Annotated in this window: 40 protein-coding genes (1 of these 40 running past the window's edge); 15 read left to right on the top strand and 25 right to left on the bottom strand. The window is 45.9% G+C overall.

What is annotated here, in order from left to right:
- The coding region (locus EXU57_RS21155) for a T9SS type A sorting domain-containing protein (protein WP_133270261.1) at positions 1–2,148 on the top strand (2,148 nt) is incomplete at its 5' end.
- A gap of 460 nt (positions 2,149–2,608) precedes the next feature.
- The gene (gene mtgA, locus EXU57_RS21160) at positions 2,609–3,322 is read left to right on the top strand and encodes a monofunctional biosynthetic peptidoglycan transglycosylase (protein ID WP_133270262.1); all 714 of its coding nucleotides are present in this window, start codon (positions 2,609–2,611) and stop codon (positions 3,320–3,322) included.
- 3 nt (positions 3,323–3,325) lie between these two features.
- Here the strand turns inward: mtgA and EXU57_RS21165 are convergent, their stop codons facing one another.
- The 3 genes from EXU57_RS21165 to EXU57_RS21175 form a co-directional block, all read right to left on the bottom strand.
- Positions 3,326–3,889 (bottom strand): AAA family ATPase, encoded by a 564-nt coding sequence (locus EXU57_RS21165; RefSeq protein WP_133270263.1) that lies wholly within the window; start codon positions 3,887–3,889, stop codon positions 3,326–3,328.
- Positions 3,876–4,499: a nicotinamide riboside transporter PnuC gene (gene pnuC, locus EXU57_RS21170; RefSeq protein ID WP_165958230.1), complete on the bottom strand. Its 624-nt coding sequence runs from the start codon at positions 4,497–4,499 to the stop codon at positions 3,876–3,878. Before pnuC ends, EXU57_RS21165 begins: the two co-directional genes overlap by 14 nt.
- A gap of 427 nt (positions 4,500–4,926) precedes the next feature.
- Positions 4,927–5,667, bottom strand: coding sequence for a class I SAM-dependent methyltransferase (locus EXU57_RS21175; protein ID WP_133270265.1), 741 nt, complete (start codon positions 5,665–5,667; stop codon positions 4,927–4,929).
- Positions 5,668–5,962: 295 nt separating this feature from the next.
- Between EXU57_RS21175 and EXU57_RS21180 the strand changes: the two genes are divergently transcribed.
- Entirely contained in the window at positions 5,963–7,507 is a 1,545-nt protein-coding gene (locus EXU57_RS21180) for a bifunctional metallophosphatase/5'-nucleotidase (protein ID WP_133270266.1), read from the top strand.
- 116 nt (positions 7,508–7,623) lie between these two features.
- On the opposite strand, the gene EXU57_RS21185 is transcribed toward EXU57_RS21180, so the two are convergent.
- The 7 genes from EXU57_RS21185 to EXU57_RS21215 all read right to left on the bottom strand — a co-directional run bounded on the left by EXU57_RS21185 (position 7,624) and on the right by EXU57_RS21215 (position 16,687).
- Positions 7,624–9,738, bottom strand: a complete 2,115-nt coding sequence (locus EXU57_RS21185) for a gliding motility-associated C-terminal domain-containing protein (protein ID WP_165958231.1) — start codon at positions 9,736–9,738, stop codon at positions 7,624–7,626.
- 186 nt (positions 9,739–9,924) lie between these two features.
- The gene (locus EXU57_RS21190; protein WP_133270268.1) at positions 9,925–10,359 is read right to left on the bottom strand and encodes an SRPBCC family protein; all 435 of its coding nucleotides are present in this window, start codon (positions 10,357–10,359) and stop codon (positions 9,925–9,927) included.
- Between the two features lie 534 nt (positions 10,360–10,893).
- The gene (locus EXU57_RS21195) at positions 10,894–11,493 is read right to left on the bottom strand and encodes a NifU family protein (protein WP_133270269.1); all 600 of its coding nucleotides are present in this window, start codon (positions 11,491–11,493) and stop codon (positions 10,894–10,896) included.
- Between the two features lie 313 nt (positions 11,494–11,806).
- Positions 11,807–14,161, bottom strand: coding sequence for an ATP-dependent helicase (locus EXU57_RS21200; RefSeq protein WP_133270270.1), 2,355 nt, complete (start codon positions 14,159–14,161; stop codon positions 11,807–11,809).
- 393 nt (positions 14,162–14,554) lie between these two features.
- Positions 14,555–15,589, bottom strand: a complete 1,035-nt coding sequence (locus EXU57_RS21205; RefSeq protein ID WP_133270271.1) for an alpha/beta hydrolase — start codon at positions 15,587–15,589, stop codon at positions 14,555–14,557.
- A gap of 270 nt (positions 15,590–15,859) precedes the next feature.
- Entirely contained in the window at positions 15,860–16,306 is a 447-nt protein-coding gene (locus EXU57_RS21210; protein ID WP_133270272.1) for an SRPBCC domain-containing protein, read from the bottom strand.
- 36 nt (positions 16,307–16,342) lie between these two features.
- Positions 16,343–16,687 carry an ArsR/SmtB family transcription factor gene (locus EXU57_RS21215; RefSeq protein WP_133270273.1) on the bottom strand — a complete coding sequence of 115 codons (345 nt, stop codon included), beginning with the start codon at positions 16,685–16,687 and terminating at the stop codon, positions 16,343–16,345.
- 229 nt (positions 16,688–16,916) lie between these two features.
- Between EXU57_RS21215 and EXU57_RS21220 the strand changes: the two genes are divergently transcribed.
- The gene (locus EXU57_RS21220) at positions 16,917–18,269 is read left to right on the top strand and encodes a M16 family metallopeptidase (protein ID WP_133270274.1); all 1,353 of its coding nucleotides are present in this window, start codon (positions 16,917–16,919) and stop codon (positions 18,267–18,269) included.
- A gap of 23 nt (positions 18,270–18,292) precedes the next feature.
- Positions 18,293–19,843, top strand: coding sequence for a M16 family metallopeptidase (locus tag EXU57_RS21225; RefSeq protein ID WP_133270275.1), 1,551 nt, complete (start codon positions 18,293–18,295; stop codon positions 19,841–19,843).
- Between the two features lie 473 nt (positions 19,844–20,316).
- Here the strand turns inward: EXU57_RS21225 and EXU57_RS21230 are convergent, their stop codons facing one another.
- Together EXU57_RS21230 and EXU57_RS21235 are read right to left on the bottom strand one after the other, a co-directional pair.
- Positions 20,317–20,841: a hypothetical protein gene (locus EXU57_RS21230; protein WP_133270276.1), complete on the bottom strand. Its 525-nt coding sequence runs from the start codon at positions 20,839–20,841 to the stop codon at positions 20,317–20,319.
- A gap of 11 nt (positions 20,842–20,852) precedes the next feature.
- A complete protein-coding gene (locus EXU57_RS21235; protein ID WP_133270277.1) occupies positions 20,853–22,010 on the bottom strand; it encodes a zinc-dependent alcohol dehydrogenase in 1,158 nt (385 codons plus the stop codon).
- Between the two features lie 867 nt (positions 22,011–22,877).
- Between EXU57_RS21235 and EXU57_RS21240 the strand changes: the two genes are divergently transcribed.
- From EXU57_RS21240 to EXU57_RS21250, 3 genes are all read left to right on the top strand, one after another.
- The gene (locus tag EXU57_RS21240) at positions 22,878–23,066 is read left to right on the top strand and encodes a hypothetical protein (RefSeq protein WP_133270278.1); all 189 of its coding nucleotides are present in this window, start codon (positions 22,878–22,880) and stop codon (positions 23,064–23,066) included.
- A 107-nt stretch (positions 23,067–23,173) separates the two neighbouring features.
- A complete protein-coding gene (locus tag EXU57_RS21245) occupies positions 23,174–24,733 on the top strand; it encodes a protein adenylyltransferase SelO (protein WP_133270279.1) in 1,560 nt (519 codons plus the stop codon).
- A gap of 759 nt (positions 24,734–25,492) precedes the next feature.
- A complete protein-coding gene (locus EXU57_RS21250; protein ID WP_133270280.1) occupies positions 25,493–25,762 on the top strand; it encodes a hypothetical protein in 270 nt (89 codons plus the stop codon).
- Positions 25,763–25,987: 225 nt separating this feature from the next.
- On the opposite strand, the gene EXU57_RS21255 is transcribed toward EXU57_RS21250, so the two are convergent.
- The 7 genes from EXU57_RS21255 to EXU57_RS21285 all read right to left on the bottom strand — a co-directional run bounded on the left by EXU57_RS21255 (position 25,988) and on the right by EXU57_RS21285 (position 37,315).
- Positions 25,988–26,734 carry a hypothetical protein gene (locus tag EXU57_RS21255; RefSeq protein ID WP_133270281.1) on the bottom strand — a complete coding sequence of 249 codons (747 nt, stop codon included), beginning with the start codon at positions 26,732–26,734 and terminating at the stop codon, positions 25,988–25,990.
- A gap of 95 nt (positions 26,735–26,829) precedes the next feature.
- Complete coding sequence (locus tag EXU57_RS21260) at positions 26,830–28,338, bottom strand: helix-hairpin-helix domain-containing protein (protein ID WP_133270282.1); 1,509 nt, start codon at positions 28,336–28,338, stop codon at positions 26,830–26,832.
- A 209-nt stretch (positions 28,339–28,547) separates the two neighbouring features.
- Positions 28,548–29,951 carry a PP2C family serine/threonine-protein phosphatase gene (locus EXU57_RS21265; RefSeq protein ID WP_133270283.1) on the bottom strand — a complete coding sequence of 468 codons (1,404 nt, stop codon included), beginning with the start codon at positions 29,949–29,951 and terminating at the stop codon, positions 28,548–28,550.
- 146 nt (positions 29,952–30,097) lie between these two features.
- Entirely contained in the window at positions 30,098–30,736 is a 639-nt protein-coding gene (locus EXU57_RS21270; RefSeq protein ID WP_133270284.1) for a vWA domain-containing protein, read from the bottom strand.
- A gap of 370 nt (positions 30,737–31,106) precedes the next feature.
- Entirely contained in the window at positions 31,107–34,400 is a 3,294-nt protein-coding gene (locus EXU57_RS21275; RefSeq protein ID WP_133270285.1) for a S41 family peptidase, read from the bottom strand.
- 255 nt (positions 34,401–34,655) lie between these two features.
- Positions 34,656–36,314 (bottom strand): murein L,D-transpeptidase, encoded by a 1,659-nt coding sequence (locus EXU57_RS21280; RefSeq protein ID WP_133270286.1) that lies wholly within the window; start codon positions 36,312–36,314, stop codon positions 34,656–34,658.
- A 239-nt stretch (positions 36,315–36,553) separates the two neighbouring features.
- Positions 36,554–37,315, bottom strand: coding sequence for a TerB family tellurite resistance protein (locus EXU57_RS21285; protein ID WP_133270287.1), 762 nt, complete (start codon positions 37,313–37,315; stop codon positions 36,554–36,556).
- Positions 37,316–37,523: 208 nt separating this feature from the next.
- Between EXU57_RS21285 and EXU57_RS21290 the strand changes: the two genes are divergently transcribed.
- Positions 37,524–40,592 (top strand): sensor histidine kinase, encoded by a 3,069-nt coding sequence (locus EXU57_RS21290; RefSeq protein WP_133270288.1) that lies wholly within the window; start codon positions 37,524–37,526, stop codon positions 40,590–40,592.
- Between the two features lie 125 nt (positions 40,593–40,717).
- On the opposite strand, the gene EXU57_RS21295 is transcribed toward EXU57_RS21290, so the two are convergent.
- Both EXU57_RS21295 and EXU57_RS21300 read right to left on the bottom strand, forming a co-directional pair.
- Positions 40,718–41,341, bottom strand: a complete 624-nt coding sequence (locus tag EXU57_RS21295) for a LuxR C-terminal-related transcriptional regulator (RefSeq protein WP_133270289.1) — start codon at positions 41,339–41,341, stop codon at positions 40,718–40,720.
- A 207-nt stretch (positions 41,342–41,548) separates the two neighbouring features.
- Positions 41,549–44,575 (bottom strand): sensor histidine kinase, encoded by a 3,027-nt coding sequence (locus EXU57_RS21300; RefSeq protein ID WP_133270290.1) that lies wholly within the window; start codon positions 44,573–44,575, stop codon positions 41,549–41,551.
- A gap of 769 nt (positions 44,576–45,344) precedes the next feature.
- Here EXU57_RS21300 and EXU57_RS21305 point away from each other — a divergent pair.
- The gene (locus tag EXU57_RS21305) at positions 45,345–46,586 is read left to right on the top strand and encodes a multidrug effflux MFS transporter (protein WP_133270291.1); all 1,242 of its coding nucleotides are present in this window, start codon (positions 45,345–45,347) and stop codon (positions 46,584–46,586) included.
- 49 nt (positions 46,587–46,635) lie between these two features.
- Here EXU57_RS21305 and EXU57_RS21310 read toward each other — a convergent pair whose 3' ends face one another.
- The 3 genes from EXU57_RS21310 to EXU57_RS21320 form a co-directional block, all read right to left on the bottom strand.
- Positions 46,636–49,407, bottom strand: coding sequence for an outer membrane beta-barrel protein (locus EXU57_RS21310; RefSeq protein ID WP_133270292.1), 2,772 nt, complete (start codon positions 49,405–49,407; stop codon positions 46,636–46,638).
- Between the two features lie 651 nt (positions 49,408–50,058).
- Entirely contained in the window at positions 50,059–51,981 is a 1,923-nt protein-coding gene (locus tag EXU57_RS21315; RefSeq protein ID WP_133270293.1) for a right-handed parallel beta-helix repeat-containing protein, read from the bottom strand.
- Between the two features lie 239 nt (positions 51,982–52,220).
- Positions 52,221–53,006 (bottom strand): alpha/beta hydrolase, encoded by a 786-nt coding sequence (locus tag EXU57_RS21320; RefSeq protein ID WP_133270294.1) that lies wholly within the window; start codon positions 53,004–53,006, stop codon positions 52,221–52,223.
- Positions 53,007–53,394: 388 nt separating this feature from the next.
- On the opposite strand from EXU57_RS21320, the gene EXU57_RS21325 reads away from it, so the two are divergent.
- The 4 genes from EXU57_RS21325 to EXU57_RS21340 all read left to right on the top strand — a co-directional run bounded on the left by EXU57_RS21325 (position 53,395) and on the right by EXU57_RS21340 (position 56,794).
- Positions 53,395–54,357 carry an aldo/keto reductase gene (locus EXU57_RS21325; protein ID WP_133270295.1) on the top strand — a complete coding sequence of 321 codons (963 nt, stop codon included), beginning with the start codon at positions 53,395–53,397 and terminating at the stop codon, positions 54,355–54,357.
- 53 nt (positions 54,358–54,410) lie between these two features.
- Entirely contained in the window at positions 54,411–54,695 is a 285-nt protein-coding gene (locus EXU57_RS21330) for a DUF1905 domain-containing protein (protein ID WP_207955561.1), read from the top strand.
- A gap of 208 nt (positions 54,696–54,903) precedes the next feature.
- Positions 54,904–56,031: a glycoside hydrolase family 105 protein gene (locus EXU57_RS21335; protein WP_207955562.1), complete on the top strand. Its 1,128-nt coding sequence runs from the start codon at positions 54,904–54,906 to the stop codon at positions 56,029–56,031.
- A gap of 154 nt (positions 56,032–56,185) precedes the next feature.
- Entirely contained in the window at positions 56,186–56,794 is a 609-nt protein-coding gene (locus EXU57_RS21340; RefSeq protein ID WP_133270296.1) for a DinB family protein, read from the top strand.
- A gap of 194 nt (positions 56,795–56,988) precedes the next feature.
- Here EXU57_RS21340 and EXU57_RS21345 read toward each other — a convergent pair whose 3' ends face one another.
- A complete protein-coding gene (locus EXU57_RS21345) occupies positions 56,989–57,294 on the bottom strand; it encodes a hypothetical protein (RefSeq protein ID WP_133270297.1) in 306 nt (101 codons plus the stop codon).
- Positions 57,295–57,585: 291 nt separating this feature from the next.
- Between EXU57_RS21345 and EXU57_RS21350 the strand changes: the two genes are divergently transcribed.
- Positions 57,586–57,671, top strand: the 5' portion of a protein-coding gene (locus tag EXU57_RS21350) for a sensor histidine kinase (RefSeq protein ID WP_133270298.1). Its footprint extends 1,444 nt past the window's final position; only the first 86 of its 1,530 coding nucleotides appear in the window; it begins with the start codon at positions 57,586–57,588; its stop codon lies beyond the right edge, outside the window.

Raw genomic sequence — 57,671 nt, forward strand, 5'->3', positions numbered from 1 at the left:
GTTGCACGCTCGCTTACAAACCAAACTATACCTGCGGGAGCTTCAACTTATACTTTTGATGTTACCGTAAATGGCGACAATACTGTTGAGCCTAACGAAACATTCTTTGTGAATGTAACAGGTGTAACCGGGGCGGTTATAGCAGATGGCCAGGGTGTTGGTACGATCAGCAACGACGATGGTGTGAATTGCGACAATGATAATGTTCCGCCTGTAATCATCGCGAAAAATGCGACAGTTTATATTGGGCCAAATGGGGTTGCTTCAATTCAGCCTGCAGATGTGATCCAATCCTTAACCGATAACTGTGCACTTGATCCAACCAGCGTAACGGTTTCTCCGAATACCTTTAGCTGCGCAAACATTGCCGGCGGAAGCCCGGTAAATCACCAGGCCTACATCGCAAACACCAATACGGGTAACCAGGTATTTGCAGGTGAGCTTGGCATGGACTTCCAGGTAAAAAATGCCGGCGGTATTGTAATCAACCAGCTTGGTGCATTTGACCACCAGGGTGATGGTATTAAGGGACACATCAACGGTGCCATTAGGGTTGCGATTTTCGACAAGAAGACCATGAGTATTGTTCCGGGACTGGATGCTTTGGTATCCGGTACAGGTGATAGTTATATGAACAACTACCGTTTCAAAAACATCACTCCTGTAACCCTTCCTGCAGGCGACTACCTGATCGTTGCAAAAGGTTACAATATCTATGAACTGAATGGCAACGTGCTCATTGGTGCCGGAACAGTTTATCCGTTTGGTGATGCGGGTAACGGTGCAGTTACCTTTGGAAACAATGCTTATTATGGTGAGAACCAGTTTGAAGGCTTCAGGTATCCAACCAATACCTACTCACTTCAGAACCCTAACGTGGCGGCATACCTCGCAGGTTCATTTAATTACACATCCGGAGCATCATTCTCCAACATGGTAACCATTACCGCGAAGGATGCGAAAGGAAATGTTGCTACAGCTAATGCTCAGTTAACCGTTCTTGATACAATTGCACCGGTGATCATCACTAAGAATGTGACCGTGAGCCTGGATGCAAACGGTACGGCAACCATTCAGCCTGCTGATGTTATTCAGTCTGTAACCGACAACTGTTCAGTGAACACAGCAAGTTACACGGTATCGCCAAACACATTTACTTGTGCCAACTTTGACCAGGGAACTGCAAACACAACCCACCAGGCTTATGTGGCAAACACAAACATGGGTAACCAGGTGTTTGCTGGTGAGCTGGGTACTGATTTCCGGGTTAACGATCCAAAAGGAATTGTGATCACCCAGCTTGGTGCGTTTGATCACCAGGGTGATGGTATAAAAGGTCACTTTAATGGTGCAGTGCGCGTAGCAATTTTTGATAAACGCACCATGACAATCGTGCCCGGCCTCGATGCATTGATCTCCGGTACTGCGGACAATTACATGAACAACTTCCGGTTTAAAACGATCGCGCCTGTGACATTACCTGTTGGGGATTACCTGATTGTAGCAAAAGGTTACAACATTTATGAACTGAACGGAAATGTGCTGGTGAACCCTGGAACAGTATATCCATTTGGAGACTCTGCAAAAGGTGCAATCAGCTTTGGTCACATGGCTTTCTACGGCTCCAACGTGTTTGAAGGCTTTAGCTATCCAACCAATACCTACACACTTGAGAACCCTAACTCGGTTCCATACCTAGCTGGTAGCTTTAACTTCGATACAAAAGATGATACCGGAAACACCGTGATGGTAACTGCCACCGATATTTATGGCAATGTTGCCAAAGCTATGGCCAAGGTGTTCGTTTCAAACCCGCTTGGTGTATGTAATTCACAGGGGGTTCGTCCTCAGTTCAGCAGAACAGAACCATCAGTGCCTGCAATCGTTGTTGAGCAACTTAAAGTATATCCAAACCCAACGAATGGCGACTTTACCGTTCAGGTGTACGATTTGAAAGCTCCACAGGCAACTGTTCAAATTCTGAACAATAATGGCACAGTGATCGAACAAAAGTCCGTCGGCCTCACTGGTAAAACAGCTTCCCTGATGGTACGTTTCAACCTGCGCAGCCAACCTGCCGGAATGTACCTGGTCAAGTTGATTACAGCCGAAGGAGTAAGGACAACAAAATTTGTTTTAGCACACTAGTTTGATAAAACATACAACAGGAAGAGCTACCTAAATGGTGGCTTTTCCTGTTTGTACCCATCTGAGCCTGTCTCCAACACATTTGGCTTGAGCCATGAAATGATATCCTGAGGCATTTATCCAGGGACTGCGGAAGGGTTTGTTGTTTTGGATGCGCCAGGTTAGCGCGGAACAACTATGTGCAACGTTTTGCGAAGCACTGCATTAACCGGATGAGACCACAGCGTTTGACATTGTTGGACCCAAATTCAACAGCTGTGGTGTACGACCTGAATCTGCTGACAACTACCAATACGACTTTTTGTAGTCGAATAGCAGGTGCAGTTTACTGGCCACGGACGACATGACGCCATGCCCGTCAAAACTTCGCACGCCATAGGTGAATAAAACCAGTTTCAAGGCTCCTGAAATCACGCCTGATTTTAGCTGATACCCCTATCTTGCCGCATATTTACAACGTATGACCGTCAGGGACTTTTTTGGGAAAATCTTTCGTCTTGTTTTTAAGATCCTGCTCTGGGGTATTGTTACGTCTTTTATTTACCTGGTTATTTGCAAATGGATAATGCCGCCAGTTACGCTCACACAACTGGGTAGTGCCGTTAGCGGCTACGGTTTAAAAAGGGATTATGTCGACATGGAACAAATTTCCCCGTATGCGAAATTGGCCGCTATGGCAAGCGAGGACCAGTTGTTTCCCGATCATAATGGTTTTGACTGGAAGTCACTGGAAAAAAGCCTGAAGGGCAATCCACGCAAAAAGAATAAGGTTCGGGGTGCAGGTTCCAGTACCATTTCTCAGCAGGTTGCGAAAAACGTGTTTTTGTGGCAGGGAAGCGGGATTACGCGGTACATCCGGAAGCTTCCCGAAGTTTACTTCACTTTTATGATCGAGTGGATCTGGGGTAAGCGAAGGATATTAGAGGTTTACTTGAATATTGCCGAGATGGGACCCGGCATATTTGGAATCGAAGCGGCATCACAAGCGTATTTTAAAAAAGCGGCCGCGAATGTCAACAGGATTGAAGCAGCTATGATTATTGCCTGCCTTCCAAACCCCAAAAAATATACGGTAAAGCCAATGAGTTCCTGGGTTCGGTGGAAGCACAGGCACATCTTACGTCAAATGGTGAATATTGGTGACGACCCCGATGTTCAAAAGCTTATTCGCTAGGCGTTATATCGCTCCGAAAAGGCTATCGATTCCGTTGATTGCTGCCGCAGTTCTTTCGCTGTTATTTCCGGTAATGTGTATCCATGGTACCGGCTGGTTCTCCAGGATTCCAAGATAAAGACGATAAAGTTTGTCACGCGTCTCTGGATCAGGGTATTCGCGGAGTTCATCCTTTACCCAGGGCAGGTCGGTATTGCAAAGCAGGTACAGGTCGTATTTTCGTTGCATAATTTCTTCGAGAATAAACGGGTGGCATTTACCAAAAACGAATTCACACCAAACTTTCATCACATACATGTTGGTGTCGATAAAGAGAAAAGGTTTATGCCTGGCCGAAGTTTCTGTGCGTTCCTGTAGTTTACGTGTACAGTTGTCCTCTAACTCCACCTGGCCCTTCGCGATATCGAGGAGTTGATCATAGGTATAATTGGTTCCGTGTTTTAACAGGTATGCCCTGGCATATTCCTCACACCAGATGGTGTTGTAGTGATCCGCAAGGTGTTTGCAAAGGGTGCTTTTGCCGGTACTCTCCGGACCGATAACTACAATCTTTTTAATTGCTTGCATATGCCGCTTTTTTGTGCCAGGAGATTAGTCCGGGGATGGCGAGGACGAGTAAGATCATAAACTGAAAACTGGTAAACACGAACCCTTTTGTAAAGTATAATGGGATAGAGGCGATATCAGTTGCAATCCACCAGTACCAGCTTTCTACCTTCTTTTTTGCCATGAGCCACATACCCGTATAGGCAGTGGCCGAGGCAAATGCATCGGCAGCGGGTAAAGCCCCCGGCGCAAAGTCGGCTTTCAGATACGACAAAAGCATAAAGATGAGCAGGTAAAATCCGCCAAAAAACACCAGCTGGAGAACCCATTCCTTACCGGAACTATGTTTTATGATCAGCAGGTTGTTGTGATCCTGGTCCTTTTTTGACCAGAGCACCCATCCATAGATGTTCATGATGGTATAGTAGAAATTAACACTTGCCTCTCCGAACAGATTCCCGGTTAAACTTAGGTAGATGTAAATAGTTGTATTTACAAGGCCTGTAGGGTAAACCAATATATTTTCCTTTTTAGAAAACCAAACACTTGCTATGCCTGAGAGCACAGCTATAAACTCGAGTAAGGTAGTTTGTCTTAGACCTTCAAAAAAGCGTTGTGCTGTTTCACCCAAAGCAGCTGTTTTTGTAAAGATACCGGCGAGGGCTTAATCATCTGCAAACGTTGAATAAATGCGGGGTTTTTCGAAGGGTTAGTTAAGGCAAGAAAATCTTATCGCCCAGAGCTTCCGGACAATACCACACCCCGTTGAGGTTTGATAAAATACCCTTATGTAATTCGTTACACGATTCGAATTGCTTTGCCATTTAGCGTAAAAGTTCAGTTGCAAGCCTGAGTTGGCGCATAGCTTACCGAAGTGCGATTGTTGTTTTGGACAACTGTGGGCAGTAAAAGTTTTCGGGTACGGCTAATCTTGCAGCATGCACTGCGTTAAGGATTGAAGCGGCTACCCCGCTGAGGGTTGCTGCAGCATAGCCTTGTGGCGGAGTAGTAGCGGAAAGCCTGACCCTTGCGCAGCTTGGGGAACGCCCGCATTGTTTTCATTCACCGGCCCGGGCAATGCGGAGTAAAATGGGGAAGATGAATTTACGTTTGTCTGCCGGGCCCCATGCTTCTCTAATTTTGTCGCTGATTTCGTCTACCGGGTTATTTCCCATGGCCTCCATATAATGCTGAACGGCAGACCAGGTATTGAAGTAGCCAATTAATTGCTCGATTGACCATTCTACCTCCATTTGAAAGTGCGGGGTTTGCAACTCAACGAAAGGAAAAGGTATGCTGCGGTATTCCTCATCAATGTAGCGGCGTTCTTCATCCCAGTACCTACCCACCTTAGCTGAATAGAATTCACTGATGATATCGTCGAGGTTCGTAGCTGATTTCAACAAGCCATAACCGATAACAGCCAGGATACCACCCGCCTTTAGTGTTCTCCTGACCTCATTGTAAAAACATTGGAAGTTGAACCAATGTATTGCCTGTGCTACAGTAATAAGATCGAATTGGGCCTGCCGGAAATTGGTTTGTTCTGCCGGCTGCTCCGAATAGAAAAGGTTTTCTCTTTGTACCGCTTTTGCCAGCTGCCGGGGGCTGATGTCGGTTGCATAAACCTGATGAAAGTACCCGGCCAGCACACCGGCAACCTGGCCGTTACCCGTGCCACAATCCCAGGCAGATTGAAGAGATGGTACAAGGGTTACCAGGTATTCGAAAAGTGCCTGTGGGTAGGATGGGCGAAATGCTGAATATTCGTTGGCCTGTTTAGAAAAGAGATCTTTCATAAGCGGTAATTAGGTGCAAGTTAAGGACTGACTACTATAGCGGTTTTGGTATGCCATGGTGAAAGCACCCTTGACTAACCCGCATATCTGTTTGCTTAGTGCTGGAGTCCGGGAAGGGACGCTCTTAATTGTACATGATGCAAACAAGATTGATACCTGCTGAAACGGGGAATTACAAAAAGCACAACATGCAGGAATCCAGGTTAGGCAACAGGGATCAGGGTTGGTAAATCGCCCCAAGATGCTATATGTTTTAGGGTAAATACTATTTATCTTGCCCGTTATAACCCTATTTATGAAGCAGTATCTCCGGTTGACTTATTTAATAATTATAGCTACAGGGCTTGCGTGTACAGGATCGAGGCGGGCAACAGGTTCGAAAGACGATGGCAAAATAGAAGTGGTGTTTGTACAGGTGAATGATGTATACGAGATAGCGCCGCTTGCGGGCGGAAAAGAGGGCGGAATGGCAAGGGTAGCAACTTTAAAGAAGCAGTACCAGCAAGCCAATCCAAACACTTTTCTTGTTATGGCGGGAGACTTTTTGAGCCCATCGGTTTACAATAGTTTATCGTACGAAGGAAAACGGGTGCGGGGACGGCAGATGGTAGATGCGATGAATGCTGCAGGGATGGATTTTGTCGTATTCGGCAACCATGAGTTCGACATTAATGAAACAGAGCTACAGGATCGGATAAATGAGTCGGGGTTTCAGTGGATTGCTTCCAATACATTTCACCTGGTGAAAGGTCAGACCCTACCGTTTGAAAAAACGAACATCTCTAATCCTCCCCCGTTTCCGCAAACGTTTGTACTGCGTGTGAAGGATGCCGACGGCACAACAGCCAAGGTTGGATTCATCGGGCTAACACTTCCATTTAATAAAGCGAACCATGTAACCTACACAGACCCCATTGCAACGGCTAAAACCTTATACAACGCTTTAAAAGACACCGTTGATGCCGTCGTCGCGATCACACATCAACTTGTGGACGATGACATCCGGCTGGCGAAAGAAATTCCCTGGCTTGCGGCCATACTTGGTGGACATGAGCACGACATGCGTTTAGAAAAGGCAGGCAATGTGTACATCACGAAAGCGCATGCGAATGCTAAGTCGGCCTATGTGGTAAAGCTGCAAATCAATAAAAAGAAGCGCCAGACCGAAGTAAAGCCCGAACTCAAGTACCTGAATGAAACTTTTGGTCTCGACCGCACAACCAACGAAGTGGTGCAAAAATGGGTAAGCATCGCCGACAGTAATTATGCATCACTGGGCTTTAATGCAAAGGAGGTGATCCTTCAAAATTCTGCCCCGCTGGATGGACGAGAGGCGGAGGTTCGTAGGGGCCAGACAAACTTAACGGCACTGATTACCGCTGCGATGGCCGAGGCTTGTCCCCAGGCTGATATTGTGCTGATGAATGCAGGGTCAATCAGGGTAGACGATATTTTACTTCCACCACTTACCCAATATGATATTATTCGCACACTTCCGTTTGGCGGAGGTATCCGGGAAGTGGATATGAAAGGAATACTACTTCAAAGGATTTTAGAAGCAGGCCGGAACAATGTGAACCTTGGCGGGTACCTGCAGGCGCAACCCGTAAATTACAATGCCGCCAACCGTAGTTGGAGAGTGGGCAACCAGCCGCTTGATGTTTACCGTACTTACCGGGTGGCAATGTCCGAATTTCTGCTTACAGGAGGGGAAACAAATCTTGGCTTTTTGACTAAAGACAATCCCGACATAGTTAAAGTATACGATGCCGAAACCGGGGTTGATAATCCTAAGGCTGACCTAAGGCTTGCAGTAGTTAAATTCCTGAAGAAAAAGTAAGCAGCTGCTAAGCCTGCCGCCATTGTAAGCGCTCATATAATCCACTGTAATGGGGTAAGTAATGTAGGATTTGGCAGCTACCCCGAATAGTGTGTAAACCTAAACTCCAGTGAAAACTAACGAAGCAGGGTGACGGACCCTGATTGGGTCACCTTAGATTCGCGGTATAAATCTGTACCCTCAAATATCCAGTAATAGGTTCCAACCGGGAGCTTATTGCCATTAAGGCTACCATTCCAGTAACGTGTGATATCCGGGGTGCCAAATACTTCCTGGCCATAGCGGTTCATGATCCTGAGATAATATTGCGCAATTTGTCCGTCGATTACCGGCCGGAAAACATCGTTGATGCCATCGTTGTTGGGTGAAAACGCATTTGGGGCCACGATTTTTGGCAATGGCGGAGGGCTAATCACCACCACAACCGGTTGTGTGGCCAGGCAGCCAAACTGGTTGCGTGCCCTAATGTAATATGTTCCGGATGTACCAATCGCAGTTGGTTGTATGGTTGATGATGTTGCAGCTGGATTGCTCCAGAATGTATAATCGACACCCGGGGTATTGGCGAACGACGTGGAAACATTAACCGTAGCCGGAAAGACCACCGGAACCGGATTGATTACATTTATTACCGGCAAAGGATTGACCGTTACCAATACTGGTTGTACAATTGAACAACCTGTTGTGTTTGTACCCTTAATATAATATGTTCCGGAACTACTCACCAACTTTGGATCGGGTACAGCCTCTGTTGCACCCGGATCTTTAAAATAAGTATAGGTGAGGCCGGGTGAGCTGGCTTCGGTAACCGGTCTTAGGGTAAGGTCTACATTACCACAGCTAGTCTGGTTCACTAAGTTCATTATAGCTATGCTCACACGTACAGACCTGGTTACATGACAGCCAATGGAGTTTTGTGCCCTGATATAAAACGTGCCATTCTGGTCAATCTTTTCAGGATTAGCTACCCGGGTAGTGGCGAGGGAGTCCCGCCAATAAGAAAATACGAGGCCGGGATCGCTGCCAACGGTAACTAAACTTGTTGTAAGGTCAACCGTTGCAGGACTACAAGCTTCGGGGGGATTTGTCACCAGTAACGAAGGCGGATTGCGGATCAGTACAGTGACTGCCCTGATGTCGTTGCAGCCGGTAGCGTTTACTGCCTTGATATAGTAGGTGCCGCTTTGCTTAACGGCATTCGGATTGGCTAAGTATTCCGTTTCGGAAATATCCCGGAAATAGGAGTAGGTTAAACCAGGCGAACTGCCGGAGGTTACGGCAGGGGCAGTAAGGTCAACACTCGAGAAGGCACAAGCCTCTACCGTATCACGCACCTGGAACACAAAAGACTCCGGCGACAGTACAACGGTTGAATATAAGGTGTCTTTGCAGCCCAGGTTTGGATAAGGAACAATTTCAAGTCCGAAGGTTGTATTGGGCGGCGGTGGCGGTGCTAACAACAAGGTATTGGTTGTACCGAGCACCTGGGAAAAGTCTGCGTTAAACCAGCGGTATTGCTGGAACCCAAAGGGTGCTTTCAGCCTTAACGAGTCGGAGCCATTACAGTAGATGTTGCCCGTAATGGGTGTACTGCAATTTTCATTTACATCAAGATACGCATAGCCAAAGTGGCCGCCCAGCGTACAGTCGTTATTTGTGAATTCAAGACGGATGGTTTTTCCGGCGTATCCATTAAGGTTGATTGTAATTGGCGACCAGGGTTTGTAAAATACATTCTGCCCCAGCGATGACTGCTGGAACCCCAGCAAACTTGACGAAGCAACAAATTCAAAAGATCCGCAGCTTACGTACTGGTTTGAGGTAACATCAAAAACCCGGGACGTAAACCTGGGCTGTTGAAATTCGGCATGATTAGGATTTTGAAAAACAACTGCATAATTATAGATTATACTATAGTCGTTCATATTTGCCGGAATATTGAACGTATAACTCACCCGTTCAGCCTGGGCACCATTTTGATCGTTACCAAGGCGAATTGAGTACCGGCTTCCGTTGGGGCAATTTACCGGGAACTTACCATATGGATCAACGGCTTGCGGCCCGTTGTTGTCGGATATCGTGTGAACATTGCTCATGGAACCAATCGCGGGAACATCGATTAAACCGGTTCCGGTTACTTTGCCCGAAAAGCATTCCCATTTGTTAAATGAGCCGTCTTCGAACCCGATGTTGGGCGGGCATGCCCCCAACTGGGCGTATGCGTTAGACATAAATCCGGAAATCATGAAAACAAGAAAAAGGCAAGCGTATGATCTCGTGGTGTTCATTTATTGCAGCATTCCGGATTAAGGTAGATAAGAAAATACGGGGGTCTATAAAATTAATAGAAATAAGCTGTGATAATGAAAGTTTTTTAAAGTTGGTATACCTGCAGATAGCCTCCTTAAGTGGAGTTCTTATAGGCTTTCGGCAAATACCTTAAAGTCGTCCATAAATCGTTTTGATTGCTTTTTAAAGCTCCCTGGCATTAGCCAGCCGACAAGTCGCATAAAACCGGTAAACTTAAATTCGGTTTCAGCTATCCACCGTGTGCGGTTTTCTGAAAGGGGAATAAATTTGTTGCATACCTTATTGAATACTCCCTTTGCTTCGTAGGTGCCGATGAATTCCTGCGGCAGGTTTCGTTTGGTGATGGTCTCTACCATTTCTATTTCGCGTTTGCCCATCTTGTACTTTAGTAGCGACTTTGCGCCTACCTGGCCGGGAGTACCACTCAGGTTTTTAAAGCTGATTAAACCGGGTTGCCACTTTGGGAGGTTATCCGGGTTGTCGAAAATCTCGACCACCCGGTTTAAAGGCAGGTTGATGCCGATCTCGTTTGTGTATTTCATGTGTGCATTTTGAGCGGGCAAGTCGGCAGCCATCTTGTCCGGCTTTCCCGCAGTGAGTCAAAATACCAGGAAAAGGTTGCGCCTGCTGGTATGCTACCTATCATCTAAATGGCGACCCTTTGCTGGCGGGCCATTGTAAAATCCATTCCACCGACCATCATTGCATCGACAATCTTATTGAAGTACGTTCTGGAGTGGTTTTAGGTTGATGTCTTTACCGGGTAAGTTATAGAAATCGGTGCAGGTAAGTGCAATTTACCGGCGAGCCTAACCTGGTAAGCGGTATGCGGTTGGTGTAAATTTTAGAAGCGGTGAATACTAAGCTAAGGGTCTTTGGTTCAAGACTCATTCCTTTGTCCAGGGCACTTTTGGAGAACGAGTAGCAAGCAGTCAAATGGGCATCATTGTGCCCATGTAACGGGTTGTTAGATAGTCACCTGGCATTATACAACAGCTGGAGTAATACCCTCCCGCCTAAACAAAGAAAGCGCCTCCAAAAGGAGACGCTTCCATTATAGTAAACATCACAAACAATTACTCGGCTTCTGCAACCACTTCTTTTACTTCGGGTATCATCCGCTTCATCATGCCTTCAATCCCGGCCTTCAATGTAATCATACTCGAAGGACAACCGCTGCAGCTTCCCTGTAACATCAGGTTTACTACACCATCGTCGTAGCTTTTAAACTGGATCGCACCTCCGTCCATTTCGACAGCAGGTTTTACATAGTTTTCGAGGAGCTCCTTAATACGCTTAACAACATCGTCGTCATCTGCATTTACGACATTGCCGCCGTCGGCTTTTGTAACAACGATTTGTTCTTCGTTGATCACCGGACCACCGTTTTCGAGATAGTCTTTTAGAAATTGCTTAATGGTTGGAATTACATCCTGCCAATCATCGGTGTCCGACGTTTTGGTGAGGGTAACGAAGTTACTAGCAATAAATACGCTCTTTATAAAGGGAAAACTAAATAGTTCTGTTGCAAGAGGTGAAGGTGCAGCTGTGCTCTCATCAGGGAAGTCGATGCTTTTACCAGGATAAAGCAGCTTATTCGCCACAAACTTCATTGTCTCGGGGTTTGGCGTCATTTCGGTATATATGCTTATCACCGGGTTTCCTGTTTTAATCATAAAAAATTCATTTAGATCTGCCACACAAAAATAACAAATACGCTGGATAATATACCATACATGATTTTGCTAAAGTCCCCGAATTCCAAATACATCGTTACGACCGTTTTGTTTGCTGAACAGCCGTTTGCCTGAAACAGGGCTTGTATCGGCCTTTTCAGGGGCATGCAAACCGTAAACATCCGCTGCGGCAGGCCGTAACTACGGTTTTGAAGCCTTTTTCCGGAACGTTAAAATTTATCAGCTAAGTTGCCGCTGCGTAATCACCAGGAGAGCCAAACCCGGAACAAATCAACTTCGGTCTTTACTGCCGTCATTCAACAATCCTCAGTTTCGCATAATTGAGCATGATCTTTTTTTCGCCATTGTGCTCGAACTTAACGGTTGCAATCGGGTTGTGCGCCGAACCTTCCATCTTCAGCACCGATCCAAAGCCGAACTTTTGGTGCTCTACCTTTTGCCCTGCCTGTAAACCAGTGGTGTCGCTTGCCACAAAGTCGGTGCTGGGTACGTGTGTCACCACTTTAGGAGTAGGTGCCGCAGCAGGCATATAAGATGGTTTTGCTGCTGGTGGAGGTCCATACTTCTCGGCTACTTTAGCACCGCTGCTCTTCCAGCCAGCATCGGGAAAACCCCGGTTCATTCGTTCAAATGCGGTTCCCTGTGCAAAGCCGTTGCTTTGGTTCCGGGCACCGCCGCCAGAAAAACTCCTGTCGATGTATTCGGCCGGCATTTCTTCAATAAACCTGCTGGGTTCGTTTTGTACGAGCTGGCCAAAACGGTAACGGGTGTTGGCATACGTTAGCCAGAGATGCTTTTTGGCCCGGGTTACGGCTACGTAAAATAACCGCCGTTCTTCTTCAAGTTCCTCCCTGGTATTAATGGCCATGCCGTTTGGAAAAAGGGTTTCCTCAATACCACCTACAAATACGCAGGCAAACTCAAGACCTTTTGCAGCGTGTATGGTCATCAGCTTCACAACGTCGCTGTTCTCTTTATCGTCGTCTGCATCGGTGAGCAGGGTAATTTGTTGCAGGTAGCTGCCCAGGTTCTTTTCACCCAGCTCGCCGTCGTCGTTGCTTGGGCTCTCCGTCCATTCTTTTATCGAGTTCAACAACTCCTGTATGTTTTCGTACCGCGCGAGTCCTTCGGTGGTTTTGTCGTTAAACAGTTCTTTTACAATATTGGTGTGCTTGCCCACCTGCACGGCAACGTCGTATGCATTTTTATCGGTCAACAGGCTCTGAAAGTATTTTATCATTACGACGAAGTTGCCGATGGCCTCAAGTGTTGCGCCTTTGAAGCCGTTTTGGCCCGCAGACTCAAGCACCTGCCACATGCTGATCTTTTTATCGTTTGCGATCGTTACCGATTTTTCGATCGTCGTTTTGCCGATACCCCTGATTGGGTAGTTGACGATACGTTTTAGCGCTTCTTCATCGTTGGGGTTAACTATCACGCGCAGGTAAGCGAGGATGTCTTTGATCTCTTTACGCTGGTAGAAACTTACACCGCCATAAATGCGATAGGGAATGCCCATCCTGCGGAGGCTCTCCTCAAATGAACGGCTTTGGGCGTTTGTACGGTACAGGATTGCAAAGTCACGGTTGAAATAATGGTTCCTGAGCTTTTGTTCCTGTATGGTGTCGGCTACAAACTTGCCTTCGTCGTTGTCTGTAACCGTTCTAACCAGCCTGATCTTTTCGCCGGTGGTATTGTCTGTCCACAGGTTTTTGGGTATTTGACCCTTGTTATTTTTGATAACCTCGTTGGCGACATTCAGTATGTTTTGGGTGCTGCGGTAGTTTTGCTCCAGCTTCACCACTTTTACGTCGTCGTAATCTTTTTGAAACTGGAGAATGTTTTCGATCGTTGCCCCGCGAAAACTGTAGATACTTTGAGCGTCGTCGCCCACCACCGCAATGTTTTCATGCACAGCTGCAAGTAATTTGATCACCTGGTATTGGGCGCCATTGGTATCCTGGTACTCATCGATCATAACGTACCGGAACTTGTGCTGGTATTTGTGCAACACTTCGGGAAAATCGCGCAGTAGCTCATAAAACTTAAAGAGCAGGTCGTCGAAATCCATTGCCCCGTTTTTGAAACATCTTGCCGCGTAACGCTTATAGATTTCGCCGATCATGGGCCGGTTACTGCGGGCATCTTCCTGCGAAATGTGGTAATCGTGCTCGTAGTCTGCGGGACCAACCAGCGCATTTTTGGCGTTTGATATGCGGTTGTGCACTACGCTTGGTTTGTAGTGCTTATCGTCGAGGTTAAGTTCGTTGATGACCGTTTTGAGTACGCTTCGGCTATCGTCGGTATCGTAAATTGTGAAGTTGTTCGGGTAGCCCATTTTTGGAGCCTCAACCCTTAAGATGCGTGCAAAAACGCTGTGAAAGGTGCCGATATACAGGTTTCTTGCCTCAGAGTTGCCCAGGATCTTCTCCACCCGCTCCTTCATTTCGGCTGCGGCTTTGTTGGTAAACGTAAGCGCAAGTATGTTAAAAGCATCAACTCCGTGGGCACTCATCAGGTGTGCGATCCGGGTGGTCAATACCTTGGTTTTGCCACTGCCCGCCCCCGCCACAATGATAATGGGGCCGTCTTTATGCATCACGGCTTCCCGCTGCATTTCATTTAATTCACTTAAGTAATCCCGCATCCAGCGAAGGTACGAACGGGTATGGTGGAAAAGAAGGGGCGTTGAAAAGTTGAGGGAAATTTATATAGTCATGAGATAGGAGTGATGAGATATGAACGATGAGATATGAGTAATGAAATATGAGTGATGAGTCGTTTATTTAAGAACATTACTTTGGGCCTAACTGTGATATTTCTATTCAGCATTGTTACGTCGCACTCTTGTACTATCATTACAATACGCAGCTTTATTGCAGAGCACAAGCTTAAGTAAACGACATTGAGATATGAACAATGAAATATGAGTGATGAGACGTAAATTTCATGCCGGGCTCATTTGGCGGGTAAGTCGTTCTGAGCTCGTTTCAAAACCCCGGTTTGCGGATGGCAGTTCTTTTATATGCAGATACCTTTATCAAGGTTGGAGGGGGAGACCTGGTCCGGGTTGGGATGCGCGGGTTGATGGCATCATTCCTACAACTTCCACCAAAAAGTCACCGGTCGCTTTTTCCACCGCGGGGGTATCCTGTGAAACGATGTGGGAGCCAAGCACATGATGGCCCGCGGTGGGTATCGACAACGCTCTTCGTTGGTTTGCCGGTGTTCCAAGCAGCTTCATCATTTGCCGGATCGCGGAAACCTTAACTACGGGATCCTGGTGTTCCGCATCCCTGTAGTAGTATAATGAAAGCACAGGTTGGCGCACTGCCGCAAAAGTCGCCTTTGTCATTGCGGTTTCGAGGTACTCCTGTAACTGAACAGCCGACTCTAGCCGGTATTGGTAATACCAGTACTTCTTATACTCAGGGGTGTTATTCTTTGCGTAGTTATACTCCGAGCCGGTGACCTGGCGGGCAATCTCCAGACCCCATGGATCATTTAAAATGCCTGCTTTAGCATTGTTAATCTCGATGTTTGGCGACATCAGCACCAATGCAGCAATATCAGGATAAGTTGCCGCAAGTTGTAGGGCCAGGCTCCCACCTGTTGAGGTGCCCATTATAATCACCTTTTCACCAAGTTGGCGGCCAATCGCAAGGGCCTGCTTTGCACTTTCCCATAAGCCATCAGCGGTAAGGTTGATCATTGCGTCGACGGTATCTATGCCGTGTTCCGCCAGGCGGCTGAGGTAGAGGTTGCAGCCAAACTTCCTGGCAATATTCATATGAACAGGGTTGCCTTCTTCACGGCTGGCGCTAAAGCCATGCAGGTATACAATAGCAAAGGGTGTTTTCTGCCGGAGGCTGTCGTTCCAGACGATCATGGCATTATTTCCCGGTTTAATCTTTCTCGCGGTTTCGAGCTGCTGAACGTATTGTTCCAATTGCTGAGATCCCGACGGCACGTCGGGTAACGCTTTCCGGTACAAAGGATCAGACGGCTGAGGCCCGAAAAGGTAAACCCCGGTCATAGCAGCAGCAGCGAGCAAAAGCCATTTGATATAACGCATCTGATTTTTTGGCTAATCTACATGCTTTATCCAGCCCGTGATATGATTGTGCTGCAGTAAAAGCTAAAATGCTATAGGTCCAGGTAGCCTTTGTAAGATCACGTAAAACCCCGGTAAATACTTACACGAATTGGTGCTTGCCGCTTGACGCGAGAACATTTGCAAGACTATGTCAAGAGGGCAGGCTGGTTTGCATTCAACTGGCTGAAAAGCGCTTCTACAACAATGCCTTTCACGATTGCTTCCCTTTAAGCACAATGTGTGCTGTTATCAAACAATGCTGCCTTGCTGATTATCTTTCCCGAGGTATTCCTTAAGATGGGTTCCGATAAGGTCCGTCCAGCCCTGCACAAAGTTGGTTTTTGCGAAATCGGGATTTGCCGGAAAGGTTTCAAGTCCTGCATGGGTAAGTCTGAGACGGGTGGCTCCTGCCTCGTTAAACAGTTCCCAGGTTACAAGTGAATCCCCATCGTAGCCTTCGTAGCGCCAGGTATAAGCGAGCTTTTTACCCGGAATGACTTCGGTAACCCTGCACCGGTGTAAATACTGCCTGTCTTCAGGACCGCCTTCGAAGCTGAACTCAAAACCTACCTCGGGTTTAAACTCGGCGAGGTCGAAGTACCATTGCTTCATTTGCGCTTTGTTGGTAATGGCTTCCCATACCTTGCTGATTGGCGCCTGGTACGTTCTTTCAATTACAAAGGGTTCATTGATCATCGGTTTCAGTTTTAGTTATGAATGGTTTTGCTGGCTTTAATCTTCGTTTGTTGAGCCTGGTTTTGAACTGGTACCGGATGTCGACTCCAGGAACTCACCAAGCGCATCAAGCTTGTTGTTCCAAAATACCCTGTACTGCTCCACCCACGATGCAACTTGCGAAAGCGTTTCAAGGCTGGCCTCACAATACCGCTCCCGGCCTTGAACGCGTATGGTTATAAGACCACACTGTGTGAGTATTTTTATGTGTTTTGAAATAGCCGGGCGGCTAATCTGAAATTGCTGGGCCACTGCATTAAGGTTTAGCGATTGTTTTGCCAGCACCTGGATGATTTCGCGCCGGGTGGGGTCAGCAATTGCCTGGAATACATCTCTACGCATATTGAGAAATTATGTAACCGTTTAGTTACAAATGTAGCTGTTCGTATTGGCAAACCAAATGATATGCGGTTTATTCCCGGGCATAATGTAACTACGTGCGCTTCCTTATGTTCCGGGTTAAAATGGTTATTCTTTAGCAAATGTTTGCCTGAAGACAATTACCGGTGTCGATATTTACTAAATTAACCGTCGGTTTAACCAAATGATTAAAAATTAGCAATCGGGGTTTATGAAAAAACAATTTTTCGGGCTGCTGTTACTGCTGTCCGTTGGCGGTGCGGCATTTAGCCAGGGATCGGCTGCAAAGAAAATTCTACCCTTTCCTATTCAGCAAAAAAAGCTGGCAAACGGGTTGAACGTTGTTACCGTGCCATTTAATAGTCCGGGACTGGCCTCACTATATATAGTGGTACGTGCCGGAGCACGCGAAGAAGTGGAGGCTGGCAAAACCGGGTTTGCCCATTTTTTTGAACACGTGATGTTCAGGGGCACGGAGAAGTATTCAAAAGAAGCTTACGACGTTGCCTTAAAGTCAATTGGTGCATCCGCGAATGCGAATACCACCCAGGATCGCACTCTGTACCATATGACCGGTAATGCCGGGAAACTCGAAAAAATGTTTGAACTCGAAGGGGATCGCTTTCAAAACCTGAAATATTCGGAGCACGATTTTAAGACAGAAGCAGGGGCGGTTAAAGGCGAATACACCAAAAACTCCGCAAGCCCGTACCAACAGTTGTATGAAAAAACCCTCAACACTGCTTTTGATAAGCATACCTATAAGCATACTACGATGGGCTTTTTTGCCGATGTGGTAGACATGCCTAACCAGTACAATTATTCGCTAACTTTTTTCGACCGTTTTTACCGCCCGGAGTACACAACGATTGTTGTAGTAGGCGATGTGAAGCAACAGGATGTAAACCGCTACGCGGAAAAATACTTTGGCAACTGGAAACCGGGCAACTACAAACCCGTGATCGAAGCGGAACCTCCACAAACCGGAACCCGGTATGCTCATGTAAACAATCCGTCGTTTCCGCCTTACCTGAGCCTGAACTATAAGGGACCTGCCTTTTCAGATCGGTCGGTTGATCTTGCTGCATTAAATATCCTCTCGACTTACCTGTTTGCCGAAAGTTCCGACCTGTACCAACAGCTGGTTGTAAAAGAACAAAAAGTTCGTTCCCTGGGCGGCGGCGCAGGATCAACCCGGGACGCACAATTGATCACGATAGCTGCCTCAGTGGTAAATGCTGCAGATCTGCAGTACGTAAAAGATGCTTTGGTGAAAGCGCTTGAGGAAGCAAAATCAAAAACGGTTAATGCGAAGCTGCTTGCGGATACCAAATCGCTGATCAAATACAGTTTTGCGATGCGGCTCGATAGCCCCGACCAGATTGCAAATACCCTTGCCCAGGCGATCTGGTTAACAGGAAACCCGGAAGCAATAAATAATTTTTACGCATTGTTCGACAAAGTGACCGCAGCTGATATCATGAACGTTGCAAAAAAGTATTTCACCCCGGACGCACTCACCATTGCCACCATTGGCCCCGGTGAACAGGGAAGTGTTAAGTAATTATTCAATCCAAGAAAATCATCATGAAATTTATCATATCAGCCGCTTTAATGCTGTCGCTTGCTGTCGCAAACTCGTCGGCCTCCGCACAAGATGTAGTTGAACTAAAGCAGTCACAGTCGAATAAGGTTATCATAAAGTTGATGTTTAAAAATGGTTCCGTAACTGACCCGGCGGGCAAAGCCGGTCTAACATCCGTAACTGCTGGCACGCTAACCGAAACCGGTACCAAAACGCTTACCAATAAGCAAATACGTGAGATCATCTATCCCATGGCTGCCAGTTATTATGCAACCGTTGACAAAGAGGTTTCTGTATTTACTTTTGCCGTCCACCAGGACTTTCTGGAAAAGTTCTACCCCATAGTTAAGGGACTAATGCTTACACCTTCATTTGCTACGGAAGACTTTGAACGTGTAAAGTCCAACCAGTTAAATTATGTTGACCAGGTGATAAGGGCTTCATCAGATGAAGACTATAGCAAACTCGCCTTGGAGGATCTTCTGTTTCGCGGAACTCCCTACCAGCACATGGTAGATGGCAATGTAGCAGGTGTTCGTTCTATAACGGTGGAAGATGTTCGGGCGCATTACAAAAACTATTTTACGCGAAATAACCTTACCATTGGTATTGCCGGTAATTATAGCCCGGCTTTTCTTGCAAAACTGAAAGCCGATATGTTGGCTTTGCCAGATAGCAAACCTGCACAGCCAAAGATTGTTCCGGCTAATGTTCCTGATGGCATACAGGTGGAAATCATCTCCAAGAAGGATGCACTTGGGTCTGCAATTTTTACGGGTGCCTCGCTTTCAATTACGCGCTCCAGCGACGATTTTGCAGCGATGATGGTAGCCAACTCACTGCTTGGTGAACATCGGAAAAGTTATGGCAGGTTGTACGACAAATTACGCAATCTGCGATCTATGAACTATGGTGATTATTCCTATATTGAATGGTACGAGGCCGGCGGGAACAATATGTTGCCGGTACCGGGAGTGCCACGGTCGGCAAACTATTTTTCGCTTTGGATACGGCCCGTGCAGATTGCAGAAGGTTTAAAGGCGCAGTATGCCGAACTGAACAACATCCAGGTTGGTCATGCACATTTTGCGCTACGACTCGCGATAAGGGAAGTAGATGAACTTGCTACCAATGGAATGAATAAAGAGGATTTTGAGGCAACCCGTGACTTCCTGAGAAGCTATAACAAACTCTACATCCAGACACCGGAAAAGCAACTTGGATTTCTGATGGACGCCAGATTTTATGGACGCAAAAATTATATTGAAGAGATGGATGCGCTATTGGCTAAGCTAACGTTGGATGACGTAAACCGGGCAATGAAAAAGTACTGGCAGGTAAACAACATGTTTGTTACCATTGTAACCGACGACAGTGAAGTTGGTCCGCTTGCTGAAGCATTAAAGAACAATACTCCATCGCCAATGAGTTATTCGAACCTCGTAAAAGAGGGACTTCCAAAAACGATTACCGATGAAGACGAAAAGATTGCCAACTACAAATTGAATGTAAAAGCGGTTAAGATTGTCGACAGTAAGGATACATTTAAATAATTCAGGGATCAATGTTAAAGCGGATTGTTGGACCGAATTCATTTTGACATATAGGTACGCTTTATCGTTCTGCGAAGCAGAAAATCTATTCATTTCAAAGCCGTAGCAAAAGGATTGTTTTAGTAGATGGATTTTCGCCAAAAACCGATTAAGATCATTTCAATCCGTATTATCCGCGTTCGTATACCGATGTGTACACACTGTAGGTACAAGAGAGTAACACCGCGTCCGACTGGCGTCAGCCGGGCAGGTAACGATGATCAGTAGAATTCCAGATGATGGTCCCTAAAAGAACGCTTTAGTAAACTGATAGCGATGAATTGTAAGATGTGCTTTCCGGCCAAATGCCTGGGGATTTGCCGTAATTGTTGGCTAAGAGTCCAGACAATAAACCCCGATGTGCGCGCGATACTATTCAAAAAGATGCCTCATAAATTAAAGAGCCGGGAGTTTAGCCCGGCTCTTTTGTATGATCAACTACTGTAATAAACGGATTGCTTACTCTTTTTGTTCTTTCTGTTCTTGCGTGATAAAATCGCAACAAGTGCGCCGGTGACAACTACACCGATAGCTATTTTCTGAACAAAATCTTTCCGGTTGTATTTCCATTCAGCCTGCCAGCCACGCTCTGCAAAGGGATTCGGCAAAATGCCTTTTGCAAAATCTTCGATATAGCCTTCTACAACATTAATCCGGTCAGCTAATACGAGGGGAACCCAGTGCGCATAAGTAGATTCGCTGTAACGAAAAGCCCATCTCCTGATCATCCCGCTTAAACTGTGTGGAGGTGTGGAGGTTCCGAAAACTGCGGGGGGACGTGGGCGTTCGATGGACTGCAGTATTTCTATATCAATCGGTTGTTGTGGAGGTGGCTCGTAATTCAGGCGTTCGTGATCCGCACCGTTCCAATCTTTCATCGGGTACGTGGGATCATTCTCAGGATCGGCATCGATGCCCCATCCTTTGATGTGTGCATACTTATCTTCATTATTTTCCATGGTAGATGAATTTATGCTCTGGCAGCAGGTGGGATAAGAACGGGTTTAATACAATTGTCGCGTTTTGCTGAGAAGATGTGGTATCCTTCAGCAACCTCTTCCAAAGGTATCTTATGCGAGATAAGGGCTTTTGGATTAAGACGGCCTTCTCTAACGTGTTCGATAAGCCGTGGTAGTAGTCGCTTAACCGAAGCCTGGTTGGCCCTGATGGTCAAGCCTTTATTTAATACGTTGCCGATTGGCACCAAAGCATCAAGCGGGCCGTACACGCCAACAATAGAAACAATGCCACCCTTTTTAACCGAATTGATTGCCCAATGTAAAGCCGTTGCTGATCCGCCCGTGAGTGGCAACTTGCGACCTACCAGCGATTGCAATGCGTCGCCTGCAGCTTCGCAGCCTACCGCATCGATACAAACATCGGCCCCATACCAGCCAGTCGTCTTCTTCAGGAACACGACCGGATCGTCCATCTCTTTAAAGTTATAAGCCTCGCACTGCGCATAGTTTCTCACAAATTCAAGTCGGTAATCAATATGATCAATTACAATCACACGGCCTGCACCAAATAGCCAGGCGCATTTTGCAGCCATAATCCCCACTGGCCCGGCACCAAACACAACAACGGTATCTCCCTTGCGGATACCACCCATTTCGGCAGCCTGGTAACCTGTGGGTACCACATCCGTAAGCAGCACAGCATCATCAAGATCCATCCAGTCAGGAATAATTGTCGGACCTACGTCTGCATACGGCACACGCACATATTCTGCCTGTCCGCCATCATAGCCGCCCGCAGTATGGGAGTAACCAAATATGCCACCAACAGCAGTTGCCTGCGGATTGGACTCGTGGCAGTTACCAAATAATTGCTGCCTGCAAAACGGGCAGGATCCGCATGCGATGTTAAACGGCACCATGATGTGGTCGCCTACCTTAAGCTTTTCCACTCCGGGACCTACTTCCTCAACAACACCGGTAAATTCATGACCAAAAGTCATCCCAACACGCGTATCGGGCACGAGACCATGGTACAAGTGAAGGTCGGATCCACAAATACAAGAACGGGTTACACGCACGATGGCGTCGCTGGGATGTTTAATTTCCGGGTACGGTTTGTTGCGATCGGCGCGTACCCTGAAAGGACCCCTGAAATTCATTGCTAACATAGGTTCTCCTTCTTTTTTTGAGTGTTTGTAATTGAATGATACCGTTTGTTAAGAGGGTTGAGCTTAGGTATTAACTGGTATTCCTGTAAAGCATGCACAGCAATATCTGAGTCTGTTGATATACATCAAATTCGTCATAAAAACCATTCCACTAACCTGAAACGCTTTGGCGGTTAATCCCTTCCTGAAATTGGAAGCCGGAACAACTAAGACTTAACGATGCGTAAACCATTAAAAAGATTATATTCTAGCCATCGGGTTGAACTCAACCAAGCGCAACCATAATAAACCAAAATGATGATGACAAAGCAGATGCATTACAGACCGTAACTCCCGTGGCATAATCTTCGAAGTATTTCTACATGGGTCCGGTATTCCAATAAGTTTTGGTGCAGTTAGATTGTGGATGTGGTTGCCGGGTGAATAAGGTTAATGTAACCCCTGTCGGATCCGGGACGGGACTGGAGACAGTAGTTTTTATAAGAGTGATGTAGACCGTTGACTTGCAACCCCTGGATGCTGAAATGATGACGGATTATAGGTCATAAGCGTTTGATAGAACAGCGTAGTTGAGATGCTCAGCGGGTTAACGATATCAGGTGTTAATACAACGCAGGGCAGTTGCCGGAGCTTTTCACCTTCACGCGTGCGCAACGTTTCAACTTGTGGAAAGTGCTATACAAACATGATTGCCGTAGTTCGAATGAATATATGCATCCTAATTAGCGGGGTGCGGAGTTAAAAGCAGGGTAGATGATTTGCACCGGTGGTTATTGCGCGTACCGGGGCTCATATTGATAACACATTTTGATCTGGATCTATAGTTTACTATTTCAAAAGAATTTCCAAACATCTAAATAAAACATCATGGCAAAAAACGAAAATACCGGCAGCAAAGGAAAAGATGGAACAACAACTAACAACAAAGGTGAAAGTCAGCAAAACCCCCAAAAAGGAGCAGCTGGCGTAAGCAAAAAAGACACCGGTAAACATAAAAAAGATGAGTCTGACGGTGCAGACCACAACACCACGAAAAAACAGGAAAACAGCATTTAGCAACGGGTAGCAACTACCTGTTTGCGCTACCTTTTACCGCGGAGATGTGCGGCTATGTCGTTTGGCATGGCCGCACGCTTTGTTGGGCCTAACCTAATAAACGTAACATGAAAAATCTTGTTTCAGCAACTTTCAGGAATGATTTTGTGACGCACTTCGACGGTGACGAAAGCGGCAATACAAGACCCCGCCAGACCCCGGGTGTTCTATACAGTAAAGTTGCTCCAACCCCGGTAAAGAAAGTGAGCCTGCTAGCCTGGAGTGATGAGCTTGCCCGGGAACTCGAGCTTACCAGGCCGGAAAGCCAGGAAGAAGTTGACGTTCTTGGTGGTAACCAGGTAACCCCATCCATGTATCCTTATGCTGCATGTTATGCCGGGCACCAGTTTGGCAATTGGGCAGGACAACTGGGCGACGGAAGGGCAATTACCCTTGGCGAGTTACAAACCTCTACCGGGCAAACATGGGAGCTGCAGTTAAAGGGCCCCGGGCTTACACCATATAGCCGTATGGCAGATGGCCGTGCTGTACTCCGGTCGTCGTTAAGGGAGTACCTGATGAGCGAGGCCATGCATTACCTGGGCGTGCCAACAACCAGGGCGCTTAGTCTTGTTACCACCGGTGACCTGGTGATGCGGGATATGTTTTACAATGGTAATCCTGAATATGAACCAGGTGCAATCGTTATGCGGGTTGCCCCGACTTTTATACGATTTGGCAATTTCGAGATTCTTGCTGCGCGTAGAGAAAACGAAAACTTACAGAAACTGGTAGACTGGACCATTGATCACCACTACCCGCATATCCAGGGCGAAAACAAGTTGATAGACTGGTACAAGGAAGTGGTTGAGCGAACCGCGGGGATGATTGTCGAATGGATGCGGGTAGGCTTTGTTCACGGTGTCATGAATACCGATAATATGTCGATCCTCGGATTAACCATAGACTATGGTCCGTATTCTTTTGTTGATGATTATGACGTAAACTTTACTCCCAACACGACCGACTTGCCCGGGCGACGCTATGCCTTCGGTAAGCAGCCCGCGGTTGCCAAATGGAACCTTGCCTGTCTTGCGGGTGCACTTTCGCCCCTGGTAAACGATGATGAAAAAATCCAGGCGGCGCTCGAGACCTACGACGATGTGTATTGGGCCAAATATTACCGAATGATGGGCGATAAACTCGGGTTTAACGAGATTACCCCTGCTGACATCAACTTCATCAATCGCTTTGAAAAAATATTGAAAGCAGTAAAACTGGATATGACGATCTTTTTCCAATTACTCATCGATCTGGTTGAGCTAAATGAAGAAGAACCAAACATTCTCCAACACTTCAATGAGAGTTTTTACCGTGAATTAAAGGAGGCAGAGCAGGAGATGGTTACAACCGTAATCACCAGCTACCTTCAACGCATAAAAGAAAACGGATCAGATCTTGAAACCACAGTGGCACTGATGCGAAAAAGCAATCCCCGCTTTATATTACGGAACTACCTTTTACACCAATCTATCGAAGACCTGGAAAAGGGTGACTCAGGGTTGTTTCAAAAGCTGCAGGAAGCGATAAAAGACCCCTACAGCAATCGCTTTGAGGAATTTTTTGTAAAGCGCCCGTCATGGGCCACCCAAAAGGCGGGTTGTTCGATGTTGAGTTGCAGCTCCTAAGACCTAGATCATTACTTCTCCATCAGCAAATTTGTATGGCTAAGTGGCTGAACCGGGTTGCCGGTTTGGCCGCAGCCGTGCTGTAATGAATCGATGTGCCCGGCAATACGGTATTCGTCAAATTGAGGCTATAAATTTCCCTTTAAATTTTTTCGATTGATGGTCAACCAGTACTAATTCCAGCCCCGGATTTAACCATTTTATATACATTATTTTTATTAAGTTTGTTATATGCGGGACAGGGTAATAAATAACGGTTTATCGAAACAATTCAAGTATCATACGGTGCTTGATCTGTGCGACTGTTATACCTGTTCGTTCAAAGAGTTTCTGCCATTTAACTCCGGTATGTATTACTACTCCAGCTTCAAAGCTTTTAAAAGTCTTGCCCCGGCCTAACCCTTCGTAGGCTCGGGGAATGAAACTTCGTTCATCATTATGACCGAAGTTCTATCCAATATGCACGGAATGTTACCCGGCATACGCATACAGGCTTAATCAAAAGATTTACTATTCATCTGGCTATGCTGTCAGCATCAATTCAGTCAGGTTGCCTGCCCGGCGGGTGCATCACTCCAAAATATAATTAGTAGTACCAACTGCAACAATCAAAACTTTAGCCTACAGTTTATCGAGGTAACACAATGTGTTGCACCCAGGCAGAGGTAAGTACAGGTATGTTCCCGCTATAGCCGGATTTCTGCCATGCGTAATTACAAGAAAATAAAAACAATATCATATCAACATAAAATAAACAAGATGTCACGGAAAGAAAATCTTCCTCCCATCGACGCGACGTTTATCCTGCTATTTGTATTGATGGACGCGTCGGTTTTGGAACATGCATATTTAAACAACAATACCCGGTACCTTTTTCTAGCATTGTTAGCACCGGTATTGGTTGCCATTTCATGGCTGGTTAGTAAGCGCAGTCATGCAACTCCTGCTGATGAGCCTAAAAAAGGTAAAACAACCTTTGTAGCCAAATCAGAAGAAGTTAGTCACATAACCTACAGCCAGATGAATTGATCATTTTAATTCTTCCGGTTTAAAAAAACGAACGCCATTTGTAAGACTGGAATGTTTGTACAACCAGTAGATCCAAACATAGGATTGCTGGTTGAAGGACGTTTTTCCGGGCCCTCCAAATGGCTTTTTGATTCCAGGTCTTTGCTGAGCAGGGTCAGCTTTGTAATTCGAAAGCGGTAAATATTACAAAAGTGAAAGAACGGGTAAGCACAGGCTATGCACCTTTTAAAAGTACTGTTGAATTTTCTGCAGCTCCGTCTGGATTTCTGCCTGCTTATACTCACCAGCTAACAGGAAAGAGTTTTTCTTGAGGTTTAGCTTATCCTTTGTCTCCGTCATTTCCTGGGAGATCTGGCTGATCTCCTTTTTTAGCGCATTTATCTTTTCCGTGAGGGCCTGTAGCTCTTCGGCTTTTTTCTGGATGAGTTGTTCGCGATGTTTTACTTCCCGTTGGTATTGTTGCGCATGTGCACCCTGGAATGCGTTCAGATCGCGGCCAATAATGTTATGGTATTCCTGTGCAGTAGAAACCAGTTTTTCTTTAGTTAGCCCCGTTCTTTTCAGCACATTAAATGCCGTACGATACCGGGTTTCTTCATCAGTAATATTGCCGATGTCGGTTTTGCTGTCAATAAATTCTTTAAAATCGGTGCCTGCAAATAGCGGGTTTTTTGCGTTCGCATCATCTATGAGCTGCTCAAAATATTGTTGGTGCTCCGGTAATGGCAAGCCCGGTGCGGGTTGTGCCGGGGTGTGCTGAAATGATGCCGGTGCAGGTTGAGACTGTGCCGGCGCGGCTATATTGCTGCCCGTTATTAGTGGATGTTCAACATTCTCCGGCACGGGTGGCACATAAGCAGCTTCAGGCAAAGGCGCCCGCATTACCGGCGGGGTATTTTGTTTTTCCTCAGTCTTCTTTTTCTCTTCTTCAAATTCAACGAAGGGACTTAATATCTGTTTTAGTAAACTCATATCGGTTAATTGAATTTGTAAAGCTTTGCAATTTGCGTGTCAGGAACTTAACGCTTTAAACCAGGTATAAGATTACAAATTATATGCTGCAATGGTTATTTATTCGCAATCGTAACCATAACAACCCGGCCCCCATCTTCAGCGCTGAGCAATAGTTTTTTGCCATCGGTAATGTCCACCATTTTGCCGGGAGGAATATCCTTGTTCTCTGTCAGGTCTTTTAGCGAGGTTAACTTTTGGTTTACCAGCACCCATTGGCCGTTGTAGAAAGTAAAATAGCCCACCGGTGTTTTTTGCTCTGGGGTAAGCCGTTCGTTACGTACCACGTTGCGGTTAACGTGCCATTGAAAAAGGTATTGATTGTTGTACACCATCAACCGGTGGTGTTCGGGTTGCCAAACCGTTGGTCTGAATTCGTAATAGAGGTCCAAAACCGGCACGGTACCATTTACCGGGGTGCCGCAAAACGGGCACTTAGGGGTTGTCGTGTTGTCGAATACAAACCACTTCTGGTCGCACCTGCTGTTGCTGCAGGGCTGCATCAGGTCGGTAGTTTTTAGCAATGCGTGCTCCCAGTTGTCGGCGTTTGGGCGAAGGTTCGGATGATGCAACCCTGCTACAAAAGCGTCGTCAAACAGCTTTTTCAAATAAGGCCCTGTAACAGTATAGGGTATCTTGTCCACATCTCCCCAGGGCAGTGCCGATTTAGCAAGCTGGTTTACTTTAGGCCTGTTCGAAAGGTCGGTAGGGTGCTCGATAAACAGTGCCTTCTCACCCATGCTCAGCAAGTCATCTTTTTCCGTATCAAGGTCGTTTACTTTACCGCCCTTAAGCGGGTGCCGGTAAAGCAGGTACATATAAATCATTACGGCCAACGCATGCAGGTCGGTTGTGCGGTTTGCATGTTTCCGGTTTGCGTCTCTAAGGTCCAGGTGTTTGGTAGCGAGCACCTCGGGCGCAATAAAGTCGGCGGTTCCAATTACATCGGGCGGAAATAATCCCGGCACAACAAGGCCATCAATATCGATGATTGTGGCTGCCCGGCTCACCGGGTCAATCAAAACGTTTTTGTACGATAAATCCGAATGCGCCAGTCCCGCCGCATGTAATCTTTTTACACCCCGGGCTATCTTAATATTTATCTGGAAGTAGCTCAACCACGATCCTAGTTCCGACTCGTCGAGCCGGAGCGGAAATTGCCTGTTCCTGAACTTCGACGAAGCAAACCATAAGCCCTGCTTTTCTTTTCCTTTAATGCCTTCGCCAGTTGCATATCCCTTTTTAAAAAAAAAGTTTTTGTCGTAAGCCGGTACAATCAGGCCAACCTTATCGCCGCTTTCCACCATATCGGTGGGCCAGCAATACAATTCCTTATAGTAGTCGCCGTGTTCCCGGTTAAAAAAATTATCGTAGTACTGGGTAACAATTTTGCGCAGCCTTTCTTTTGTATTAAAGTCCTTTGCATCCCGGTAAAAAGCAACCACATAAGATTTATCCGGGCCGAAATAAACATCCTTCATGCCACCCCGCATCGGTTCCCCATTATCAACATACTGGTAAGTTTTACCTGGTGTTATCGCCGATGTCACAGATTTGATACTCATTGCTAAAATTTTATTTACGATCCAAACCAGGTTAGCTTTTTGGTGACCGGCAGCATAACATTTCCCTGCATCGTTGCCCGCCCGGCTGACGCCAGTCGGACGCGGTGTCACTCACTTGTACGGCATTTACTTTATTCAGCTTTCGCGTTGCCTGCAAGCTGCCGCTGTGTTTGCAGGCAGGCGGGAATGGGAGCACCCGGAAAAACTCCTTAGAAAACAATAGCCAGCGTACGGTCGTCATGGTTTCCCGGGCTCCAGAAATCCATCCAGGCCGAAAATTGCGAAACGATGTCGGGATTTGCCGTACTCAGTGCTACGCTAATGCCATCTTCGTTTTTACCACCGAGGTCCGCCAAAAACTCCTTCCACTTTTTTATATTCGGAAGGTTAGCTTCCACTACAAACTTGGCATCATAGATCCCATCCGACATCATAATGAGGTACGAAAAATCTTCAACCACCTTAAAACCAAATCGGGTTGCAAATTTTTGATCATGAAAAATTTCGGGCATTGTTATAAAGCGGGTACCACCTCCGAATTCGCCAACATCAATCCAGTTCATTAAGGTTACTTCGCTTACGTCTTTATTTAACAATGCAATGGGGCAGTCACCAACACCAAACGATAGAAGGGCGTAACCTGTTTCGTACTTTTTAAACAGGGTAAAAATTAGGGTTGTGTTCAGGTCCTTAACGGGAACAGATACCTCGGCTGCGAAAGCGATCAGCTTTTTATGTACGTGCAGGGCTGCCTTACCAAGGTTATTGTAAACGTGTTGGTTTATTTTTTTCTGAATCTCTGAGTTATCGGTTTTGTACTGTTTGAGCAGCTCGTCAAAAACAGCCATTCCCTCAACTGCGGGTTGATCAAGAAAGTATTCAACAACCGTGTTGCAGGCAAGGGCTGAGCCTTTCCTGGAGATCTTTGCACTTCCTGCCCCATCAGCCACCACTACAATGTTCCAGCCGCCAGGTAGTGCTTTAAACGCAAAATCATCTTCCCTGAAGGAACCGACATTTGCATGTGACCTTCCCCGTTTTGATGAAACAAGAATTGACCTGTCGCCAAGTGGTTCAAAAGCCGTTACATCATCTTCTTTCCAATAGGGATCCTGCTGATTACTATCCAGCTTCTTCCATAATGATTTCGGATCGGGATTGATGATGATTGGAATAACTTTCTCGTGATATGGAGCATCTTCCGGTTCTTCCTGCAACCGATACCTGAACAGCAGCTTGTAGTCGCCGCTTTGCGCGGGCACTCCGGATAGCTGGCTTGTTTTCGGGTCGAACGTTAATCCGATATCTTCCAGTCCGGTAAATTCAAAAGCAGCTATATCCTTCCATTTCAACTGGTCAAAGTCGAACCAGGTTTCGTACGGTTTTCCTACCGTCGCGTTTAATATCCTGACCGGCTGTTGGGCGATGTCCATAATCCTGTTTTCCAGTTTCCACTTTTCCATGAGCTCGGTTTGATTTGCCAGCAGTGCGCGAATTACTGCCTCACTACCGGGTTTTTTTATAAACTGTTCGAATATGGCAGCACGGTTTGGCGGTATGGGAATGTTATTGGCTTCAAACAGCACCTGGACTATTTTCTTGGCATCAGCCATCATCGGGAGTTTAAGGCAGGCGCATATATCCGGTCGTGCCGTTATACCAGCCTATGTTGAAGACCTGGATAAGTTGTTACAAGGGCGCTGGAAACCGGTATGCCGGCCAAAGCCCTTGTAACAATTATGCAGCTGTTAAATAGAGATTATACAACAATGTTTAACTCAGCGGGGGGAGGTGGCAGTTCACTCAGGCCGGTTACCTCTTTACCTGCGTCTTCTACCCTGGTGGAGGTTACCCCAATGGATGCGGTTACCCAGGTAAAGAACTTCGCTATGCTTTGGCTATCGGCGGTATCAAGACTAACTACGTTGTCCGTGATTTGTTTCAGCACATTGGTGTCTGCATTGCTGCCGGCAGCACAGGCAACGGTATACGCGGTTTTGCGCTTTTTAAATTCTTCAAGTCCTTTTTGCCAGTCGTCGGTTGGAATACCATCGGTCATGATAAACACCAGTGGTTTCCAGTCGCCTTTCTGGTCGGCCGTAGTTTTTGCTACTTCATTATCAATGGAGGTTGCAACAAGGTGTAGTGCCTCGCCGAGATTTGTTGTGCCGGATGCCTTTATGTCCACCATTTGAAAAGAAGCAAGGTCGGTTAACGGCACAAGTTGCTTTGCAGTACTGTCGAAAGAAATGATACTGATAAAAGCGGTTTCAATTGCCTGGGGGTTTTGCCGTAATGAACTGATCATTACCTGCACGCCATTTTTTACGGCTTCAATTGGTTCACCGGTCATCGAACCGGATGTGTCTAATAAGAGGTATACGGGTAATCTTCTCATTGTATAGTATTTAGATGTAGGTTTTAACTTGTGCATTCTTTTGGGCTGCAGCACCCATAAGACTGTAACAGTTTTAGCTTGCATGCAAATCCCAGGCCTTGAACTTCTTCCACGAGGCGTTGAAAAAGGCCGGCGATACCATTGATGCTTGTACATCAATAATTGCCAGAGAACAACCGGGCTATAAAAGGGCAGTTGACCCGGGTGAATAGCATTGTTGCGGTACAAGGGAGTGACACAACAGAAGATCCACAAAGAATCAGTGCTGGTGCCATAAAAAAACGGGGTGAAGTGCATTTTCAGAAGAATACATTCCTGTTTTTGTTTCTTTTTGTAACAGACACTCCTGGGGCCGGATTTAGCAGGCCACCTATTTAGACGACAGGCCCTGTTTGCCGGTTCCGATTTGTTTCAGCAATTCTTTAATCGCAACATCCAATTGTGCATCTTTTTTGGTTTCCCCCAGAGCATTTGAAACCGGGATGTCGACCGGCCTGGGGTTAAGTTCCATGTTTTTGCCTTCGTGATCGGTAACCTTTATGAAAGGCAGCCTGATGGTTGTGCCATCGACAAGCGTTGCGGACGAAGTGTAGATGATCCATCCGGCAGTTGGCTCGCCTACCACTTTACCAAGCTTAAGGGTGCGATAGCCTTCCGCAAAATCCTCAGCATCCGATAAGGAATGTTGGTTAGTTACGAGGATCGTAGGAGCGTCAAGGGCACGCTGCCCCAGCTGGGTACGTGCAGGGGAGGATGGCAATCCACGCACGGTCATGGTCATATATCCTTTGCGGCTAAGCACATCGAGCGCATAAGCGTTTACAAAGCCACCATTGTTGTTTCGCACGTCTACCACCACGCCCTCCCGCGAATGATTTTCCGCGTCAACATCCACGTAAAGCTGGCTTAGCGACTCGGCCGACATATCGTACATGTGCACATACCCGAGCCTGCCTCCACTCACACGGGCAACGTAATCTCTTTGCTGTTGAACCCATTGCTTGTACAGCAAACCTTTTTCAGTTGGCTGGTTAACGGGCCGAACGGTAATCTTGCGTGCATTCTGGCCGGAACCATTGGCACTAATGGAAAGCACTACCCGGCGGTTAATTTTGTTTTCGAGCAGTTGATCAAGGTTTGTTGTGGCAGTAACAGGTGTTCCATCTACCGCAGTAAGAAAGTCGCCCACATTTATTTCGCCGCCCAGTGCAGCCGGCCCCAGGGTAATAACTTCCTTAATCTTTAGCCTTCCTTCGCGTTCATATTCCTCTGTATCGAACCGCAGTCCAAGCCTGCCTGTATTAAACGGGGAGGGCGGGCCTGAAATCCCGGAATGTGAAGCATTGAGTTCGCCAACCATCAGGCTTAGGATCCGGCGTAACTCCTCGGGGGTACTGGCGCCTGCAGCCAGTGGTGCATAGGTAGCTTTAACGGCATTCCAATCGGTGCCATGAAAACCGGGATCGTAAAAGCCCTTGTTTTGCACATCCCATGCCTGCCTGAAAACTTCAAGTTTTTCTTTATTAAAGTCGATGTCGAGTTCTGCGGTAACTGCAAGGGGCTTTACCACCCGGGTATCGAGGCTAACCGATTGAATACGGCCCTGCTCAAGGTAAAAGACCTCTTTGCCGTCGGCAGAAAACTGTGCCGCAGACTTTGATCCGGGTGTAGACGTAAGCTGCTTGATCACTGCTGGTTCCCTGCTTAACTCATCGAGCGAATAGGTATACAGGTTTACCTGGCCTGCAACGGAAGCGGTTATCAAAAGCGTATTTCCATCCTTGCTGATGCTGTGTTCGTTTACATCCACCCCAAGTGGCAGCAGGTTGAGGCGTTGCCTGATACCATCAAAAACAAAATTGACGGGTTCTGCAGGTGTTTTTACACCTGGCTTACTTTTGAACATGGTATCATTAGAGCGACTGTTTTTTTCTGTAGCCGGTTTCTGCTGGGCAGGGTTGCCAGGTGTTGTTGTGGTGGTAGGTTGCACCTGTTCGATGAACATATTCTGGAACTGGTCCTCGCGGAAACGTGGTCTTTGCGGCACCAGGTCAACACGGGCAACAAAGCCGTTTTCGGTGCGCTGCCCGGTTGTAAACAGGATGTATTTGCTATCTGCACTCCAGTTTATTTCGCCACCAAATGTGTTTGCAAGAAAACTTACAGCTCTTGCTTCACCGCCCGCTGACGGTACAATGCTAATGTTGCGGAACGACTTTAACCCGAAAGATGCATAAGCGAGGTACTTGCCGTCGGGCGACCAGCTCACGGATCCCTGCGAAGAAAATGGTGGACGTCCGAACGCGCCTTTTGCCACAACCACTTCTTTTTTTGTAGCCAGGTCCATCACCCGCAGTTCTGCCCCGTCGCGCACAAAGGCAAGTGACTTTCCATCGGGCGAAAACACGGGTGCCCCATCATCCTTTTCGCTGCTCGTGAGCCTTGTTTCGATTAGCGAGATAAAGTTGTACTGATAAATGTTTGCATTGCCGTCCCTGTCGGAAAGGTATAGAAGGCTGTTGCTATTTGGCGACCACTCCAGCTGCGACTCATTTGCGCCGGTGTTGGTAACCCGCATCGCATCGCCCCCATCCTTTGCCGACGATACAAATACGTCGCCATGCGCTGTAAAGGCAATTTTTTTTCCATCAGGTGAAAGAGAAAGATCCCTGAACTGGGTGGTGAGGCGTACGTGCTCGACACCCGGTCCTGCGGGTGCGCCTTTGCGGGTAATGTTTATTGGCGATGCTTGTGCTGTACTAATGTTATACTTCCAGATACCGAAATCGCGTTCGAAAACAATAGACTGTCCGTTGGAGGCTATGGTTGGAAATAGTACACGTCCCTGCTTAAAACGGGTAAGTTGTTTTGGCGTGCCATTCAGTTCCCGGATGTAAAGGTTTTGAGCACCATCCCTATCCGATACATAATACAACGATTTTCCATCGCTGCTCCACATAGGCCATAGTTCCTTTGCACCTCCCAATGTAATTTTCTCGTAAACAGGGGTTGTTCCTGCTTTCATTAACCAAATCTCTGACTCATCGAGGTGGCTGCGTCCATTGCGCCACCACTGTGCAGCGGCAACGCCCCGGGCTGTAATGGCAAGTGTTTTACCGTCTGGTGAAGGCATTGGGAAAAACTCGCTGAGGTAGCGGTTCTCACTTACTGCCATTGGTGTACCACCGTTTACGCTTACCCTGAACACGTCGCGCATACCGGCAATTTCCCTGCTGGAGGAAGAAAAGTAAATGTACCTACCGTCTTTTGACCAGGCATTGATGTCGTCCAGCCCATCATCGTAAGTAAGGCGTTTTAAGACACCTGTATTTAGCTGCATGACATAGATATCGCCGCTGCCGGAACGGGTAGAGGTAAAAGCAATCGCACTGCCGTCGGGCGAGTAAACCGGCCGGGAGTCGTAGTCCGGATGGGAGATCAACAGCCTGGCTTCCCCACCGTTTGCAGAAACGGTCCAGATGTCGCCACCTGATACAAAAGCCAACTCGTTTCCGTCAGGGGAAATCGCAGGATCGGAGTAGTAATGTTTTCCTGTATTTGTAACATCCGCTTTGCCGTTGGTCTGGGCAAAAAGGATACGGCCCGAATACGTGAACAAAATAGAGAGAATAGTAGCGCTAAAAAGCCACTTAAGCTTTTGCATAAGAATTGGTTTTACCAAGAAAATAATGAAGAATTTGGCTGGTAGCAGGCAGCAAACAAATTTAGGGAGAAGTTGATACACTCCGCTGCGGGTGAACTAAAATGAGGGCCAGAGGGGAGCCAGCCATAGTTGTGTATACGCTGAACAATTGTTCAATGTGATCACTATCAGCGGGAGTAAGAAGAGTTATAAACCAGCAACCATAAACAAAAAAGGCGACCATATATGGGTCGCCTTCGGATATCCTTTTGTTACTTACGCTGCAGTGGTAAACATCATATTACCGGTGCGTTTATCGTGTTCATAAATGTCGTCGCGGAAATGAATTCGGCCGTTGTTATCAACCCATGTGGTAAAATAAGTGATCACCACTGGTATAGGAGATTTCACCGCCACAAACTGTTCTTTATTGGCGTTCATAGCAGCCCTGATTTTTTCAGGTGTCCAGTTTTGATCATTTCTCAATACATATCCACTCATACTTTCTGCATCGGCAAGCCTGATACAGCCATGACTAAATGCACGTTTGTTTTGCGTAAACAAGTGCCTCGCTTCCGTATCGTGCAGGTAGATATCGTAGCTATTCGGAAACAGGAATTTCACCCTGCCAAGAGCATTTCCGGGACCAGGTAATTGCCTAATTTCCGGCAAGGAATCATTCCTGCGGACCACCTCCATATTCTTCTGCTTCAGGTAGCCCGGATTCTTTTGCATCTGTGGCAACACTTCTTCGCGAACGATGCTCGCGGGTAAATTCCAGGTTGGGCTAAAAACAACCTGGTTTAAGTCTCCGGTAAACATCATGGTATTAGAGCCGGCTTTTCCAACTACAACTTCCATCTTTAACGGTATCGAGTCGCCATCATGTACCTCCAGCATAAAGTCAGGAATGTTAACTGCAACAAAGTTTTGTTTCACCTGTGGCGGCATCCATGCCATCCTGTTCAGGTTAACAAGTATCTGGCTGATCCGCTGTTGTACGGGCACATTCATCGACATAATCAGCGAGTCGGTAACGAACCCGTCGGGGTTAAAGCCATTTTGTTCCTGGTAGGCCTTTACTGCTGTTAGCAGGCTGTCGTTGTATTTTGTAGTTGTATCTGTACCCGGCAATTCCCCGGTAGCGTGTAGTCTTTTTTTAATCTGTGAAACTACAGGTGAACTTTGGCCCTTGCTAAGCATGCCTGACAGCACATGAATGGGTTGCCAGCCGCCCGCTTTTGCAAGGGAGTCGTAAGTGGCCAGTTGCCGCTTTAGTGCAAAAAAGGGTTGCCCGGTGCTGTCGCTTGCCGGTTGTTGGGCACTGAACTTAAGCACAGAATCGGCCATTGCAACCGGGTCTGTTTTACGGGCAGGTAACAGCTGGGTTAGTGGTAACTGATGAAGCAGGCTTTCTTCAGTGGTATTGTTGTAATAACGGATAAAGCGGTGGGTTAGTGCAATTTCGGTTTCAAGAAACGAACTATCCCCGGGAGTGATGACGAGGGTGTCGACATCTGCCAGTTTATCCATCTGGGCCACGAGGGCTTTGTCGCGAATCGAGTCCTTTTGTCCATGGCTCTTTGCATAAGTATAGGCATTCCAGAAACCGTTTCCCTGTTCTGTTAATCCATTACCTGCAAACCAGGCATACTGGAAATTGCGCATGTTATAAAAACCCCTAAGTGCTTGTGCATCTGCTTCAGGCAATTTCTGGCGTTGAATATATTTTGAAACTGCACTGGTATCCAGGAATAAATCGTTGTAGGCAATTGATGAGTCGATCGTGGTATCACGTTCAACCAGAAACTCCTGGTTATAGGGCATCTCATCAGGTGATGTATTTGAGGTGGTTGTAGCTGTGCGGTCGGGGGTTGATTTGCAGGCCACCAATAGTGTACAAAGAAAAATGGTAAATGCGGTAAGATGCTTCATAACAACAATTTACTGTGCAAACGATTATACAAATGATGTGCCTCACGAAGATCGCTAATGCAAAACGCGCTTGCAAACGCTTCGCAATAGCCATGCTCATTTTTGGGGCTAAACGGCCGGTACGGCTATGATACATACCCGGTAAGTACGGTAATGCCCGTTGTATTCAAAAAATGGCTGCAGTAAGCAACTGCAACCATTCTGTTTTATCTAGCAAGTTCTATTGCAGTTATTGATCTTTATTTTCTGCCACCCAGCAAACCGCCGAGCAGGCCACCCATGCTTCCCATTCCACGGCCGCCACTTAACATGCCAATGAGCGAGCCTAAGCCTCCGCCCATTCCGCCTCCACCCATCATTCCGCCACCGCCCATCATTCCACCACCCATTCCTCCGCCGAGCAAGCCGCCGAGTAAACCTCCACCTGAACTCCGCCGATTGGAACCGCCCATCATTCGTGATAAAATAAAGGGTGCGGCCATGCCGAGCAAGCCTTTGAATAAACTGCTGCTGTTGATTCCTGCACTTTGCATTTTTTGCTGCAAACCGGTTGATGCAAGAAAGTTTGGACTTGATACCTGCTCGGGTGTAACCTGGCCATTGGTAGCTTCGTCTGCTACATTGTTCAGCACAGAGAACTGCTCCTGTTGTATACCCAGGTATTGAGCCATTTTTGATACTAGCTGATGCTCTTCTTCTGAATAATCCTGGTCGGCTTTAGCAAAGGTGATCAGGTCTGTGATAAAGGAATACTTTAGTTCACTGTTCTTTAATATATCAAGTGAGCTGGTAACGTTCGAGGTGCCTTGTTCAAGCGCAATGTTTGTTACCGCCTGGGTTTGCTGTTCAGACAGTTGTGCTGCGCTACAAAGTGTAGACAGGTATTCAATTTCGTCCTCACTAGCTTGCCTGTCTGCCGTAGCCAAAGAAGCAATTGCACTGATATAAGCTCCTTTTTCAACATCAGAATAACCTTCGAGAATTGTGGCTGAATTTTCCATTTTGAGTTTTTTATTTCACTACTTTAATTATCGTGCCGTCGGCACAAGGCTGTCCCAAATCGCTTCTGAAAAATGTTATAACCAGGCTGTTATAGACCAAGGCTGCAGGCACCCCCGGAAGGCAAAATATTCCACCGGCTCACATAAATATGTGGTTTTTAAATCCGCTAAAAAAGATTAACCACAATGTTTTAATTTGTAACACTGCATGCGAGGAATAACGATTGTCATACTTCTGCTTTGTGTTAATTGGTGTGCGGCCCAAAAGGGATTTGCTTTCAGCCATATAACCACCGACGACGGAACAGGACTCGGTAGCAACCTGGTTACAAGTCTGCACCAGGACAATAAAGGTTTCATTTGGGTAGGTACAGCAAACGGCTTACAACGCTTTGATGGTAGTAAGTTCGTACAGGTAACTACTACGAAGGTTGGGGGTGACCGCTTGTTATATCCCCGGATTTCGCAAATACTGCCTGGCGACAGTGGTAAACTGGTATTGGCCATGTTCAGCCTCCGGGAGGTGGGCATTTTTGATCCTTCAACATACCTGTACAGGAAAATTGCGCTTAAACCCCTGAAGAAAATTCCAACACTTGCTGACTTCCGGCTATGGAAGGATTCTGAAAATAACCTGTATATGACCGTTTCGGGTTATGGCATTTTGCAGTATGACAAAGGGGAAAATGCATTTAGAGACTCACCTCGCTTTAAATTTCCGCCCGGTTGGAAGCCAGCTTTGCTGGGTACATATGAGCACTTAAAGGGAAAACAATATTGGTTTGCCTGCGACAGTGGATTATGCATTTACAATAAGCAAACAGGTGAGATGTGGTATAACCGGAACAATCCGGCGCAATTGGCGATCCTGCAAAAAAAGGAAATTCGCTCAGGGCTTCAAAAAGTTTATATCGACCGGCTAAAACGTATCTGGATATTCCTAACGCCTGAAACAGCAGATGGCAGCAGGTACCGCTATTGCTTTGACAGCACCGGTACACGCTCGTTGACCAACGATACCCTCGGTTTAAATTACGGAATTGGCGGCGCCACGGAATACAAACACTTTTTTGAAACAAGAGAGGGCTCATTGTGGATCTATGGCTTCGACCTGCTGCTCAATTACGACAACTCCGGCAAAAGGTTTCGGTACATAAAGAATAGTGTCGAAACCAGCAATAATGCAATTGACTACGAGTCGGTTTTTCAGTTGCTTGAGGACCGGGAAGGAAATATTTGGATCGCAACGAATAACGGTCTTTACTACACCGCTACTGCAAGTGCGAATTCATCTGTTGTAAATGTAAGCTTTACCAATCGTACTGGTCCGACCTCTATTAACGACATACTGGAACTTCCTAACGGCGATCTTTGGTTTACCTCATGGCACCGGGGTGTAACTGCACTGACCAAGCGGCTTGAAAAGATTGACCACCCGGTATACCAAACACCACCCCCAACCAACTGGAACGACAAACTAAAGCAGGCAACGGTACAAACACTCAGCATGTGCCGGCAGCGTTCGGGAACAATATGGATCGGCTGTAACTATGGTGTAATAATGCGGTACGACCCAGTACAAAACACGACCACCTTTTTGCATCCCTCCGAACTAGGCAATAGCCCGATTCAATATATGGTCGAGGACCGCCTTAATCAGGTTTGGTTTGCTACCCAGGCGGGTTACCTGGTGAAATGGAGCAACGACAGCTTCAAAGTGGTGAAGGATGTAGGAACAATGATTCATAAGCTATTCATCGATTCCGATGGATGGGTATGGCTGGCAACGCGGGCAAAAGGCTTGTATGCGCTTGATCCCACAAAAGGTGAAATGGTAAGGCAATATACAGCTGACACACAAACGAACGCATTATACAGTAACACGGTAACAGATGTTGAACAATTAAACAATAACACAATTGTATTTGCGGCTGGCGCCCTGCATTTTGCCGATAAAAAAACAAAAAAAATCAGAACGGTTGGCTTTGAAGACGGACTGCCATCAAATACCGTTACCAGGCTGAGGATGGACAGAAATGGTTTTTTATGGTTAATTACGAGCAATGGCCTAAGCCGTTATAATCCGGGTAATAACCGTGTAACCTCTTATGGCCGGAAAGATGGGGTGATCGTGGCTGAGCAGGCTATCGCAGCCGATTATAGAACCCGCGACGGACAGATCATTTTCGGGGGTAGCAGTTCTGTGATTATGTTTAACCCGGTAACCTTCTCCGAAAGCCGGCAACCATTGGATGTAACCATTACTGACCTGAAATTGTTCAATCGATACCTGCCCGTTGATTCCCTGATGAAATCGGAATTTATCAGGCTCAATCCCGACGAAAACGCACTGACCATATACTTTGCTTCGCTGAGTTACCGGCAACGTGATAAACTTACCTACTATTACAAAATGGAAGGTGTTGACAAGGGCTGGCTCAAAGCAGACCGCTCGTACCAGGTTAACTACTCTTTATTGCCTTCAGGAAAATATCGCTTCCAGGTTTTTTGTGAGAACATTGAAGGTGTACGCTCAAAGAACATTACTTCATTAAACATTTATATTAAACCGCCTTTTTGGAAAACGGGTTGGTTTATTACAAGTGTTTTATTTGTGCTGGCTATATTGATTTACGCAATTCATGATCTCAGGGTAAACCGGATACTGGCTGTTGAAAATCTACGTAATAAGGTAGCCCGCGACCTGCACGACGATATGGGCAGCACCCTTAGTACCATAAGTATTCTCAGTGCGATGGCAGAAAACAAAATGAATGTAGATAATGGAAAAAGCACCGAGTACATCCGGAAAATCAGTGTGTACAGCGAGCGAATGATGGAAGCAATGGATGATATTGTCTGGAGCATCAAGCCAAGCAACGACAGTATGCAGCGGATCACTGCACGACTAAGAGAGTTCGCCACCAACGTGCTGGAGGCTAAGGACATGGACTTTGAATTTATTGTAAATGAAAACGTCGACAACATCCGGTTAAATATGGAAGCAAGAAGGGACCTGTTCCTGGTGTTTAAAGAAGCGGTGAACAATGCTGCTAAATATTCAAAGGCAAACAAAGTTGTTATCCAGCTCAGCATGCGTAAAAGGGAACTTGAGCTATCCGTTATTGATGATGGTGTTGGCTTCGAGATGGCCGAGGCCGACGGGAATGGTCTTGGAAATATGCGCAAGCGAGCTGACAACCTGAATGGAAAACTTAGTATCGAAACCAAAAAGTTGAAAGGCACGAAGATAAGGCTTGTTATACCCATTCAGTAATGCCTGGTGAACCGATATGTGTTGCGTCAATCCCGTCAGTTAAGCTTATTGTTGGGGCGAATCATTTTCTATATCAATAAACCTGCAGGGATTAGAGTATGTATTGTTAAACCTGGGAGTACCGACTACCTGAATTTAGCGACTATCTCCGATCTCGAATGAACATTCAACTTTTTATAGATGTTGCGGATATGGCTAAACACCGTATCCTTGCTGATGCTGCAGTTGGCGGCAATCTCTTTATACGAAGCTCCTTTCATTAATAATTCAAGTATTTCTTTTTCTCTGGTTGTAAGGTCGTATTCTTCAATTGATTTACTTACCTCTTTTTTCTCTGAGAAATACTGAAGCACTTTCCGTGCAATTTTCCCGTTCATGACCGCTTCACCCTGGTGAATTTTATGAATAGCTTCCAGGATAAGTCCCGGGGGATCTTTTTTTAGTAAGTAACCAACAGCGCCTGCTTTAATGGAATCAAATATTTTATCATCGTCTTCAAAGGTGGTAAGCATAAACACGTTTATGGAAGGGCATTGGTTCTTCACCAGGTTAATGCATTCGAATCCTTTTATACCCGGGAGCTCAATATCCATTATCAATACATCCGGGCAAATGGTTTTTAAGGCTTCGGCTACATTCTTGCAGTCAGGCGCCGAATAAACGATCTCGCAATCGGGGCTAAGACTGATAAGGGTATGCAAAGCTTTTCTGTAAGCATCATTGTCTTCTATTGTTGCAACCTTAATCATCTGGTAAGGTAACTAAAATAATCACCTATTTCCTATCCCATATTTATGTTACTTATCCGTTTTTTTTTTCAAGGTTTTTGCCCGCAATTACAACAGTTGCGTTCCGATGCTGCTATAATTTTTTGATTTTGCGCCAGCCCTGTATTATTTGCAAGAAGGGTATTGACGGCATAATCGTACTGGAACCGGTATACAGGGAAGGCCGGATTAAATCGTCATTTCAATAAAAACACTTGTTCCTTTTCCCACACTACTCGACACAGTAAATACGCCATTCAATTCTTTGCTGCGGTAGGCCAGGTTACAAAGGCCATTTCTCCCGGACTTTATTTTATCAACATCAAATCCATGACCATCATCTTCAACCCCCATTTTCAATTTCTTTCCTGTTTTTACAAGGTGTATGGTACAATTTGAACAATTAGAATACTTAATTGCATTATTTATCATTTCCTTGAATGCGTGGAAAAGCGTTCTTCGTTGTTGTGGTGTTAATGGAAGTTCTTCGTGTTGCATATTTGTATTGAACTTCCAGTTGATTTTCTTTGCCGTTAATAAGGGTATTGCAAAGGAATTCATCTTCTCAAACAACAGCGTTGTATTGTCATTTTTAGGATTTATCGTCCATACAAGGTCATCCAGGTTTGAAATGATGTTTTGGGTTTGTTGTTGAATGGTCGTAACATAATCGTGATTATCACGATTACTCTTTGCCAATTCGCTGTAAATATTAATGCTGCTTAATGTTGAACCGATGTCGTCGTGTAAGTCGCTTGATATTCTTCTGCGCAATTCCTCCATTTTCAGGATGTGTGCAACACGATAGCGGTAAAGTCCGACAACAGCAAAGACTGCCAACAGCATAATGACTGCTTTAAACAGCCATGTTTCATACCAAAAAGGAACAATTTCGATATTAATGCTAAATGGAGTTTCACTCCACACCCCGCTGTTATTGCTGCCTGAAATCCTGAGCCGGTACTTACCCGGAGGTATTTTCGTATAACGCCTGGAAGACGTATATCTCAGGTCAACCCAGTTCTTGTCATAGTTTTCAAGAATAATCCTGAATTGGTTTTTTCCCGGGGCTGCAAAGCTCAACGCTGCAAATTCGACATACAACGAATTAAATCCGGGTGGTACAATTACCTTCGATTTGCCGAAGGTATTATAAACGGAGTCGTGCTTTTCTCCACTAACCTCGAAGTGGGTTAGCACTATTGGCGGGGGAACAGGATTGGTAATGATGAGATTGGGTTGCGCGTTTACAATGCCATTTATCGTTGAAAAGTACAGGTTGCCCCCTCTTGCTTTGTGCGATACATAGCCGTTAAACTCATTATCCGGCAATCCATCATCGGTAGTGTAAGTACGAATTGTATTCTTTTTGATGTTCAATACTGCCAGCCCACGATTTGTTGGCATCCAAACGTTCCCAATGTCATCCGGAACCACAGCATACACGGAATTATTTGGAAGCCCCTCTTTGACGGTCAGCTTTGTAAAAAGGTGGGTTTTTTTGCTCATCTTTTGCACCCCTGCTCCAAATGTTGCAAACCAGATATGGTTGCCATCATCCCAGGCGTCTTTGATATTGCGGCTTACAAGTTCGCGTGGATAACTCTTCCCCGGTAATATGTTAGAGAAACTGTCCTTTAACGGATAATAAATACTTACGCCGAATTTGGTACAAAGGATAATGTCCTTTTCTTTTGTAAAAATGAGTTTAAGTACCTGGTTGTCTACCGGACCATCAGCAGGGTTTTCCTCATTTTTTTGATAAAGTTTTAGCTTCCGGCTTAGGTAATTCCATTTATAAAATCCCGTAGTACTACTTGCAATGTAAGCTAACGAATCGTTGGCAAAAAGCAGGTGATTAATCATCACCTCTTCTAATTGGAGCAATTCAAAATGCTTTTTTGGTAAATGTGCGCTAACCATGTTTTCTACCATGTTCATTTCAAAAATTCCTTCACTTGTGCACAACAGGTAGTCTTTTCCTTTATCTGGAATAATCTGATAAACTTTCAACGGTTTCGAGGTCGACGGATGAGAAATTTCAATTGATTTCAGCCGTAAAGAATCAGTGTTGAAATAATATGCCCCGCCGTTTTTTGTCCCGAGCAGCAAATCTTTATTCTTTAATTCGTGAATTGCATAAACCGGGTGACCAAAGCCAGGAATTCTTCTTAAAACATTATCGTATTTATTAAATACACTTGAAGAAGGTGAATAGACGTTTACCCCCCGACCCGTTCCAACAAATATGTTTTGCTCACTATCCTGGAACAGGCAAGATACCACATTACTTACCAGGTTGTCATTTACTGCCGTTGACCTGATATGCCGGACAATTTTCTTCTGATCGATGTCTACCACTACAATTCCCATGTCTGTTGCTACCCAAACAAATGGTTTTCCTCTTTCCCTGAACAATTTATTTGAAGATTCAAATATTACCGGATCCTCAATTATGAGCTCGATGGAGAAATTATTATTGTCACAATTTATCTTGTATAATCCTTTTTCTGATGCTATGAGCAGTTGTTGTTCCTCGTCTACATACATGCCTAGCACCCGGGCCCCATTTCGGTCGACACTCCATGACGGCAGGTTAACAGGGTGGCCCGTTTTGCTAACTGCCAGCAGTCCACTTGTTTGGCTGCCAAAAAACATGTGGTGCTTAAATTCTGTTATTGAAATATTCGGCGCATTTATTAGCGAAAACAATGCATGGTCAAAATTCTCAACACTCAAATCATCAGGGTTAATTTTTGATATACCAAATACAGTTCGAACCCAAATAAAACCTTTACAATCAACATGTAAACCATACACCCGGTTTGTACTAAATCTTTTTGAGCCCTTAAGCCGGTCGTAAAGCCGGATAAACTTATTGTTTACCCGGTCGAAGATGCTGATGCCGGCATTGTAATGTGCGATCCAAATCCGGTTATAACGATCCTCGCATATCCCATATACTTCGTTGGCGGCCATTGTTGTTGTGTCCAGAAAATCATGGTAATAGGTTTTTATCCGGTTCCCGTCAAACCTGTTTAAACCATCATCGGTGCCAATCCATAAAAACCCTTGTTTATCTTTATACATTACATTAACCGTTGCCTGCGAGAGGCCTTCAGTATTCGTTATACGGTAAAAATTAATTGGATTAAGCTGCGCACCCGCGTTCGAGAGAAAGAAAATTGAAGCAATCAAAAACCTGATCGGTTTCATTTGAATGGGGGTGTTAGGTAGGGTTCATCTAATATAAGCTTTTTACCTAATAATTGAAATATCAATTTTCTTTCGACCCTCCCTGAATTGTATTTATAATTCCATTTTCGGAGGCCGTCGCCGGCCATTTAAAACATCAATAAATTCCGATCCCCTGTTATTGGTATACAGCTTTAATACTGTACCCGCGAACACGACGTGGGTCTTCTGTTGCGGTAAACTAAAACGTGTCAGACCGGCATTTTTAGCAATTTGCACTTCTTTGTTTTATGGATGTAGGTAAAAGGATACAGATCAATGCATTAATTAATCGATTACCTAAAAAGTCATTTTGTAGGGCGCTTACATCAAGGTATTTGGAGCTACCTGCTTCCGTAATCAGGCCAGCTCTGTGCAGCAACCTTATTAGAATTCGGGCAGGGTAGTCAAACCAGGTAGAAGCCTGAACGGGAGCACCAGCATATAGCTAAAATTTTAATAAAAGCATCTGCAGCCTTTAAGATTCAAGGGGATTAACTTTTTAAAGCAGCAGCAACCTCTGAGTCATATTAGGAACACTTCTTTTATCCTTTTAGATGTAAAGCTATCTAAACTGCTTGCAAGCCGGTTTACGGGTGTACAGAATAGAGCCGGGATGACAAAAAGGGGTCTGGTCGTTCTCAAGTAACGCTCACCGGTAATTGTAGGCAAAAACGGGTTATTCCGGTTGGGGAACCTGATTACTTAGAAACTTTTTATGGATCCGGGCTTCTCGCTTTCCTTTGCAGTCATGAAAAAACAAAATCGTTCGTTGCTTATATTGATATTGGGTTTGCTTTCGGCTATAGGACCCTTTTCAATAGATATGTACCTGCCTGGTTTTCCTTCAATTGCAGCAAATCTGAACACTACCGTTGAATATGTAGCCTACTCCCTTTCAAGCTTCTTTATTGGCATTTGCCTGGGACAGCTGCTCTGCGGGCCGCTACTAGACAGGTTCGGACGGAAAGTCCCCCTTTGTATCGGCCTTGTTCTCTATATTATCGCTTCTATTGGTTGTTCTATGTCGACATCGGTTGAAGCCCTTATTGCTTTCCGGTTTTTACAGGCCATCGGAGGTTGTGTTGGCATGGTCGCACCTAATGCAATTGTTCGCGATGTGTTTCCAGTCCAGGAAAACGCACGTGTATTTTCACTGCTCATCCTTATACTGGGTGTTTCTCCCATTCTTGCTCCAACCGTGGGCAGTTATGTTGTAGCTGCTTTTGGATGGCAGTATGTATTTATTGTTTTGTCTGTTGTAACGGCTTTGATCCTCGCGGCAGTTGTGCTTTGGTTACCTGAGAGTAAAAAACCTGACCCCACATTTTCGCTGAAGCCAAAACCAATTCTAAATGGTTTTGCCAGCGTCTTTAAAGAACCCCAGTTTACAACCTATGCAATTGCGGGAGCAACAGCTTCTGCAGGTCTTTTTGCGTACCTGGCCGGCTCTCCGTTTGTGTTTATGACGTTGTACGATGTAACTGAGCAGCAATATGGTTGGATCTTTGGTGCAATTGCAGCAGGCCTTATTTCGAGCAGCCAGGTGAATAACTTGCTACTTAGAAAATACACCAGTTCGCAGATTATCAGAACGGTGTTATTGTGCCAGTCTTGTATAGGCATTGTACTTGTTGGCGGCGTATTGCTCGGTGTACTTGGCCTTTACGGATCGATATTTTTAATGTTCCTGTTTTTAAGCTGCCAGGGGTTCACCTTTCCGAATTCCGCTGCGCTTGCAATGGCGCCTTTTACCAAAGGAGCCGGTAGTGCCTCGGCCTTGATGGGTGCTTTGCAAATGTGTTTTGGTGCGATCGCTTCTGCACTGGTGGGCATTTTGTTTAATAACACCGCTGTTCCAATGACGGCAATTATGGCCGGGTGTAGTTTATTGGGCCTGACCATTCTGTTAGTCGGTCAAAAGCGGGTGCAGTATAAAGCCAGGAACGAAGATGTGCAGGCCGAGTCGCTTGAACTTATCGAGAAGTGTTGATCACCACATTGCAACCGTACCGGGTGATTAGGAAACCGGCTTTGTTCTGTTAGCTTCCAAACTTTCTAAAACTGTAGATAAATGATAGCAGGAAGTAACGCTGCAGCACATTGGTACGTACGTCTTCAATATAGTTTTCTTCTACGTTACGGGTAATACTCTTGTTTTGATTTAAAGCGTCAAATACCGATAGCTTTAACTCGCCTTGTTTTTTGGCAAAAAGCTGCTTCGACAAACTTGCGTTAAGCAGGGGAACAGATTGATTGTAGCCCTGCGCCTGTCCGAATGTTTTGCTGTAGTCAAAATCAGCACCAACGATCCAACCGCTTTCTGTATTGTAAGTCGGCTCCACTGAAAATACCTGTACAAAGTAGTTTCCATTTTGTTGTGGTCGTAAGCTATACAATGCAATGTTGTAGGTAGACGAGCTTGAAAAGTTGAGGTCGAAGTGCTCATCTATATTTGTTGTCAGCCGTACTCTTTCGCCAAAACTAAAGTTGCGCGTAAAGCCCTTTGTATTGTTTACCAGGTTTACATCGCGACTGTGTGAAAGGTCAGTCGACAGGTTAACATTGGATTTGATTCTCTTTATAGAAAAGCCGTAGTTCACGTACCCCTTAAAGTTGTAAGCCCCATTAAGGTTAACCGGTTTCGAATATTGCGCCAATGGCTCCAATTCCACATTGTCCACAACAATTTTCGACTGACCTGTATTAATCGTAATTGCATTACTGATCTTATTATCCAGCACCGTACCGCTTACCCGGATGATAAAGTTGCTTGCCTTAGCTGCATTTACCTTGGTATACCTTAGGTTGAAATTATTTGAAAACTCCTGTTTGAGTGCGGGATTTCCCCGGGTAATATTTAGTAAGTTGGTATTGTCAACAATGTCCTGCAATTGCATTATACCAGGTTGCCTTGTGCTACCGCGATAGTTAAAGCGAAAGTTAGCACCCCTGTTTTTACGGTATTGAATGGTAGCCGTGGGAAAATAGTTGTTGAAAGTTTGCGCCAGTACCTTCCCGCGGGTTTGGTTATCGCTGCTGATCTTCGTTTGCTGGGCCGAAAGCCCAACTGAGTAATTCCACTCCTTGTTAAGCTGTCTCCGGTAACTAAAATCCCCTCGCTGCGAAAAGTTCACGTTTTTAAATTTGTTACTCAGGATCGTGTCCACAACATCATAAGCACCCGTGGTGCGGTTGTAGCTATTGGTTCGTTGATCCGAAAGATTCACATTCTGATCAACTTCGTAACTCAGTTCAAGATTGCTCTTGGTGGAGAGTGCCTCGGTAAAGGCAAGCCGCAGGCTGCCGTTGTTGGTGTTCCTGCTGATATCGCTTACCCGGTTAGTTGTATCCTTTTTTGTTGTGCCGCCTGCATAATCATTCGTGTAGTTAAACGCCCGCCGGTCGGTATTGCTTTCACTTATCCCCTGGTTAAGGTTTACGGAAATCGTTCTACCCCTTTTCGCAAAGCGATGCCTGAACAAAATATTATTGTTCAGGTCGGAGCCATCCGTTAAAGAATTGTTGATGGTTTGAACATCCCTTTGGTTTACAACCTTACCCCTCGTAAGAAAAGAGTTTACCTCGCTGAAGCTGTTGGTTCGTTGCCGGTTATACGACGATCGAACCAGAACGGAAGTCGCAGAGTCGAATTTGTGATCAACTTCAAGATTAAAGTTATGGCTCATGTTCCTGTTGTTGCCATACCTGCCATTGCTGTTAAAAAGTGAAGAGTCACCTGCAACAAATGTTTCCCTTAACCTTGCTGACTGGTTTACGGTGTTCACGTTATTGTAACGGTAATTGCCGCTCACCTCTGTTTTAGTACCATAAACATCACTGTAGTTAATACCACCCGAATAAGTTCGGGCAATACCCGATTGCCCCATATTGGCGATGTTTCCAAACGCACCATTCAGGGCGCTGAAGCTGCCGGAATTAATGATGTTCAGGATATCACTAATCGTATAGTTTTCCTGGTTGGTATTGTTTGCCTGTCCAATCACCGATATTTTTCGGTTGCCGTTAAAACGATTGAGGCTGACGTTGGTTCCGTAGCGCCCATCATTACCCGCCGACAAATTCCCTTTACCAAAGTATCCTTTCCTGCGGTCTTTTTTGGTGATGATATTGATCACTTTTTCCTGTACCCCATCATCAAACCCGGTAAATGCACTCTGATCGCTTTGTGCATCAATAATCTGCACTTTATCAATAATATCTGCGGGAAGGTTTTGGGTAGCCATCTTTGCGTCGTTTCCAAAGAACAACTTCCCGTCAACCATAACTTTCGCCACCTGTTCACCCTGCGCTTTTACACTTCCATCTTTCTCAACTTCCAAACCCGGAACTTTCTTCAGCAGGTCATCCGCATTGGCATTTGGTTTTGTTTTAATGTTGCCTACGCTAAACTCCAGCGTATCACCTTTCACCGCCGAAGAGGCCGACGATTTTACAACCACTACACCAAGGTCCTTTGGTGCAGCTGATAGTTGAACTGTCCCCATATTGTAAACCGGGCTTTGGGCACTTACATCAATTTGTTTTTCTGATGGTGTATATCCCTGGAAACTTACCCGGAGTATATAATTTCCGAACGCTATTTTATCGAGAAAGAAGCTGCCGTCTGCTTTCGATAATACCTGGAACAATACAGTGGAGTCGCTGAGCTTTAGTATCGAAATGGTTCCGTCTTTCAGTGATTGCCGGCTTGCGGAGTCAATGACCACACCTTTTACCGAACCGCTGCCAGGCTGCTGCGCCAGTAGCGATAGCCAAGTAAGAAGCATTAAAAGGGTAAAGATGTATTTCATATTACAAAGCTCTCGTGGGTAACACCTGAGATCGCAGGTCAGCAAAACGAATGTAAGGTTGGCTTATGTATTCAACAATGGCAGAAATTACTGTGGTGATAGATTATCTTACTATTCTCGTTGAATCAGAACAACAAATCAACGCTTTAACAATCCATTTTAAGGCGTATAAACAGTTTGAGCATGCATTAGCGCTCAGATATTGTCGACCTCAATAGCCTCTATTTTATACACGCGGTTGGAAGTAATGAACCCCGTTGCTCCCGAAGCCGAAGCTACCGTGTCACCCCTTTAACCCATTTTTGATACCAGCATTTCTTTTCTATAGCATCACCGTTGCGTCGCAAGCACTTTATCGGCAACGCACTGGGCATCTTTAGTCTTCCATTCAAAGCCGCTCCCAGTTCGCAGGGCGGTTTATTACCAAAGTGCCGTTGTAGGTTAACAAAGCTTGCCTGAGTCGACTTGTTGCACGGGTTGTCACCGACTCTTCAACTTTCTATACTGTCCCTGTTTTGTTCCAGTGAAATTGTCCGGCAAAGTAGTGCAATCCCCTACAGCAAAGCTCTTGTTCCATCAAGGGAGTAGCTAGCCGGATTTAAGTTGTGGTAAACGGCAGCGGGCACAAATTGTTCTATTGACAAGTTCTGCTTACATCGTAATCATCCTGGTGATGATTTCTCCGTCAATGCTCAGCTTTACAACATAAGACCCCTTAGCAGCAAACAATTGTCGACTCAACAATTGTTCCTGCGACCCTGCCTGTTGAGCCCCCTTAAACACCTGCGCAACTAACTCCCCCGATGTTTTATAAAGGGCCAGGTTCACGTTTGCTGCTTTAGCCAGCGTATACTTTACGGTAGCGTTATCAATAACTGGTATGGGGTAAACGGCTACCTCTATCGATTTGTTGCTCCTGATCTTGACCAGCAGCATATTGCTATAACCAGTGTTTCCATCGGCATCAACTTGCCTGAGCCTGTAGTGGTATCTACCAGCCTGAACTTTTTTGTCGGTAAAAGCATAAGAAGCCATCGCTGCTGCATTTAGCCTGCCCGCTACAAAGCCAATTATCCTCCAGGTAAGTTCGCTTTGCTCCCTTCGCTCAATGTCCCAACCCTTGTTTTGCACTTCGGAAGCTACTTTCCAATTCAGTAGCACATTATCACCTGCAACCGTCGACGAAAATGAAAGTTGTTGAACGGGCAACGTGCTGCCACCGGTTTCAAACGCACCCAGGTCGGGCGCCGCACCGTTAAAAGGAAAGCCGACATTAACTCCTTTGTCCACCAGGTTGCTTGTTGGCTTCAGCCGAAGGAAGTCTACCACAGGAAGATCGCCATTCGGCTGCCGCGGCGCAACCAGCAGCGCAGTATCTATGCTCAGGAAGTCGTTGGTGCTAACCGTTATACCGGGGTTTAAAAACGTGTTATTGGTAATTACATTTAGCGCAGGATCGTAGCTGGTGATGTCGCCGTTCGCCGACCTGGGGGCGAGACTAATGTTGTTTTTAATGTTGTGGTTATAACCCGGCACGTCAACCAGGTAATCTGAAATGGTTTTTGCTTTCCTGTTGAGCATATTGTAGTTTGCTGCATTCAGGTAGGCGGTATTGTTGTACCAATCGCTGCCTTCAAGATGATGGTTCGAATAAAAACCATTGGACTTATTGCGAACAGCAAGGCAAAAGCGGATGGTGTTCCTGGGAATGTTCACCGGTAATGCGGTGAAAGCACCTCCGCCATAACCCCCGGCCTTAAAACCATTTCCATCAGCCCTGCTTACAAACCCCGGTGTATAGCCATTATAAAATGCCCAGCAGTTTTCAAAGGTTGTTGTTTCATGGGCCGATATGCAATCGTAGCCATCATCGCTGTTAAACCATGCACGACAACCCCTGAAGATATTGTTCACGCCGCCGGCATTGGGATGATTGCCAAAACCGTCTACGTTGCCACCATTAACCCCACCACCCGATTGCGATACGGGATCATTGTTCCGATACGCATCACAATTAAGCACCAGGTTATTGGATCCCCTCGTGAGATAGAAACCAATTGCCATTCCATCGTGCATACTCAGCAATTCATAAATGTTATTGCTTCCACCATTTGCGGCAAAGCAGATGGATTGGGTGTTTGCATTGGTAATCGTTACCTGCATACCCACTACCTCCAGCCCTTTGATGTGTAGCCAGGAACCGGTTACCTCGAAAGCATTGATCCGGTAATTTGGAGGCTTGATATTGGTGTAATTGAAGACAGGCTTTTCACCCGGGTATGCCCAATAATTGATTCGCTTTCCTGGGGTTCCGCTTTTATTCAATAATGTTACGTAGGCCCAGATACCGGAGTAGGCAGCAACCTGGTCTACGCTCATCATATAGGTTCCACCCCTAACATAAACTGTGTCGCCGGGTATCACCGCAGCCTGCGCCTGCTGAATGGTTAGGAATGGGTCATTTACGGTGCCCGGGTTGGTGTTGACACCATTCGGCGCGACATAATAAACCGCTGAAAATAGGGAACCCGGGCACAGGCAATAAAACAAGGTCAACAGCAGGTAGTTTCTCATGATCGGCAATGTTTGGATGAAAGATCCTTTTGTTTTTACAAAGGAAAATTAAGCACTTCTAAGGCAAGTGCTGCATCCAATGGTGTGCAGGATGAAACGCCGGGGTAGAATGATGAGATTGCGGGTAGTTGCAGGTGACAACACCTGCATGGGCGGGATGATGCAGGTGACAACACCTGCATAGGCGGGGATGATGTAGGTGACAACACCTGCATGGGCGAGGGGGGCGATCCACTACCTTACAATAACTTCTTGATTTCAGAAAGGTAAACCCCATTGGTACTGATGCCGTTGTGGTATTCACCCTTTAACATGATGAGTGTATCTGTTGGTTTCATGAGTTCTTTCAGTTTCAGTGAAGAGCCCGGGTAAATGATCTCATCCCGGTCGCCATGAAAGATGACCACGGGCATGGTGCATCGCCTGATAAACTGATCCGTGCGGAACTTGTACTTCAGGATGAAACCCGGAAGAAAAGGATAGATGTTTTTAACAAGGTCGGAGAGGCTATAAAACGGCGCCTCAAGGATCAGCATCTTCGGCCGGTTGTCGGCAGCTATCTTGGTCGCAACTGAAGTTCCGATGGAGTACCCGAGTACAACAATGTTGCTTTCATCATACGTTCTTTTCAGCAGCTCGTATGCCCTCTGCATATCATCGAAGAATTGCTGTTCGCTGTAAATCTTTCCCTCACTTTTGCCATAGCCCCTGTAGTCGGGCATAAAAACATCGTAACCAAGGCTGGTGTAAATAACGGCAAGCTCACCCCATGAACTTACCGATCCTGCATTGCCATGCAAGTAAAAAATAACTCCCTTGGATTGATCTGCTTTGAACAACAGACTGTGCAAAATTGGTCCGTCATTGGTCTTAATGCTTATCTCTTCATAGCTCCGGAAGCTGAAGCTGAAGTTCTGGCTAAGCTTCTGTGGAAAAAAGATCATCTTTTCCTGTACCCAGTACAAGACCCCGCAAAGGACGAGGTACAACGCGAGCAAGATTAAAAGCACTTTTATAAATACCATTTGCGGACTGATTAGTTGTTGGGGAAAATGGCTTGTTGAAGTTGCTGTTCACTTTAGCCGAAATTGGGGCTTTAAAAGCTGGAACAGGCTCTTATAGATATGGCAAGAATTATTCCCGTTAGGGATGTGTTTTCATAGACGGCTCCTCATGCTAATGGGTGTTGTTGCGTATTCGAGCGCAATGACTTCCCGAAAACCATTTGTCTTTGATCCACCCGGCTTTATCTGCCTCGCAGGTAAAAGCCGCTTATAGATCAGGGGTACAAGAGTGCGACGCAACCGGGGTTACATTGAAGTTCCACCTGCCGGGTCCATAAAAAAGCTTTCGATTAATCACGTATTTTCAGGGGCACCATTTTGGTGGATGCAACGGTACAAAACAACAGCAATGCAAAATCGAAAACTAGGAATCACGGGAATTGAAGTTCCACCGATTACAGTAGGGGGAAATGTTTTTGGCTGGACCGTAGATGAAGCCGCATCGCACCGGCTGCTGGATGAGTTCGTATCGAATGGGCTGAACTTTATTGATACCGCAAATACCTACAGTAGCTGGGTACCAGGTAATAAGGGTGGTGAATCGGAAACAATTATCGGCAACTGGATGAATCAACGGGGAAACAGGAGCCAACTTGTAATTGCTACTAAGGTGGGCTCGGAGATGGATGGCCGTAAGGGATTGGGGAAGCGCTACCTTCTCGAAATGGTCGATGAATCGTTACGGCGCTTGCAGACCGACTATATCGACCTTTACCAGGCACACTACCCCGATCCGGAAACCCCGATTGAAGAAACCCTCGAGGCATTCGACCAATTGATAAAACAAGGGAAGGTACGTGCAGTAGGTGCTTCTAATTATTCACCCGAACAACTCAGGGAAGCAATAGCCGTAAGTAACCGCACCGGACTGGTGCAGTATGCAACATTGCAACCGCTGTATAACCTGTACGACAGGCTTGATTTTGAAAAGGAACTTGGACCCATTTGCGCCGAAAACAACGTGTCAGTGATCAATTACTATGCACTGGCAAGTGGCTTTCTTACAGGAAAGTATCGCTCAGAAGATGACCTGGGTAAAAGTAAGCGTGGTGGCGGCATTAAGAAGTACCTCGACAAAAGAGGATTGCGTATACTGGCTGCACTTGACGAGGTAGCCGCATACAATGAAACCACACCTGCTACCATTGCAATTGCCTGGTTGCTGGCTAAACCTGTTGTTACTTCTGCTATTGCAAGTGCCACTACACCGGAACAAATCAGGGACCTGGTTAGTGCGACAAAAGTCACACTTGATGCGCAGGCGCTTGAATTTTTAGATACTGCCAGCGCCGAAGAAGAGCCCGCTTTGTAAGCTGGCCATGCTGAAACACACGGTATTTTTTTTTCTTGATAAAACAGCCGGCTATGAAAACGATGCACGAGCAATTTTGTGCAATGCTCCAGAAGAGCCCGAATAAAGGTGGCTGGACCTATGTAATATGGCCTGAGTCGGTCAGCTTTTTTGGAACCCGGGGCCTGGTTAAAGTAAGGGGAACCATTGACGGGCACCCATTTAAAAGTTCGTTTATGGCAATGGGCGATGGCTCGCACCTTTTGCCCATAAAAGCTGAAATACGTAAAGCAATTGGCAAGGAAACCGGTGACCTGGTAACCGTTCTACTTGAAGAGCGGCTGTTGGATCTTAAGTGAAAGTCTTGTTTCACCCGGTGACTGCATCTGCTATCACCGTATGCAACACTACTTGCCGCATTAAACAAAAGTGCGCAACGGCTTTGGACTAAGTATAGCAATAATCGGTATAGGTGCGCATTATGGGTAAGAGAATATTTTCTAAATTACGCACGCTCAATACAGGCGATAACAATAACGATTTCTTTTAGCGTAAAAACCAATCAACGTGGCCAATCATCAGCTTCGCATTTTCCGAAATCCAATTATCTATTTTCTCGTTCTCATGCTTTTTGTTCGCTTGGATGCCCACGCGCAGCAGTCGAATGAAGACATTTTTAAAAGCAAGTACATAAAAAACACGCTTCAAAAAGTTACGACCTGGCAGTTGCAAAACCCCAAGCACAGGCCGACCGATTGGACGAATGGTGCGTTTTACGCCGGGGTGGTGGCCGCTTATCAAACCACCAAAGCAGGATTTATACGGGACTCGCTACTTGCCCTTGGCGAAAGAACTGGTTGGCAGCCTGGTCCGCGTTACGACCATGCCGATGATATTGCAATCAGCCAGACCTATATTGATGTTTACCGGATGAAAAAGGACCGTAAAATGATACAAGGTACCATTGACACGGTGCAAAAGTTACGTACGGTTCCTGGTCCTGAAATGAAGCGACATGGGATTACGTGGTGGTGGTGTGATGCCCTGTTTATGGCACCGCCAACGCTTGCAAAACTTGCAGTTACCCTGAAAGATCCTTCCTACCTGGCGCTTAATGATTCACTTTTCAGGCAGACCTACGATTTGCTATACAACACTACAGAACACCTGTTTGCCCGCGACGCCAGCTACCTGGTAACTAAAGAAGGGGTTGGTAAACGTGAAAAAAATGGCAAGCTGGTTTTCTGGTCGCGTGGTAATGGCTGGGTAATGGGTGGCCTGGTGAGGTTACTTGAAGAAATGCCCACCAACCATCCAACCCGTAACTTCTACCTGGGTATCTATCGCGAGATGGCAGAAAAAATTATTACGCTTCAACAGCAAGACGGTTTGTGGCGGGCCAGTTTATTGGATCCTGAATCGTACCCGGGTGGAGAAGGCAGCGGTTCCGGTTTTTATTGTTATGCATTGGCCTGGGGGATCAACAGGGGACTATTACCAAAAGACAAATACCTGCCCGCGGTACAAAAGGCATGGACAGGTTTAAACACCTTGTTATCCCCTGATGGCCGTGTGGGCTGGGTACAACCGATTGGGGCTGATCCGCAGAAGAACTTCAGTGCAGAAAGTTGGGAAGTGTATGGTGCAGGAGCTTTCCTGCTTGCTGGCTCCGAGGTAATCAAATTGAAGCGGTAGTAGGCCGCTGCGCCATTAATTGGATTCATTGGCAACTTGTATTATCGCACTTGTCTAAATGAGCCCCCGACAAAGTCTATTTTGACACCGGTTTTCCGGCTCTTGCTGCTTTAGTTTTGTGGAAAATACAAGTGTTCACGGTAACCCCATTGTCATGAAATCAACTTCCATTTTATTATCCGTTTTGCTGTTGCTGGCCTTTAAAACAAAAGATAACCCACTCACGCAGGCAGAACGTAACTATGCTTCCACATCGCTTAATACAACTGCGCTGGAGGTAGCCAGTTCAATCAAAGGTTTGTCTAATGCACAGCTAAAGTTTAAACCTGGCCCAGACAAATGGTCGATTGAAGAATGTATGAAACACATTGCTGTTTCGGAAAAGAACTTGTGGAATTTGGTTGAAACTTCCCTGAAGCAGCCGGCTAACCCGGAAAAGAGGATTGAACTTAAAAATACAGATGAACAGGTTATAAAAGGCGGTGAGAGCCGGGAAAATAAGGTAAAAACGTTTGACGCACTGAAACCAGAAAACACTTCGTTTACTTCCGCTGCTCATGCGCTTACTTCCTTCACAGAAAGCAGGGAAAAACTAATTGCATTTGTAAACAGCACCACCGAAGACCTTCGCAATCACGTGACCATCTTACCAATGGGAAGCTTCGACGCTTACCAACTTATCCTGCTGATATCGTCGCACAGCAAGCGGCACACGAAACAGATTGACGAAGTAAAGGCAGACCCAAACTTTCCTAAAAGCTAGACCCGGACCAGTCAGTAGCAGCGATTTGCCCGGGCTAACAGGGATGACTAACTTATTCCAGGGCCCTCATAATTTGGGCTCCGTGCCTTCCGCGGAATACCTGCAGGTGTAGGCTGCTTCGCCTTTTGTCGCCGGGGGCATATTATTACTGCAGTTGGTTGTTTAGCAGCCTATGGTGATTCCATTTTACAGAATTAATGCAGCCAATCACATCCGTAGATATTCAGTAAGGATGGCCAGACTTCGTTCATCAAATCACCCCTGGATACCCCTGTTTCTACCGTCACTGTTGGCCGCCTTTTAGATGAAGGGAAACTACAGTTTGCATCAATGAAAGCAGTTGTGTTTAATATTACACCGCCGGCAAAAGGTTGCAGAATGGCTGAAACCTCGAGTGGGATTTTATTCTTTGCCAATACCGGTTGGGTAAATAGTCCTGGTTGTTGAGCCAACAGCACCGGTAAAAGACCTAAGAGGAACAGTATGGAGAACTTTCTCATAGTTTATAATGTTTTCGGGTTTAAGCCCCATTGCTTACGACCACAACATTAACACACATCTAATTCGGCTTTTATGGTATGTGTTGAACATGCCGATAAATGTTACCATTCGACCAGGATGATCTCCGGATAACAAAACAAGACTCGTCAACGGGTATATTCCATTTTCGTGAAAGCAGTATGTACCCGTCGCTCTTCTGAAGCAGGATTCACCACATATTCTGATCGTTTCGTCACTTTCCACCCAACACGGTCTTGTTAATGGACTAGCATTGCAGTCTAAACAATACCATGACAGACTTAATAAAAAAGCCAACAAATTTTAACCGGATTGAATTCTGGGGAGCAGCGACCATATTTGTATTTATCATCTTCTT

Origin of the sequence: Segetibacter sp. 3557_3 (assembly GCF_004354985.1) — a bacterium.
Classification (GTDB): Bacteria; Bacteroidota; Bacteroidia; order Chitinophagales; family Chitinophagaceae; genus Segetibacter.

What these genes read in the sequence shown, in the direction of transcription:
- mtgA (WP_133270262.1), top strand. Translation starts at nt 2,609, where the DNA reads ATGACCGTCAGGGACTTTTTTGGGAAAATCTTTCGTCTTGTTTTTAAG.
- EXU57_RS21165 (WP_133270263.1), bottom strand. Translation starts at nt 3,889, where the DNA reads ATGCAAGCAATTAAAAAGATTGTAGTTATCGGTCCGGAGAGTACCGGC.
- EXU57_RS21175 (WP_133270265.1), bottom strand. Translation starts at nt 5,667, where the DNA reads ATGAAAGATCTCTTTTCTAAACAGGCCAACGAATATTCAGCATTTCGC.
- EXU57_RS21180 (WP_133270266.1), top strand. Translation starts at nt 5,963, where the DNA reads ATGAAGCAGTATCTCCGGTTGACTTATTTAATAATTATAGCTACAGGG.
- EXU57_RS21185 (WP_165958231.1), bottom strand. Translation starts at nt 9,738, where the DNA reads ATGTCTAACGCATACGCCCAGTTGGGGGCATGCCCGCCCAACATCGGG.
- EXU57_RS21190 (WP_133270268.1), bottom strand. Translation starts at nt 10,359, where the DNA reads ATGAAATACACAAACGAGATCGGCATCAACCTGCCTTTAAACCGGGTG.
- EXU57_RS21195 (WP_133270269.1), bottom strand. Translation starts at nt 11,493, where the DNA reads ATGATTAAAACAGGAAACCCGGTGATAAGCATATATACCGAAATGACG.
- EXU57_RS21200 (WP_133270270.1), bottom strand. Translation starts at nt 14,161, where the DNA reads ATGCGGGATTACTTAAGTGAATTAAATGAAATGCAGCGGGAAGCCGTG.
- EXU57_RS21205 (WP_133270271.1), bottom strand. Translation starts at nt 15,589, where the DNA reads ATGCGTTATATCAAATGGCTTTTGCTCGCTGCTGCTGCTATGACCGGG.
- EXU57_RS21210 (WP_133270272.1), bottom strand. Translation starts at nt 16,306, where the DNA reads ATGATCAATGAACCCTTTGTAATTGAAAGAACGTACCAGGCGCCAATC.
- EXU57_RS21215 (WP_133270273.1), bottom strand. Translation starts at nt 16,687, where the DNA reads ATGCGTAGAGATGTATTCCAGGCAATTGCTGACCCCACCCGGCGCGAA.
- EXU57_RS21220 (WP_133270274.1), top strand. Translation starts at nt 16,917, where the DNA reads ATGAAAAAACAATTTTTCGGGCTGCTGTTACTGCTGTCCGTTGGCGGT.
- EXU57_RS21225 (WP_133270275.1), top strand. Translation starts at nt 18,293, where the DNA reads ATGAAATTTATCATATCAGCCGCTTTAATGCTGTCGCTTGCTGTCGCA.
- EXU57_RS21230 (WP_133270276.1), bottom strand. Translation starts at nt 20,841, where the DNA reads ATGGAAAATAATGAAGATAAGTATGCACACATCAAAGGATGGGGCATC.
- EXU57_RS21235 (WP_133270277.1), bottom strand. Translation starts at nt 22,010, where the DNA reads ATGTTAGCAATGAATTTCAGGGGTCCTTTCAGGGTACGCGCCGATCGC.
- EXU57_RS21240 (WP_133270278.1), top strand. Translation starts at nt 22,878, where the DNA reads ATGGCAAAAAACGAAAATACCGGCAGCAAAGGAAAAGATGGAACAACA.
- EXU57_RS21245 (WP_133270279.1), top strand. Translation starts at nt 23,174, where the DNA reads ATGAAAAATCTTGTTTCAGCAACTTTCAGGAATGATTTTGTGACGCAC.
- EXU57_RS21250 (WP_133270280.1), top strand. Translation starts at nt 25,493, where the DNA reads ATGTCACGGAAAGAAAATCTTCCTCCCATCGACGCGACGTTTATCCTG.
- EXU57_RS21255 (WP_133270281.1), bottom strand. Translation starts at nt 26,734, where the DNA reads ATGAGTTTACTAAAACAGATATTAAGTCCCTTCGTTGAATTTGAAGAA.
- EXU57_RS21260 (WP_133270282.1), bottom strand. Translation starts at nt 28,338, where the DNA reads ATGAGTATCAAATCTGTGACATCGGCGATAACACCAGGTAAAACTTAC.
- EXU57_RS21265 (WP_133270283.1), bottom strand. Translation starts at nt 29,951, where the DNA reads ATGGCTGATGCCAAGAAAATAGTCCAGGTGCTGTTTGAAGCCAATAAC.
- EXU57_RS21270 (WP_133270284.1), bottom strand. Translation starts at nt 30,736, where the DNA reads ATGAGAAGATTACCCGTATACCTCTTATTAGACACATCCGGTTCGATG.
- EXU57_RS21275 (WP_133270285.1), bottom strand. Translation starts at nt 34,400, where the DNA reads ATGCAAAAGCTTAAGTGGCTTTTTAGCGCTACTATTCTCTCTATTTTG.
- EXU57_RS21280 (WP_133270286.1), bottom strand. Translation starts at nt 36,314, where the DNA reads ATGAAGCATCTTACCGCATTTACCATTTTTCTTTGTACACTATTGGTG.
- EXU57_RS21285 (WP_133270287.1), bottom strand. Translation starts at nt 37,315, where the DNA reads ATGGAAAATTCAGCCACAATTCTCGAAGGTTATTCTGATGTTGAAAAA.
- EXU57_RS21290 (WP_133270288.1), top strand. Translation starts at nt 37,524, where the DNA reads ATGCGAGGAATAACGATTGTCATACTTCTGCTTTGTGTTAATTGGTGT.
- EXU57_RS21295 (WP_133270289.1), bottom strand. Translation starts at nt 41,341, where the DNA reads ATGATTAAGGTTGCAACAATAGAAGACAATGATGCTTACAGAAAAGCT.
- EXU57_RS21300 (WP_133270290.1), bottom strand. Translation starts at nt 44,575, where the DNA reads ATGAAACCGATCAGGTTTTTGATTGCTTCAATTTTCTTTCTCTCGAAC.
- EXU57_RS21305 (WP_133270291.1), top strand. Translation starts at nt 45,345, where the DNA reads ATGAAAAAACAAAATCGTTCGTTGCTTATATTGATATTGGGTTTGCTT.
- EXU57_RS21310 (WP_133270292.1), bottom strand. Translation starts at nt 49,407, where the DNA reads ATGAAATACATCTTTACCCTTTTAATGCTTCTTACTTGGCTATCGCTA.
- EXU57_RS21315 (WP_133270293.1), bottom strand. Translation starts at nt 51,981, where the DNA reads ATGAGAAACTACCTGCTGTTGACCTTGTTTTATTGCCTGTGCCCGGGT.
- EXU57_RS21320 (WP_133270294.1), bottom strand. Translation starts at nt 53,006, where the DNA reads ATGGTATTTATAAAAGTGCTTTTAATCTTGCTCGCGTTGTACCTCGTC.
- EXU57_RS21325 (WP_133270295.1), top strand. Translation starts at nt 53,395, where the DNA reads ATGCAAAATCGAAAACTAGGAATCACGGGAATTGAAGTTCCACCGATT.
- EXU57_RS21330 (WP_207955561.1), top strand. Translation starts at nt 54,411, where the DNA reads ATGAAAACGATGCACGAGCAATTTTGTGCAATGCTCCAGAAGAGCCCG.
- EXU57_RS21340 (WP_133270296.1), top strand. Translation starts at nt 56,186, where the DNA reads ATGAAATCAACTTCCATTTTATTATCCGTTTTGCTGTTGCTGGCCTTT.
- EXU57_RS21345 (WP_133270297.1), bottom strand. Translation starts at nt 57,294, where the DNA reads ATGAGAAAGTTCTCCATACTGTTCCTCTTAGGTCTTTTACCGGTGCTG.